The sequence below is a fragment of the Streptomyces sp. NPDC001933 genome (assembly GCF_042890955.1).
In the GTDB taxonomy this organism is placed as follows: domain Bacteria; phylum Actinomycetota; class Actinomycetes; order Streptomycetales; family Streptomycetaceae; genus Streptomyces.
In genome coordinates this window covers 112,670-168,817 of the sequence record NZ_JBIASS010000009.1, presented here as the reverse complement: position 1 = coordinate 168,817, position 56,148 = coordinate 112,670, and the positions used below count along the sequence as shown (strand labels likewise).

Sequence of the window (56,148 nt, the reverse complement as noted above, 5' to 3'; positions counted from 1 at the left end):
AGCCCCGAAATGGCGCTGATCAAGCTCCTGGAGAGCGAACGCGGCCGCCTCGCCGAGGACCTGCGCCACGCCGAGGAGGTCAACGGCCGGCTGGAGTCGCTGGCCACCCGTTTCCTGCGCGCCGAGGTCCTCGCACCGTCCGCCGAGGTCGAGGTCGAAGTCATCACCGACTACCGGCGCATCCAGCAGGTCCTGGAGGACATCACCGAGACCGTCGAGCACGACCTCTGCGCGCTGCAGACCCAGATCAGCCACAGCCGCGAGATCCCCGAGCGGACACTGTCCCGCGACCGCCGCCAGATAGCCCGGGGGACGAGGGTGCGCTACATCGTCTCCAGCACGAGCTCCGGTACTCCGCAGGGCATGGAGCACCTCACGGAGAAGGTGGCCGCGGGAGCCGAGGTACGGGTGGCCGCGGACCTCCCGATGAACATGATCATCGCTGACGGGCGGTTCGCCCTGGTACCGATGGACCCCGACCATCACGACGCGGGCGCGATACTGGCCCGCGGCCCGTCGCTCGTACGCTCGTACCGTGCCTGGTTCGAACAGTGCTGGCGCAGCGCGGTCCCCTTCGAGCAGCGGCGAGGTGACCAGCAGGACGCCGCCAGCCTCACCGACCAGCAGCGCGCCATCCTGCGGATGCTCGCCACCGGGATGAAGGACGAGCAGATCGCCCGCAACCTCGGCGTCTCGCTGCGCACCGTCAGCCGTATGCTCTCCGAACTGATGCAGGAGCTGGGGGCTTCGAGCCGCTTCGAGGCCGGGGTACGGGCGATGCGGCTCGGCTGGGTCGACTGAACACCCGCGAACGGCCTGTGGCTCCGCGCCGAGGCGTCAGAAACCGAAGACCGACTCCTTGGGCGCCACGACCGGCGTCCCGTGCGGCGGCGGCTCAAGCGCTTCGACACCGACCGGACGGCCGGCCGGCACCCGGAGTACCGCGGCGAGCCGGTCCGCACCCTCCGGCATGACCGGCCGGGCCCAGGAAGTGAGCGCGGACGCCACACTCAACTGGGCCGAGATCAAGGCGAGATGCCGCTCGTCACGACCGGGCCTGTGACGTTCGTACGAACCGGCCTCGGCGAATCCGGTGACCGACCGGACGACCTCGTCGAGCAACGCCACCGCCCGACGGGGATCGAACCCCTCGACACCGTACGCCTGCCGCAGATCGGCGACCGCGGCCGTCAGCCGCCGCAGCTCCGTATGCCAGCCGGGCCCGCCCGGTGCGACATCCGGCACACGGCCACCGCACTCGGCCCGGACATCCGCGAACAGGGCGCTCAGCCAGGCGTTCCACGTACCGTCCAGCACCTGCCGGGTACGCTCCAGCCGCTCCGGACGGAACCCGGACCGGCGCTCCGCGCCGGAAATCTCCAGGACATGCCGCCTGACCGTGTCCGAACCGAACTCATTGAGCAGGTCCAGTGCCCACAGACCCGCTCCACCGTCCGGCGCCAGCCGGTAGACCTCTCTGGTCACATACGTCTGGTCCGGCTTGACCCCTCGCTCCATCAACAGCGCGGGCAGCAGCACGGCATCGTAGAAGGCATGCCCGAGACCGTGGAAGCGGACCGCACGGCCGGGCAACGGCTCCTCACCGGCACCGTGTCCGCACAGCTGCAACGCGACCGCCTCGAACTCCGCGTCGACCACCTGGTCCTCGAAACCCTCCACCCGCACCGGCACACCCCAACGCCCCGGATGCGAGACGGGCACGTCCGGCAGCCCCTCCTCGGCCAGCCCCTCGCACAGCGCGGCGACCCGGGAGGGCAGCCCGCCCCTGTCCCAGTGGGCGGCGAGGTCCGCACGGAAGGGCTCCAGGAGCAGGTACAGCCGACGCACCCGCCGCAGGCCGGCGCCCGCCCCGCACCGTGAACACCGTGGATCCCTCAGGTCACCCCCCTCACCGGGGCGCCCACAGGCACGGCACGCGCCCGCATGAGTGAGAGTGCCGCAGTGCGGGCATCCGCCGGTGACCTGAACGCCGTGGAGCCAGCGCCCGCACGGCTCGCAGTACGGCAGGGGGCGCACCCGCGGCACGACTATCCCCTCGGCGTGCAGCCGGCAGACGACGTTCTGCACCCAGCGGCTGCAGCCGCCCGGATGCTGCGGCCGGGCGATGTGGTCGAACTCGACGCGTGCCCGCACCAGATCGGCCTCTATGGCCACACCGTGCCCGTCGGCCACATCGGCCGGCGTCCTTCCCGTGGACAGCGCCCTCAGCTCCACGGAACCGGCGTGGTCCGCGATGCCGGTGGTGAACAGCACGCTCTCGCCATCGGCACGCAGGAACCGGGCCAGGACGTCCGCCGCGACGTAGGGACCGGCCAGATGCCCGAGGTGAAGTTCGCCCCGGGGAACGATCGGAGTCGCGGTGATCCACAAGGATGCGGCCCCGGCCACGCCGCCACATCGCCGCGTCTCTGTCCCGCAGCCCGGCGATGGAACGCCGGGAGAGATCGTTTCCTGGCCGCGCAAGAAGCCGTTCCGCATGGATATCCGTCCTGGAGATCAGTCAGTACACACGCCGGCACCGGCTGTCCCGCCCGTGCCGCAAGAACCCGTCCTCCACCAGCCTGGCAAAACAATCGCGGCTCGGGCGGGGCCCGGAGCGTGCGTGTTCACGCCGTGACGTGGATACGCCACGGGGTCCGGTCCGACGCCGCGATGGGACCGGACCCCGGTCCGGATCGCGATTCCCCGGCTTGTCCCGGTGCCAGGCACTACGGTCGTGGGCATGATCGAACACGATGCCCTCAGTGCCACCAGCGAGGCCTACGACGCCGCCGCCCCCCTGTACACGCAAATGTTCCGCGACGAGCTGCGTGACAGGCCCTTGGACCGCGCGTTTCTGGGCGCGTTCGCCGAGGCCGTGAGTGCGGGTGGGGGCGGTCAGGTCGCAGATCTGGGGTGTGGACCTGGTCATATCACCGCTCACCTGGATGAACTGGGACTGGCGGTGTTCGGCGTCGATGGCTCTCCCGCGATGATCGAGACAGCTCGGCAGGCCTACCCGGGCCTGCGGTTCGACGTGGGCTCGATGGCCGCGTTGGACATCGCTGACGGCGTGCTGGGAGGCGCACTTTCACGGTGGTCCATCATTCACACTCCGCCGCGAGAACTCCCCGCCATCTTGCGGGAGTTCCACCGTGTGCTGGCACCCGGCGGCCACATTCTGGTCGGCTTTTCGGCCAGCGACGACCCGTCCCACCCGACGCAGGTCTTCGACCACGCCGTCGCTCCCGCCTATCGATGGTCGCCGGATCACCTCGCCGCGATGCTGCGCACGGCCGGTCTGGCCGAGGTGGCCCGGATGGTTCGCGAGCCCCAGCCCACCGACCGGCGGCAGTTCAAGGAGATTCACCTGCTCGCCCGCAAACCGGAGGCAGGGGCTGCCCGGTCGACCGCATGACCGACACCGGGAAGCAGCAGGTGGCAGGTGCTCGCGCGGTGGGTCCTGTTTGACCTTGACACGGTGGCAGGGTCTTCACTGCTTGCCGAGGAGGTGGTCTCGATGACGGTCACGGGACAGGACACGGACGGGGCACGAATGCTCCAGGGGCTGGAGGACGGCAGTTCGTCCGTGCGGCTGCGGGCCGCCCTGGCGGTCGGTACGGCGCCCGACCCGCGCTACGTCGAAACGCTCATCGAGCGATGCGCGATCGAGCCCGAGTTCTTCGTCCGCGACATGCTGACCTGGGCACTCACCCGCCATCCGGTGTCCATGACGCTCCCGGCGCTGGTCCGCGAACTCCGTTCGGAGCGTGCGCAGGCCCGGAGCCAGGCGCTGCACACACTGTCCAAGATCGGGGACCGGCAGGCGTGGCCGGCGATCACCCGGACGCTCTTGTCCGACCCCGACGACGAGGTGGCGCGGAGCGCTTGGCGGGCCGCGGTCGTACTCGTACCGGAGGGCGAGGAGCCCGCCCTGGCCGTGGCGCTGGCGACGCAGCTCGGGCGCGGTGGGCGGGAGACGCGGCTGAGTCTCAGCCGGGCGATGGTCGCGCTGGGCGCAGTGATTCTGCCGGCTCTGCACGCCGCGACAACGGCCCCTGACCCGCAGGCACAGGCCCACTCGCGGCCACACGCACGCCCGCAGGCACACGTGCACGCACACGCACTTGCCACGGAACGGCTGCTGCGCGACCCGGACGCCGGGTTCGAGTTCGCGATCGAGGAGGCGAAGCGCGTCGTGGCCCTCGGTGGGTCCGGCCAGGAGGGACGATAGGGCGTGTTGATCGGTGAGGTGGCGCGACGGTCCGGGGTAAGTGCCCGCATGCTCCGGCATTACGAGTCGCTCGGCCTGGTGCGGCCTTCGGGCCGTACGGGCTCCGGATACCGGGAGTACTCCGGGGAGGACATCCGGCGGATCTTCCACATCGAGAGCCTGCGGTCACTGGGGCTTTCCCTGCGTGAGATCGGGCGAGCACTCGACGATCCCGGCTTCACGCCCTCGGCGCTCGTCGGCGACCTCATCCGCCAGACGCGCGAACGCATCGCGGCCGAGACGGAGTTGCTCACGCGGCTCCGCCGGATCGATGCCGCGGACCCCACCGACTGGGAGCACGTCCTCCAGGTCGTTTCTCTCCTCCAGGCGCTGGGGTCGAAGAGCGCCGACGCGCGCCAGCGCGCGGCTCTCTCCTCCGTCGACGAGGCTCCGGTGCCGGTGGAGGCCCTGGTCGATGCGGCACTGAGCGAGACGGAGCCGAACGTCGCCGGAGCCATTCGATGGGCGCTGGCGCGATCGGGCGACGGCGGTTCGGCACTGCTGGCGCAGGGCCTCGAATCGCCGGTGGCGGCGGTGCGGGAACGCGCCGTTCAGTCCCTCGCCGAGATGCCCGGGGGTGAGGCTGCCGCGCACCTGCGGGACGCCCTCGCGAACCCCGACGCCGTGGTCCGCGGGTACGCGGCTCTGGCGCTCGGGACACGTGGAGCGGCCGATGCGGTACCGACGCTCATCGACATGATCGTGGAGGGCAGGAACGACACCGATGCGGCCGACGCCCTGAGCGTGCTGGCGGACGACACCGCGACGGCGGACCGGATCGCGACCGGGCTCGTCGACCGACTTGCCCAGGACACGACTGAAGCGCCCGCACGCGGACGGCTGACCCAGGCACTGGCGGGCATCCCGGGGACGACGGCCTCACGGGCCCTCGTGGAGCTGTCGCACGACGAGGACCGTGCCGTCGCGCTGACTGCGACGTACCTTCTCCGGCTGCGCGACGGGTGAGCCTGCGGTTCATCAGCGGGACGAGCAGTGCCGCGGCGGAACTTCTCAGGTTTCGTACGGCGGCGCAGGCTGGTTCCGCACCGCGTCCGACCGGCTGATGATCCGCCGGAGTTCGTCTTCGAAGCCTGGAGTGTACGATCGTACGCTCCAGAGCCTACGATCATCCCCATGCAGACGGACTACTTCGCACAGGACCCCCGCACCAACCTCGAACGCATGCTGGCGGGCGACCTCTACATCGCCGACGACCCCGAGATCGCCGACCGCCAGCAGCAAGCGGTACGCCTGGCCGCCCACTACCAGGCCGCCTACACCGAAGACGCGGGCGCGGCCCAGCCCGTCCTTGCCGAACTCCTCGGGGCGGTAGGGGACGAGGTCCACGTGCGGCCGCCGCTGTACGTGGACTACGGGAGCAACATCACGATCGGGGCGCGTACCTTCGTCAACTACAACTTGACCGCCCTGGACGTCGCGGCCATCACCATCGGCGAGGACTGCCAGATCGGCCCCAACGTCCAGCTGCTCACCCCGACGCACCCCCTGGAGCCGAAACCCCGCCGCGACAAGCTGGAAGCCGCCGAGCCGATCACCATCGGCGACAACGTATGGATCGGCGGAGGCGCGATCGTCCTCCCCGGCGTGACCATCGGGGACAACTCCGTCATCGGCGCCGGCGCCGTCGTCACCAAGGACATCCCCGCGGGTGTCGTCGCCGTCGGCAACCCCGCCCGCCCCGTCCGCACCCTCTGAGGCCGCGACGACCATGGCCACCGGACACACCGACCCACAGCGTCGCGAACGCATCCTCACCGCCACGCTCGACCTCATCGCCGAGGAAGGCACCGCCGGTGTCTCCCACCGGAAGATCGCTGCCCGCGCAGACGTTCCCCTGGGCTCGATGACCTACCACTTCAGCGGGATCGACGAGGTGCTTCGGGAGGCGTTCCGCCACTTCACCGAGCACGTGGTCGCGCTGTTCGACACCCACCTCGCCGCTCCGGCCGACCGCGACCAGGCAAGGGAAGCGGTGGTCGACCTCATCCACGCCCTGTCCGACGGAAGCCGACGCGACCTCGTCCTCACCCACGAGCTCTACACCCTCGCCGCCCGACGGCCCTCCTACCGGGAACTCACCCACGAATGGATGGCCCGCAGCCGCGGCCACCTGGAGAAACACTTCGACCCGGACACGTCCCGCCAACTCGACGCCCTCATCGAGGGCCTGACCCTCCATCGGGCCCTGGCCACGGAACCCCACGACCGCGCGCTCACCCTAGACGCCGTCACGCGCATCACCGGGCCCTCCGGGGCGACCACCTGAGGCCGTATTTCTGGCCAGGGTGAATCCTTCTGTGCCCGCCGCGCCTCTCATGGGCGTGCGGACGACCGCGTCCGCCCCGCACTCACCAGGAGGACCACATGACCACCGTCATCATCGCCGCCGCGGCCGGCGCGCTGCTGCTGTGCGCGTGCACCGTCACGCTGCTGCGCCGCCGGAGGCGTCAGCGTGGCTGACCACACCTGGCCCGGCGCGACGCTGGTCGCCGCGGCGCAACGCGGCGACGTCGAGGCGCTCACCTCGTTGGTGTACGGCTCCTACCCGCACGTACACCGGTTCGCGCACACGCTGTGTGCCACACCCCAGGACGCCGAGGATGCCGCCCAGGAAGCGCTGATCATCCTCTACCGCAAGATCGGCATGCTGCGCGCCTCCGGGGCGCTGGCATCGTGGATGTTCCGGATCGTCCGCAACGAGTGCCTGCGCCGCACCCGCGCCCTGCTCCACCGCGTACCGGCCGACGAACACGGCCGGCTCGGCACGTCGGACCGGTTCGACGCGTTCGGGGGCACCTCGCGGTCCGCCGAGGAGGACGTCCTGCTGCGTCTGGAGGCCGAACGCGTCGCGGCGGCCGTCGCGGCCCTGCCCATGGACCAGCGGCAGGTGCTGGTCATGCGGGACATCCAGGGCCTGCCCGGCCGCACCGTCGCCGACCGGCTCGGACTGAGCACCGCCGCGATGAAGTCCCGCCTGCACCGGGCCCGTTCGGCAGTACGCGAGGTACTGAGCGAGGAACCTGCCGTGATGAGGGGAACCAACAACGATGACATCTGACTCGACCACGGTGCCACGCACCGCCACGCCCGGCTACAAGTCCAGTTCCACGCTCGGTTCCCAGCCCGGTTCCACAGTCGTCGTGGGCGCCGCTGGCGCCGTCGGCGTACGAGACGCGCGGGTGCGCGGCGGTTTCGCCAGCGACAGCGTCCCGCGCCATCTGGCCCGCGGCGCCGTCGGGTTCGGTGCGCTCGTAGGGTCCCTGGCCCTGTTGCCGGTCGTCGGCCCGGCGAGTCTTCTGCTCGCGCCGGTCGGCCTGGTCGCACTGCGCGGCTGCCCGATGTGCTGGGCGATCGGCCTCGTGGAGACCGTCTCGGCCGGGCGGCTGCGTCGGTCCTGCGTGGACGGGAGGTGCGAACTGACCCACGCCAGGTCCCAGGGGCCGGCGCCAAAGCGATCTCGGGTCGCGGACCACGGCGGGTGATGCGACCGTCCCGGGCGCGGAAGGGGCGGGAACCCGAGTACCCGCCTCTCCCCGCCCTTCCGCCCGAGCATCCCGGGTAACCCGAAAGAGCGAGAGGGCTCTCGGAACCCCGCCTTTTCCTGCCATCCTGAACCTGGCCCCGCCGCACCCCCGCCGGCCGGACCACTCCGGGGAGGTCTCCGATGACATGCGGAAACTGTGGCGCGGCAGCCACCCAGGGCCCCGACGGGTCCTGGACCTGCAACAACCAGTGCGGCTGGTCGTCCAACTCTCCCGGACCCGCCATGACCCCGGAGATCACCACCACGCGCTGTCGAGGCTGCGGCGCCGAGGTGCACGGCCTCAACGGCCGGTACGCGTGCGGACTGTGCAGCTGGTCCAACCACTGGGACGAAGGCCACCAGCCGCTCCCCGCCGCAGGCAGGATCCCCAGGGACACGAACAACCTGCAGTGAACGCACGAGGCCGCTCACGGATGTGACGGGCCGGAATCCTCATCGCGCGCACCCGCGCACCCGCGCACCCGCGCACTCGACTCCCTACCTCTACATGGACAAGATCCAGGCGACCCCGAAGGGCGCTGACATCCTGGCGTACGGGCGGCTCGCCGCAGGCTGGCCCGAGCGCATCTTCGCCGGGTGGGCCCCGCCTCCCCCGGTCCGTCGCTACCGGGGTGTGGTGGCGTCCAGCCAGTCGTCGACTGTGGTGACGTCCGCCCACTGCGGGAACAGCTTCTCGGTGAGGAACCGGTGGACCTCGGCGTCGGTGTCCAGGCAGGCGTCGGCGAGAACGGTGAGGCCGAAGTCCAGGTCGTTGGCCTGGCACAGGGTATGCAGCACCACGGCGCTGGTGGCGATGCCGGTGAGGACGAGGCTGTCGATGCCGTACGCCCTGAGCACCACGTCGAGGTCACTGCCCGAGAACGCGCTCGCCCGTCTCTTGGTGACCACCACCTCGCCCGGCCGGGGCGCGACATCGGGGTGGATTTCGGTGCCGGGGTCGCCCTCGACATGGAGTCCGGCTCGCGCGACGGCGGTGAGAGCCCTGTTGCGCGGGCTGACTTCGGGAAAGCCCTGGCGTAACGCGATGACCACGTAGATGACAGGAATGTCTGCGGCCCGGGCACCATCTATCGCCCTGCGCAGGCGCGGAAGGTATCCGGAGCCGTCGTCGGCGATGTCCACGATGGCTCGCTGGACGTCCATCACGAGAAGGGCGCTGCTCATACGGTCTCCAGAAGTGATGTCGGACCGGCGCTGAAGCGGGGCCGGGTTCTCCATGTTCGGGCAGTGCGCGCGGCCGCCGGCACTGTGGCGGCACCGTGGCAGTGTGCCCGCCGGGAACGAGTTCCGCCAAGCGGCCTGGCCCGGTGGACCGCTGGACCGCGAGGACCCTGACGGGGAGTCGGGGGCGGCAGGGGCCGAGTGGGGGAGTGCCCCGGCGGCAACGACCTGGCGCTCGTCAACCGGCTCGTCTCCGCGGCCTTCAACCCGCGAGCAGCATGGACAGGACCGGTCCGGCAGGCGAGGACCCGGACTGCCGCCGATATCCTGCGTGACATGGTCAACTCATATGCGAGCGCGGGCCTTGACGATGCCGGGGTTGCGACAGCCGCGGTACGTGCCGGCGCGGACGTCGTGCGGAGCATGTACGGCCGGCGGCTCACCCGCATCGACAAGGGGGCCGGGGATTTCGCCACCACCGCCGACGTGGAGGCCGAGAAGGCGATTCTCGGTGTCATCCGGGCCGCCCGGCCCGATGACGCTCTGCTCGGCGAAGAGGGCGGACACCAGGGTGCCGCTCGGGCCGAGCGCCAGTGGTTGGTCGATCCCTTGTGCGGCACGCTGAACTACGCCGTCGGCAACATGCTGGTGGCCGTCAACGTGGCGCTGCGCAACGGTGCGGCAGCGGTGGCCGACCCGTTCAGCGGCGAGGTCTTCTTCACCGATGGGGAGACCGCCTGGGTGCGGCACGACGATGCCGATGCGCGACTGACGCCCACGCCCGACACCCAACTCGTGGATGTCAATCTGGACCCGCCGTTCCCCAGCGCGCCCGGCTTCCGGGCTGTGGAACTGCTGGTCCATCCCGGGTTCGTGGAACGTTTCCGGCCCCGAGTCGTATCCACGACGCTGGCGTTGGCCTGGGTTGCCGCAGGCAAGCGCGCCGCGTACGTCACCGACGGCGGCGACCTGTCCGGGAGCGTCCATTTCGCCGCCGGTATCGCTCTGTGCCGGGCCGCCGGTTGCATGGTGACCGGGATCGACGGTTCCCCGATCGGACAGGCAGGCCGCGGACTCGTCGTGGCCGCCGACGGCGAAACCCACCAACTGCTGATGTCGATGATCCGCAGCGGAGACCGGCACCGCACCTGAAGGAGAGAGGGTGCCGGTGACGTCGGTGGCTTCGACCACGCGCGACGGGGCCCGGTGAGCGGCGCCTACTTGCCCTGCAGTTCCCCGAGCGGGTCGGGGTCTTCCTCCAGCGCGGTGGTCGCCGCCTTCCAGCCGGTGTCCTCGGGGTAGAGGGCGCTGCGCAGGAAGGCCGTGGTGAGCCGCTGGATCAGGGCGACCCGGGCGGGGCTCTCATCCCTCGTCTCGGCGACCTCGTATCCGGGGATGCCGCCGAGCGAGTGCTCGGCTCCGAACAGCGTGAGCAGGCGCTTGTTTCCCGGGCTGTAGGTGTAGGGGTCGGTGAACCAGTCCGGTCCGCGCGTGGACAGGTGGGACCGGTGTCCCCGGCGACGACGAGGGCCGGTGTGGTCAAGGAGGCCGGCCCGGCCCTGCTGTCGACCAGCCCGACGCCCCATGCCGTCCTGGAGCGGTGGGCCGACCTCTTCGTCGACTTCCTGGTCACCAAGCACGGCCTGGCCGCCGCGACGCAGGGGGCGGCACCGGCTTCGAGGCGCTGCACACCTACTTCCTCGACCGTCTCCTGCCGGTGTGCGCCCAACTCCTCGACGCAGCCGTCGCCTCCGGCGAGACCCGCTCCGGCCTTGACCCCGACCTCGATGCCTGCCAACTCATGTGCGGCATCGGAAACCTCTGTATCGGCGCCGACGGCGACCCCCGCTACGACGCACGCCGACTGGTCGCACTCCTCGTCGCAGGACTCCGTCAGCCGAGCTGACGGTCCTGACGGACTGCCGGGGCGGTTGGCCGGGGTGTTCAGGCCACGGCGTAGTCGGCGAGGGCCGGTTCGAGCAAGTCGAAGGCGTCGGTCGCCTCCGTGGTGATGGTTCCGGCGATCTCGTCGTTGGGGCGTTCGGCCAGGGTGAGGTCCTGGATGCGTTGGAACAGAATGCGGTGGACGGTCCCGAGCAGCCCGGCGGCGGTCTGGACGGTGATGTCGTCCGACGGTGCGCCCACGGCTGCGGCGAGAGTCTGGGCCAGGGCGCGTTCGCGCTGGTCGTGCAGGCCGCGCAGGCAGGCCGAGAGGGTGGGGCTGTCGGCGATCATGCGGGCGAAGGCGGGCCCCGAGAAACCGGAGACCGGATCTGCGGCTGCCGCGGCGTCGGTGAAGGCGCGGCGCAGTGCCGCCAGGGCGGATTCGCCGGGCCGCCGAGCGGCCACCGTGTGCGCCAGGGAAGCGATGAACGCGTCCTGGTGGTCCAGGGCCAGGTCCTCCTTGCGCGGGAAGTAGTTGGTCACCGTCTTCTTCGCGACCCGTGCGGCGGCGGCGATCTCGGCGATGGTGGTCTGCTCGAAGCCCTGGGCGATGAACAGCCGGGTGGCGTGGTCGGAGATGAGTTGCCGGGTCTCCTGCTTTTTGGATTCCCGCAGGCCGGCGGGTTGCGCGGGCGATTTGATGTCAGTAGCCATGAGGCAATCTTACCCTCGTGGCATTTTTATGTTGACACTCGTGAGCCCCGTGGCTAACTTTACTCTCGTCGTAAAGTTCTGATGATGGAACGAAGAGGAGAGTCCATGCCCGAACTCAATCGCACCGCGAGCACCACCCCAGCCTTCGACATCGACCTCGCTGTCGGCCTCGGCGAGTTCCTGACCGGGCGCGACGGCCACAGCCCCGTACCGAGCCCAGCGCCGAGCCCCACGCCGCGTCGCCGTGACGGGCGGCTGCTCGCCCAGATGGCCGCAGCCCGCGCCCGGCGCAACACCCCGTCCACGCGCAACCTGCCGCGCCGCGGCGGCTACTGATCCGCACCCGCACCCGCACCCACAGCCGTACGGACGACCACGCCCGGCCGCCTCGCCGACCGGCAGCGGCGACAGGCTCCCCGAACCCCATGAGGAGAACCGCCTTGCAGATCACCGCGTCCACCGTCTCGCTCACCGTCGACGACGTCGCCGCGTCCCAGCGGTTCTTCACCACCCACCTCGGCTACGCCGAGCAGGCCGCCGCCGATGGATTCGTCTCCCTGTCGCGCGACGACGCCGCAGTGGACGTCGTCCTCCTCGCCCGCGGAATCGAGGTGCTGCCGGCCGACCAGCGCGACCAGCATGTCTCCGGCCTGATCCTCGCCTTCACCATCACCGGCATCGAGGCCGAGGAGAAGCGGCTGTGCGCCGAGGGCGTCGAGATCGCCATGCCGCTGCGCGAGGAGCCCTGGGGCGAACGCCTCTTCCAGATCACCGACCCCAACGGCGTGATCGTCCAGTTCGTCGAGTGGGCCGCCCCGTCCGGACCCGAGAACGCCTGACAGCCCCACCTGCCGCGTCCCTTGGCCTCGAATCCGCCTGAACGGGCTTTGGGGACCGGCCGGTTGAAGCAGCTCCGGCCCACGGGGCCGCCGCGGTCGTGCCAGAGGCCGGTGAGAGCCGCGTTCGTCCTCGGTGAGCAGTCCGGGATCCTCGCGGGGGCACCGGCCCCCGCGAACAGGGCGGACTCCTGCCGGAGCCGTACGCGGAGATCACTCGGTAAGGGGCAGGATCCGCAGGCGACCGCTCGGGCCCGTCGCCGCGATCGTCCCGTGGAACTCTCCCCACCGGTCCTCGCCGAACAACTGCACGAGCGCGGCAGGCGGTCGAGGGGCAGGCGTACCCGATTCTCACTGGTCGCTCCGTGCGGTTCGCCTCCGTGCTCGCGCGAGACCGGCGCGTGCGAGGATCGTGGTGTGGAACGGCCGGGCAGATGCCGAACTTTCCCAGGAGCGGAGTCAGGTGAAGGACGACGAGATACGCGCGAGCTTCGACGGCCGTGCCCGTGTCAAGCTGCTTCCTGACCGTGACACCGCCTCGAATCGGCGCCGGATCGAGGAGATCGCCCACGCGCTGGGCTACCGATTGCTCGCAACCGAGAAAATCAGCCAGTTCGGTATCCGGCTCGTCTATGAACGCGACGACGCCCCGATCGCACGCCGTCGCGCCGAGCTGACCATTGCCCGGCTGCGCGCGGGTGGCCCGCTGCTGCCGGCGGTGGAGCCGCCTCCGCCTCCGCCACCAGGCCCGCCGCCCCCGGCCCCTTCGCAGGCCCGGCCCCGGCAGCCCAGCCATCCTCGGTGGGGGGCGCCGCCACCGCCACCACCGCCCGCCACCGAGGCTCCAGCCCGACCGCGGTTCCCACCCCCACCACCGGGCCCACCGCCTCCGCCACCCCCACTACCCCCCGGCACCGGTCCGTCCATCGCCACCTCCACCGGCGGAAATCGGGCAGCGAACACCACCTGACCCGTTTCGTCGGCCGGGCCTTTCCGGGGCCGGTGTGTGCAGGCCGGGACGGGACGACCCGGCCTGCACACGCGCGTCAGGCCACCGTCCCGGCGACTCCCGTGCGGCCGTCGGGGACGCCGACGATCGTGACAATGACCTGCTTGCGCACGGCCTCGCCGAGTACGTCGGCCATCGCGTCGGTGGTGGCGGCGACCAGACGGGCGGGAGCGTCAGGGATCTCGGGTACGTGATACGCGGCCTCGCGCATGCTGAGGGTGACGAGAGGCGCATCGTCGTCGGTCGGGTTGCCGCCGATGCCCCGGCGGTGCTGCGGGATGCCGATCAGATCAACTCCGACAAGGCGGCGGAACTCCGCGCCGTAGACGGAGCCGACCGCGTCGGTCAGGGCGCTGATCAGCTTCGGTTCTACCGTCCCGTCGAGGGCTTCCTCGCGGATGTGCACGCTGAAGTGCGGCATGGCAGCAACTCCGTTCAGGTCGTTTGTACGATGAGGGGAGCTCACTTTGCAGACAAAGCAAAACACCTTTGATGGCAAAGGTAAATAGGGAGGGGTGTGCGATGTCAAGGCCCAGAACGCACGACGCTGCCGAAGGCGGCGAGAACGAGGTCGATGACGCCGTCCGGGCCCTGCTGCTGCTCATGCCTCGGATGGTGGGCAGAGTCAAGAAGATCCCTGTGCCCGAGGCGCTGCAGTCCTTCGCACTGGCGCCGCGCCACCTCTCCCTGCTCTCCTACCTGCTCTTCGACGGGCCGATGACCGTGAACGAACTGGCGGCCCGGCTGCAGGTCGCGCCGACGACGGTGAGCCTGCTGGTCGGCGACCTGAGCCGGAAGGGGATCCTGGAACGCCGTGAGGACGAGGCGGACCGACGTCGTCGGATCATTGGCATCGCGGCCGACCAGCAACCCGCGATCACTGCCTGGCTCGCCCCGGGTGCGGCTGCGTGGCGCAAGGCGTTGGCCCCGCTGACACCGGATCAGCGACAGCTGTTCGTCGACACACTGCTCGCGTACGAAGCCGCGGTCGGCGGTGCGGAAAAAGGCTGAGCCGGGCCCGTAGCTGATGCCTTGAGAGAGAGTTTCAGTGTGAGAGCTGAAGAGAACGTGCCGCTCGCTGAACGGGTGCTTCTGGTTGAGAGCCGCGCCAACAAGGAGGCCCTAGCGGCTTTTGGTCACGGTTTCACCCGAAGGTCTGCGAACGAGGAGGCGCTCTTCCTCTCGTTCAACTACGCGGACGTACCCGTGGGCAGAACATTCGATTGCTGTTTTCGGCGTGTGGACGAGAGCGACGTCGTCCGGGTGACAGCCACCGTCGTATCCGTCACCCAGCAGTTCGGGGTCGGATGGGACGAGATTCCACACGGTTGGAAGACGCTCACTCTTCTGAGGTTCGAGCCGGAGATTCCCTCGCTGATCAGAGACCTGCCGGAGGCGTCCAGCTGGTATGAGCACCCCATCTCTGTCTTCATCTCGGACAGAGGCGTTTGGGAAGCGCGAGCCGCGAACGAGTCACGATCGGTTTGAAGGCCGGTCCACCATCCGGTACGTGACCGAGTAGGTGTTCTTGATCGCGTTTTGCATGCAAGTCGGTGACGACTGGTCAGTGCTTCGAGCGCCCCTGATTCAGGCTCTGCCCCGGCGTGTTGCGCCCGCGTCACGGTGGACGGCGACCGGGGCCATCGCCCCTCTGTCCGGTCACGTCGGTCCCGCTGCCCCAGCGGGACCGAGTTCGTCGCTTCCGCTGACCTGTCGGCTCCCGCAGTGTGATGATCGAACCCGTGAGCAGCAAGGCGACCAGGCCAGTCGGACGCAGTACGTGGATCGAGATAACGGCGGCAGCGCTCCCGCTGTACCTGACAATGATCGCCGCCTCAGTCGGCGCTCTGGTCGACACCGCGCTGCTCGGCAACCACGCCACCGCCACCCTCGCGGCCTTCGCCGTCGCCATGGCCGTGTTCAGCCCCGCTACCGCCACAGTGGCGGGCGCTCTGCGCGGCGTGATGCCGTTCATGACACCGAGCAAGGAGGATCCCGACCGTCTCCTGCCCGTGGTGCGCAGCGGAACGTGGCTTGCAATCATCGTCGGCGCCATCGCGGCGGCGGCGGTCGTGTCCGTTCCTCTGATCGGCCGAGCGGCCGGGGTTCCCCGTGCCACCCTCGACCAGTTGGGGATCTTTCCACTCCTGCTGGCCGGCAGCGTGCTCGCCATCGCGGTCAGCTCGTCAGCCACGTCCGTCCTGGTGGCACTTGGCCACTCGAAGTCGGTGATGCGGGCCGGGCTGCTCGGCACCGCCGCATCCACCGCGCTGTCCGTACTACTCGTGGGTGGTCCCGGCCCGCTGCCGAGTTACGGCCTGACCGGAGCAGGCATCGCCATGCTCGCCTCCAGCGTGATCAGCACCTGCGTCAACCAGGTGGCCATCCGCCGCTCCACCGTGCTCAGCGGCCGCTCGTTGTATCCGGGCCGGCTCAATGTGAAGCAGGTCTGGGCCCTGGGCGCCGTGGGGATTCCGCTGGCCGGCACAGTACTCGTCAAGTTCGCCGTCCTGGGCGTATTGACCTTTGCGGCAGCCAGGATCGGGACGGACAGTGCCGCAGTGCACAGCGTCGGCATCTCCCTGGTCAACCTCATTTTCACAGCTGCGGTGGCAGTCGGCCAGGCCACCATCCCTCTGATCTCCGCCTACGCGACGAAGCGCGACAGCGGGCGTATCCGGCGCAGCGTTCGGGTGGGAACGGGGCTGGCACTGAGCGTCGTGGGGTTCATCGGGGCAGCGGTGATCCTCCTCAGTTCCTGGGTCGTTCCGCTGTTCACCCAGGATGTCGATGTGCGGCCACAGATCACAGGTCTTCTGCCACTGGTGCTGGCCGTGGTCGTCACCGACGCGCTGCAGGCGGTCGTCGGATTCGGCCTCATCGGTCTCAAGCGCACCATGCCGAGTTTCGTGTCGACCTTCATTTGCTACGGAGTCCTGGCCGCCATCGCCGCTCCGGTAGCCACAACTGGAGGGCTTGCCGCCCTGTGGACGGCACTCGCCCTGGCCAATCTCCTCCAGGCAGTGAGCAAGGCCTACTCCTTTTACCGACACAGCACATTCACCGACACCCGCGCATACGCACCAACCGCCACGTGAGAGAAGCGCCGGCCCGCACAGCTCTCCGTCCTCGACAGCAGTTGACGATCCCTCGGCGACGAACGCGCGGCACCTTGGCATGCTGAGGAACGTCCAATGAGCGTTGGACTTCGCGGGTTCGCCCCGCGGGCGGACTCCGCGGGGCGCCGAGGCGGTACAGACGATGGGTACATGCGACCGGGACAGCAGATGACCGGACGGCAGGCGACCGGGTCCGCCGACGGCATGCGCCTCAGACATGGAGTGTTCCGGGGAACGCGCCGTGCCCGACGCCCGGTGCGGTGACGGCCAGCCAGCCGTGGCCGCGCACCTCGGTGTCCGGGCCGACCTCGTCGGGGTCGACCGAGAGGTACCCGCAGGCGGACCGGGCGCCCGCGGTCCCCGCGTTGGACGGGGCCTCGTCGTACTCGGGGTCGAAGTCCGGGTCGTCGACCGCCAGGGTCTCCCACGGCAGCGGGTCGCCCTCCCATTCGGGGCTGCTCTCGGCGGCGTACTGACGGATCACCCGGCCGTTCTCGGCGACGATCCACACGTCGGAGCCGCCGGCGTCGTCCAGGAAGTAGAACTGGGCCTGGCCGCAGTGGACGCTGACGCGCTCGACCGTCTCGATCATGCCGTCCCAGGGGTCGCCGACGAGCTCGTCGAAGGGACCGAAGACAAGGCGCCAGCCGTCCAGCTCCGGGGTGATGAAGGCCCGCCCCACGGAGCGGTCGGCGCCGTCCTGCCCAGGTACCTGGATCCTCCGGCCCTCTGCCGCCTCCACGCCGGCCGAGACCGTGACGGGCCGCCGGTCGTGCAGGCCCAGAGCCTCGAAGACACCCTCGTACGACGCCCCGGGCACGGCCATCCACCAGCCGCTGAGGATCGCCGACGGAAGCGTCGGGACACCCTCGTCCAGGATCTTCACCTGTATCAGCCGCTCGATCGCCGCCCGGTCGCGGTCGTCGAGCGCGTCGACACCGCCGCCCTCCACCAGCGCCGCCATCGCGCCCCGCCGGACCTTCGGGGACACCGCAGGGTCGCGACGCAGGGAGCGCAGCCGCGGCCGGAAGGACTCGTGCAGCAGGCGGGCGTAGTCGGATGCCTTGTAGGGGACGAGGCGGCCCCGGGCGAAGCAGCCCACCAAGGCCATCAGCCCGGCCTCGGAGTCTATTTGCAGCCTGACGAGCCCCTGGAAGCCCTTGCCCGAACTTCCGCGGTCCGGATCGGCCGCCAGGGCCGCGTACTGGTCGGCGGAACGCTCGTCGAACACCCCGAGGAACCGCCCCGCCTGCCAGTCCGCCACCTCCTTGCGCCGCCAGGCCGCCAGCACGCCGTCGAACGCGGGCGGCCCGATGTGCCGCAACGCCCGCATGACCGGCTGGAGACCAGCGGTCCTGTTCACACCGGCCACGCCGCGCAGCAGTTCCGGCACCACGCTGTCGGCCTGCTCCGCCAGCCGTGAGGCAGCGGCCTCCACGCGCGCGTCGTCGTTGCTGCCCAGGTCCTTGAGAAGGGATTCGATCTCCATGCAGCAGCACGGTAGCCCCAGCCACTGACAGCGCCCCGCGGGACCGTGTGCCGGGGGCCGGGACGGCTCGCGCTGCCGCCGGACACGACCGGGCCGCGGGTTCGACCTGGCTGATCGCCCGGTGGCCACGCACCCTGCCCCGTCCGCCCATTCGCGAGACCTCTAACATCATGTGGCGTTTTGTCGTCGGACGCCGATGCCTGTCCGGTCGTGTCCGCCGCCCAACGCCCACGACATCCGCCGCACGGCGATGGAGTCGGGTATCGAGCAACCGAGGAGAGGAACGTTCATGCGGGCTCGGAGCATCGGCGCGGCCGCCGCGACAGCATTGGCGCTGGTGGCTGCCCGCGACCTCGTCCAGAAGAAGCACGCACTGCTCAGGAACTTCCCCGTGATCGGGCACGCCCGGTACCTGTTGGAGACGATCGGGCCGGAACTGCGTCAGTACGTCGTGACGTCCAACGAGGAAGAGCGCCCGTTCAGCCGTGACCAGCGCACCTGGATCTATGCGTCGGCGAAGGAAGAGAACAACTACTTCGGGTTCGGAACCGACGTGGACGTCGAGCACGTGCAAGGGCACGCGTACGTGAAGCAGCGGACGTTCGCCGGCACGTTGCCCGATCTGCACGACCCGCAGGCCCCGCTGCCCTCGGCCAAGGTGCTGGGCGGCCCGCGCGGGCGCGCCAAGGCGTTCCGGCCGGCGAGCGTCGTGAACATCTCGGCGATGAGCTTCGGATCGCTGTCCGGCGCGGCCATCACGGCGCTCAACAAGGGCGCGGCGCTGGCCGGCGCGATGCAGAACACGGGCGAGGGCGGCCTCTCGCCGTACCACCGCAACGGCGGTGACCTCATCCTCCAGATCGGGACGTCGTACTTCGGCTGCCGCAACGAGGACGGCACCTTCAGCCTCGACAAGCTCAAGGACGTGGTCGCGAGCGCCCCGGTCAAGGCGATAGAGATCAAGCTCTCCCAGGGCGCCAAGCCGGGGCTCGGCGGGATGCTGCCGGGCGCGAAGGTGACCCCCGAGATCGCCGGGATCCGCGGCATCCCGGCCGGCAAGGACTGCGCCTCCCCCTCTCGGCACACCGCGTTCCACGACGTCGACTCGATGCTCGACTTCGTGGAGCTGCTCGCTGCCGAGACCGGTCTTCCGGTCGGGATCAAGAGCGCTGTGGGGGAGATGAGCTTCTGGCAGGAGCTGGCCACGCTGATGGCGCGTGGTGATCGCGGGGTCGACTTCGTGACCATCGACGGAGGCGAGGGCGGCACCGGGGCGGCTCCCCTGATCTTCACCGACTCGGTGTCGCTGCCGTTCCGGATGGGATTCTCCCGCGTCTACAGCACGTTCGCCGAACGGGGCCTGACCGACGACATCACCTTCATCGGTTCCGGCAAGCTCGGCCTGCCCGAGAACGCCGCCGTAGCCTTCGCCCTGGGGGTCGACATGATCAACGTCGCCCGCGAGGCCATGCTGTCCATCGGCTGCATCCAGGCACAGAAATGCCACACCGACAAGTGCCCCACCGGCATCGCCACCCAGGACCCGTGGCTGGTGCGCGGCATCGACGCGCCCTCGAAGGCCACCCGGGCCGCTGTCTACCTGCGCACCCTGCGCAAGGAGCTGCTGAAGGTCTCGGGAGCTGTCGGCGTCGCCCACCCGGCACTCATCACCACCACCGACATCGAGATCATGAACGGCGACTACGACGCCCGCACCCTGGCGAGCGTCTACGGCTACAAGGACGGCTGGGGCGAACTCGGCCCGGAGCTCGCCCAGGAGATCACCGCGCTGCTCACCACCGAACCGAACGCCCTCCAGAAGCCTGCCGGCTGACGTTCGACGCGTCGCGACCTCGCCGGGCCGGTCGTGATGCTGTCGGCGACTGTCGGCAGCACACCGATCTGCTCGGCGAAGCCGCGGCCGGGCAGCGGCCGAGTGCTACGTGTGCGTCCACGACTCATTCCGCCGCGATCCCCGGACGGCTGGGCCGGTGCACTGGACCCGGCGCGGCGCGGCACGGCATCGGTGACCAGTCCTCTGCAGCTCCTCTGCAACTCCTCTGCAATTTCTCTGCAATGCCCTGGCCACCAAGGGCGGGAGCGCGGAGAACGGCCTCTCGGCACCGCCTCCACCTGGCGGATTCCACGGCTCCCCCGATCTCTCCAGTCGATCATGGTTGATAGCCTCCCGGGATGACTGCGCCTTTCGATGAAGCCGTCCGCGCCCGACTGCAAGCCCCCAACATCTGGTACGTCGGCACCGTGTTCGCCGACGGAGCACCGCAGGTCAGCCCGATGTGGGTGGATCTGGAAGGGGAAGGGGAGCTGACGTTCAACACCTCGGTGGGTCGGGTGAAGGAGGAAAACCTGCGCCGCGACCCCCGCGTCTACCTCTCACACGCGGACGCCACCGACCCCTTCGACCGAGTGCAGATCAGTGGTGTGGTGGCCCGTTTCATCGAGTGCGAGGAGGCACACGACCGGATGGACCGGCTGGCCCGCAAGTACCTGGGCGTCGATCGCTTCGAGTGGATCATGCCGGAGGAACAGCGGGTCGCGGTGATCGTGCGTCCCGTCAAGGTGCGGCACATCGTCGGGGTGGAGCGGTTCCGGCCCGGTGGCCCCGTCCCCGAGCCCGGACCGGCGTACCCCTCGTGACAATCGTCGCCGGCACGACGGCTTCGCCCCGGGGAAGCACGGCCGCCCTGCCCGCCGGCTGAACCGCTCCGGCCCCGACCACCACTACGCGGCCTCGGGCGGAGGAGGACGGGTCAGCCGATCGGGTCCGGACCAGGAGCGAGCGGCGGGAGTCCGTGGGCGGCGGCGATCAGCAGGCCGGGGCCGGCGCCCAGCCGATCCACCGCGCCGCTCGTGCCGAGGGCGACAGCTGACAGAAGGCCCAGAAGGCATCCGGCCCTACACCCGAGAAGCGCCGCAGGAAGCCTAGGCGCACGGTCCGGAACCGGTTCGTCGTGTCCACAGGCTCAATCCTGGATCCTTGATGTCACTGTTCCGCCAAGCTTCCAGGGCCCTTGTGCCACAGATCCACAGCGGCCACACGCCGTCGGAGACGGCCGGCTTCACACTGCCGCCGACTCGCTCCTCACCGACGCCGTCGGCTTCAGCACCCTGACGCGGTGATGAGCCGCACCGCCTTGTCGAGAGCCATGAGCGGCACCGCCAACCCGTCCCTGCACCCCCTGCACCCCCTGCGCTCCGTGCCGGATCGTGTCGCAGAGCAGCACTGACGGCGGCACACCTGCGGCAATTGCATCCCTTCGGGGGGATTGGTGCCCCGGAGGCATTGGGAGGGCCGTCCCTGCGCATGATCCCGGCACTGGACGATCACACGCTTTGGAGGCTCCGAAGTGACTGCGGCGGAACACGGCACCATCGAGCCCGACGGAGAACTGCTGGACCTGGCCGATCAGGAGCTGGTTCGCGATCCGTTCACCGCCTACGCGCCCGTCCGTGAACGGGAACAGATGGTGCGGGGACGTGTGCAAGGAGTCGACCCGATGTGGGTGGCCACCCGCCACGACGACATCCGTACGGTCATGAGCGACCCCCGCTTCACCATTGACGCCGCGACCGTCCCCGGCGCGCCGGTGGCCCACCGTACCGAACAGACCTGGCAGGCCCGCGGCATGTATGCAGGGCACGAGAAATACCTGCGTGCCGGCATCTTCGACGCGGACGGCGTCGATCACCGACGCCTCCGCGGCCTGGTCACCGCCGCGTTCTCCCCGGGCCGTGTGGCCGCATTGCGCCCCAGGATCGAGGCAATCGCCGGCCAACTGCTCGACCGCCTGCCGGGCCACGCGGAGAACGGAGTCGTCGACCTCATCGAGCACTTCGCCCGGCCGTTGCCCATCACCGTCATCTGCGAGCTCATCGCCGTCCCTGAAGCCGACCGTGACCGCTGGCGCGCGCGGAGCGCCACACTGACCGCCGGTATCTGCGGTGACGAACTGGGCGCCGCGCTCGCCGGCATGGTCGAGGACGCGCACGCCCTCGTCGACCACCATGCCGAACACCCCGGCGGCGACCTCATCTCCGAACTGCTCGCGCCCCACCACCATGACCGGCTGAGCACCGACGAGTTGGTCGCCCTCATCACCAACCTCGTCGTCGCCGGACACATCACCACCGTCAACCTCATCGCCAACAGCACCGAAGCACTCCTCACCCACCCGGACCAGCTCGCCCTGCTGCGCGAAGACGCCACTCTCATGCCACACGCCGTCAAAGAACTCATGCGCTACTGCGGCCCCGTCGTGCGCGCGCTGCCCCGCTACGCCACCTGCGACACCACGGTCGGCAGCACCCCCGTACGTACCGGGGAGGCCGTCCTTCCGATCGTGTCCGCGGCCAACCGCGACCCGGCCGCCTTCACCGACCCCGACCGCCTCGACCTCGGCCGCACCCGCAACAGCAAGGAATCCCACCTCGGATTCGGGCACGGCGCACACCGCTGCCTGGGCGCGCACCTCGCCCAGGAAGAGACCGCCGCGGCTCTGACCGCGCTGCTCAGCCGTTTCCCCGACCTGCAGCTCACCACCGACCCGGAACATCTGCAACGCGGCACCAACCCCGTCAACTGGCACCTGAAAGCCCTCCCTGTACGCCTGCAACCCCAGTCCTAGCCAGGGCTGTCCGATGGATCAGGGTGTGGTCCGCTGCGGAAGCCGGTCACAGGGACACCTCCTCCGGCGCCGGAACCCCGGCATTCGTCAGGGTTGATGTGCGAGGGCTGCGGGCAACCTTGTGGCGTCATCCCGCAACTCATACCAAAGGAGACATACGTCGTGTTGCGCCGAACTGCTCTCACCCTCTTCGCCGCGGCGGGCCTGGCCATGTCCACGGCACTGACCGCGCCGGCCGTCGCATCGGCTCCGGCCACGGCCGCCGCCTACCCCACCACCCCGGTCAAAGTCTCCGACGGCGCCGGAAGTTCCATCACGGGCACCTTGACCTGGTACAACCGGTCGGTGGACTTCACCGGGACGTTGAAGTCGGTCGGCTGCCGCAGAGCGTGGTACAGCGTGTTCGACGGCTATGCCAACCCGCTCGGCGCCAGGAGCAGCAGTACGCACTGCAACACGGTGACTTCGGTGCCGGCCACACTCCCCGCGGATGTCGTCGGCGGCGGCTCGTACGTCGGGGTCTGCCTTGACGATGCGAACGGCAAACCGGTGACATCGTGCGGCGTCTACCCCCGTCCGTGACCGATCTCCGGCCTCTGCCGACCACGTGGGTCGGCCCCCGGACAGAAGTGTCCTGCTCGTCCGGTGGTCCGATCGGGCGTCACGGAGCCGCCTCCACCGCGATGGCTACGCGTCCCGGTCGTTTCGCAGGGCCTGGACGAGCCAGGGGTACACCGGGATCAGGTTCGGCACCACCTGCCAGCCGTTGACGATCCAGACCAGCCGCCAGTACCGATCCACCCCGGGATCGTGCGCTTCTTCGAACTGCTGGGCCATCCAGTCCCGGAACTCCGTGTCAGGGATGCGCGCGAACGCCTCGGCGAAGCGGTGCACAAGGCCGTCGACGACGGGCCCGGCCCGGTTGCCGAGTGGGTCGATGCCCGACTCCATGGCCTCGGCCACCTTCTGACGGGTGAACCGCATCAGTTCCTCGCCGGCCGCGCTCTCGATGCCGAGCATGCGCCCACCGGCCTGGCACATGGCCGTCCGGCGCATCCGGGCCCGGAAGTCCTCGTCGCCCATCAGCTCGACGAGTTCCACCCATGCGGCGACCTGCTCGCTGGACGGATCGTGGGGGAGGCTGGGAGCGGCAGCGCGAACCATGGCCACCGCGGCCGGGTCGGCATCGGCTGTGCCGAAGGTGCCCTCCACGAACTCGTCGATCAAGCGTCGGCGTTCCTCGCCGGACAACTGCGTGAGCCTGTGCATGAGCTTGGTCTCCTCGGGATCGGACCCGCGTCCGGCCGCGACCCGCAGAACGCTCCGGCGCAGTTGCAGCATCCGGATCTGGACGTCGATGGCGTCGGCGTGCGCCGCGGCGACTTCCGCCACCGAGAGCTCACGGTCCAGTACCCGTCGAATCGTGGCCAGGCCGATGCCCAGCTCGCGCAGGGTGCGGAGGAGTTCCAGACGAAGCAGTGCGTCGCGGTCGTAGAGCCGATAGCCGGCGGGGCTTCGGGTGGTCGGAGTCACCACCCCTGAATCGGAGTAGAACCGGATGGTCCTCACGGACAGGCCGGTCCGCCGGGAAAGATCCCCGATCGAGTGGAGGGTTGTGACGTCCATGTCCCCGACTCTGCTGTCTCCAGTCACTGGAGACTCAAGTCTATGGACCGGACGGGTCCGACCGGGACGTCCTCCGATCGCGAGTTGCCGCGTACGTGCCACGCGCATTCCGCCGACCGCCGGGACGGGGGCAGCCTGGGGAGGACGGGACCCTGTCAGGCCCGCAGGTAGGCGAGCACCGCCAGCACCCGCCGGTGCCCCTCGGTGGCCACCGGCAGGTCCAGCTTGGAGAAGATGTTGCCGATGTGCTTGTTCACGGCGGCATCGCTGATGAACAGCTCGGCCGCGATGGCGGAATTGGTGCGGCCCTGGGCGACCAGACCGAGCACCTCGCGCTCCCGGGGGCTCAGCCTCTCCAGGGGGTCCTTCCGCAGCCGCACGAGCTGCTGGATCACCTCCGGGTCCACCACCGTGCCGCCGATGGCGATCCGGTCGACGGCGGCCGTGAAATCGGCCACCGCGGCCACCCGCTCCTTGAGCAGATAGCCGACCCCGGCCCCACCGCCGGAGTCCAGCAGGCCCAGCGCGTACGAGCGTTCCACGTACTGACTGAGCACCAGTACCGGCAAACCGGGGAATTCTTCACGGAGTTGCACGGCAGCCCTCAGGCCGTCGTCGCTCAGCGTCGGCGGCATCCGTACGTCGGTGACGATCAGATCGGGCCGCTCGGTGCGCACGGCCGCGACCAGGGCGTCGGAGTCACCTACCGCCGCCACCACTTCGTGCCCGACCCGCTGCAACAGCCCGACCAGGCCTTCGCGCAACAACACGGCGTCCTCTGCCACGATCAGGCGTAGCGACACGGAACCTCCACATGCAACAGGGTGGGACCACCGACCGGACTCGACACCCGCATACGGCCGTCGAGTGCCTTGACCCGGTCGGCCAGCCCGGTCACGCCGCTGCCCGCTTCCGTGTCCACGCCGCCGCGGCCGTCGTCCGTGATGTCGAAGATCAACAGATCGGCATGGTATCGACCGCGCACCTCCGCCTTCGCGGCCCCGCTGTGTCTGGCGATATTGGTCATCGCCTCGTTGAGGAGGTAGTACATGGTCGTCTCCACCTTCCTGGGCAGCTCCTCGGGCAGCCGAAGGTCCACCGTGACCGGGATCGGGAACCGGGCGGCGTAGTCCTCGATCGCCGCGACGAGCCCGTGATCGGCCAGCACCGGCGGATTGAGCCCCCGGATCAGAGCCCGCAACTCCTGGTGAGCGGAGGAGAGTTGCTTCTCCGCCTGGGTCAGCAGCTCGGACTGCGGGGAATCCGGCGGGGTGTCCAGGCGCAGCATCCCGAGGGTCATTCCCAGCGACACCAGCCGCTGCTGCGCCCCGTCGTGCAGATCGCGTTCGATCCGTACCCGCTCTGCGTCGAAGGAGTCCAGCAGACGGACCTGCGAGGCACGCACCTCGCGCAGCTCCTCCCCGAGCTCCCGGTCGCGCGGGGCCAGGAAGGTACGCGCCATGGCGGCGCGCGCACCCGCCCACGAGGTCACCGTGTACGGCGAGGCCAGCAGCACGATCACGCCGAAGACCGCCCAGGGCCAGGTCTCGCCGTCCAGCGAGCCGAAGAAGACGGCCGGCAGCCCGAAGCAGAAGCCCAGCACCATCAGATCCAGCCACCACAGCGCGGCCGTCGAGATCAGCGTGAACATCAGCTCCCGCCAGGTCACCTGCTCCTTGAGCCGGGTGGCCACCCACGCCTTGGTCCCGCGCGCGTCCGGGCGCCGGTGCGGGTCCGGCAACCGGTCGAGGTCCACCAGCCGGAGCCGGTGGCGCTCCGCCGTGGCCACCACCGTGGAGGCCAGCACCAGACCCACCAGGGGGGCGATCCCGATCAGCACCACCAGCAGCGCGACACCCACCGCCAGACCGGCGGCGAAGATCGCCACCGCCGCCGTCCCGAACAGGACGCCGCTGCCGAGATAGGCCAGGGACCTCCAGGGCCAGCTCGACGTCAGAAAGCTCATGGGGCGCTGAGCCATGGCCTGCCAGGCCGTTGTGGGACGCATGCGGCCACCGTAGCCCGGCAGTTCGGGCTTCCGAGGTAGAGCCTGCACTACCTCGGAAGTAGAGAGTGGATCAGTGCCCGGCCCCTTTCTCGTGCAGTGAGATCGACGCATGACGACAACGAGGCGAACCTCCGTACAGGACGCGGTCGAACTCCACGGCGTGCGCAAGGTCCACGGCAGCGGCGACCACGCGGTGACCGCGCTGGACGGCATCTCCATGGGCTTCTCCCGCGGTACCTTCACCGCGATCATGGGCCCCTCCGGCTCCGGGAAGTCCACCCTGCTGCAGTGCGCGGCCGGACTGGAGCGGCCGACCGACGGACAGATCGTTCTCGCGGGAGTCGACATCGGCAAGCAGAACGAGAAACAGCGCACCGAGCTCCGCCGCAAGCACATCGGCTTCGTCTTCCAGGCCTTCAACCTCGTCGAGTCGCTGACCGCGGCCCAGAACGTGGAACTTCCCTCCCGGTTCGCCGGCCGCAAGGCCGAGCCCGAGCAGGTCGCGAACGCGCTCGCCTCGGTCGGTCTGACCGAGCGCGCGAACCACCGGCCCAGCCGGCTCTCCGGCGGCCAGCAGCAGCGCGTGGCCCTCGCACGGGCCCTGGTCACCCGCCCCGACGTCCTCTTCGCGGACGAGCCCACCGGTGCCCTGGACACCGTCACCTCCCGCGAGGTGCTGCGGATGATGCGGATGCTGGTCGACCGGGAGGGCCAGACCACCCTGATGGTCACCCACGACCCGGTGGCGGCTTCCGCGGCCGACGTCGTCGTCTTCATCAAGGACGGCCGGATCGCCGACCGGATCCCGCTGGACAGGGACCCGCAGAGCGACAACGCCGCTGTGATCGCCGCTCACATGGCCCGGCTGGAGGCGTGATGCTGATCATCGCGAACGTACGGGAACGCTGGGCAGGCTTCCTCGGAGCCTTCCTCGCCGTCCTGGTCGGCGTGGGCCTCATCACCACCACCCTGGTCATCCACGACTCCTCCCGCCCCACCACCCAGCCCCGCTACACCGACGCCGCCGCCCTGGCCCTGCCCGAGCAGGCCCTCGACACGGACAGCAGCCCCGAGGACCGGATCGCGTGGAGCCCGGCCGAGGCCGCACCGGTCCAGGCCGAGCTGGCCGCGGTCCCCGGGGTCGCCGCCGTCGTGGTGGACCGCTCCTTCTACGCCCAGGCACTCCGCGGCGACAGGCCCGTCGCCGACGAGGGCGCCGCAGAGGCCGGCCACGGCTGGGAAAGTACCCGGATGGCGCCCTACCGGCTGGTCTCCGGCCGGGCCCCGAGCGGGGACCGCGAGGTCGTCGTCGACCGCGCCCTGGGCGTGGCAGTGGGCAGCGAGCTCACCGTCAACATCACCGAGGGCCGCACTCCGTTCACCGTCGTCGGCACCGTCGACGGCCCCGGCTACTACTTCAGCGAGGCATTCGCCGCCGAGCAGCAGCCCGGCGTCGGCGCCCTCGCGCTGATCGCGGGCAAGGGGGCGTCCACCGCCGCCATCGCCTCCGGCGCACGACAGGCCCTCGGCGACAGGGGCACGGTCGTCTCCGGCGACGCCCGCTCCGAACTCCAGCCCCGATACATCGAGCACAAGCGCTCCCTGGGCGTCCAGCTCATCGGCGCCATGGCTGTCCTCGGCCTGTTCACCACGGTCTTCGTCGTCGCCTCGATGCTGGTCCTGTCGACCGGCATGCGCCGCCGGGAGATCGGCCTGCTGCGCACCATCGGCGCCGCACCCGGCCAGATCCGCCGCATGATCCTCGGCGAGGCCGCCGTGGTCGGCCTGCTCGGTTCGATCGCCGGCTGTCTGGCCGGCATCGCCGCCGCCCCGCTGTTGCACGACATCCTCGAGGGACTGGACGTCACCCCGCCGGGCATGGAGGTCACCGTGGCCGCCTGGCCGCTGCTCACCGCCTCCGCGGTCGGTATCGGCGTCAGCGTCATCGGTGCCTGGGCCGCCGGCCGCAAGGCCGCGAAGGTCGCCCCGATCGAGGCCCTGCTCGACAGCCGACCCGCCGACAACGGTATGGGGCGAGGCCGTTGGATCACCGGACTGTCCGTCCTCGGCCTGGGCACCGTCCTCGCCATCGCCACCGCCACCACCGGCGCCGACAACCGCATCAGCACGGCGCTCTTCGCGACCATGACGCTCATCGTCGCAGCCGCCCTGCTGGCCCCGGCCCTCGTCGGCCCCGTCGGCCGGTGCCTGACCGCACCCTTCCGGAAACGCGGCTCGGCCGCTGCCCTCCTGATCCGCTCCGAACTCACCGCCAACCCCCGCCGCGCCGCCTCCCTGGTGGCCCCCGTGATCGCCGCAGTCGGCTTCGCGGTCCTGCTCAGCGGAGCGGTGGAGACGATGCGGGTGGCCTACCCGGCAGGCGAGGCCCTGAAGGTCGCCGGCCAGACGATCGTCACCTCCGACGGCACCCCCGGCAACACCGACGAGGTCGTCGCCGCCAACCCGGTCGGCAAGGCAGCCCTGCCGACCCGCGCCTTCGTCGGTGAGAAGCGGACCGTCCTGGACGTGCTCGGCACCCGTGACGCCCGGTGGAACGGACCGGGCGAGGCCGTCCTCGGCCGGCGCACCGCATCCGACCTGGGCTTGAAGCGGGGCCAGAGCGTCCCGGTCCGGTTCGCCGACGGTGCGGGCGTCGACCTGAGGATCAGCGAGGTCCTGCCCGACGACCCGGCCCGCGGTGACTTCGTGGTCGCCCGCGACCTGGTCCGGGCCCACGACCCGGCCGCGCTCACCGACGACATCTTCGTCCCGGCTGGCAGCAAGGCCTCCGCCGAAGTCCCAGGCACCGCCCTGCACGATGCCATGCGGTACGCCCTCGACGACTACAACACCGACGCCGAGCTCACCGACAGCCTGGCCGCCATGCTCATCGCCATCGCCGTCGGCTACAGCGTGATCGCCGTCGCCAACAGCATGGCCATGGCGGCCCACGGCCGTCGCCGCGACTACGCGGTGATGAAGTCCGCCGGCGGCACCGTCCGCCAGCTCCTCGAGCTGGCCGCCGGCGAGACCGCCCTGCTGGTGGCCGTCGGGGCCGGCCTCGGTGTCCTGGTGACGCTGCCCCCGCTGGCGGCAATGGCCTCCGGTCTCTCCCAGGCCACTTCGTCCGACGTCGGCCTGCACCTGAACACCGGAGCCATCACCATGGCGATCACCGGCACCCTGGCCGCGGCAGTCCTGACGGGGGTGATGGTCACCGGGAAGACGCTGAGGAAGTCCGCTTGAGGGCTGTCCCACCAGGGATTACGGGACAGTGCCCGGCGGCCGCGGAGCAACCTTGCCGGTCAGCCGGTCGCCCCCATCAACGTGTGGCTGCACCCAACACGGCCGCAGTTGCTCGACCCCTGCGATCAGGTACTTCGTGCCGGCCCGGGGCAAGAGCCGCTCACGCGTCACACCCGCGTGGAGCGTGACCGTCGACGGCCAAATCGTCCGACCACACCCTCGTCGAGGCGATGCGGAGCATCAACAAGGCCATCCTCAACCCGGTCTTCATGCTCCCGTTCATGGGCACGATCCCTCTCCTCGCTCTCGCCGTCGTGCTGGCCTGGCGCGGCCACGGCCGCCCCGTGCTGCCCTGGCTGATCGCCGCACTGGTCCTCTACCTGGTGGCCTTCATGGTCACCAGCGGCGTCAACGTCCCTCTCAACGACCAACTTGCGCGCGCCGGCGACCCCGGCCATGTCGGGCAACTTGCGGAGATCCGCGCGGACTTCGAGAGCAAGTGGGTCCGCTGGAACATCGTCCGCGCGCTCCTGCACACGGCGGCGTTCGCCTGCCTGGCCTGGGCGCTGCTGGTGTACGGCGCGCATCGGTTTCACGAGAACGAGAGCAAACACACCGACGCGTCCGCGCGGATTCCTGCTCCGGCATTCCACTCCGGGTACCCGCAGACCGCGCAACGTCCACGGCAAGTCCAGCCCCCACTGCGCCCCGCTCACTTCCCCCGCACTCGACCCTGACGCCGGGGGTGCCGGGTCGGCGGCGACTGATCGCAGCCGGGCGCCGGCTCCAGGCGCTGAGGCATCACATGGATCTGCGCGGCATCCCGGCAGGCGCCCCCATCGCCTGTACCTCCGGGTAAGAGGGGGCCGCAAGTTCTGTCGGCAGGCCGTCGCGGACGGCGGTCGCAGTGGTCACGGCCGCCGCCAGGGCGTTGCGGTAGAGCAGGGAGCCGAGACTGATCCTGCGCACGCCCAGCGCGGCCAGTTCGGCGAAGGCGGGTCCGGTCGGTGTGTACAGGATGTTCAGCGGGACGGTGAGAGCTGCCGTAAGGGCGGCGATCCTGTCCGGATCCGACAGCCCCGGCACGAATACCCCGTCAGCGCCGGCCTGTTCGTACACCGCGAGGCGTGGCTCGGTCTCTTCCTCCTGGCGTCCGAGCCAGTAGGTGTCGGTGCGGGCGTTCACGAACAGCTCGGGCACGGCGGACTTGACCGCGGCGATCTTCGCGGCGTGCAGTTCCACGGCGGCGAGGGTGCCGGCCGGGCGCCCGTCTTCGAGGTTGATCCCCGAGGCGCCCACGTCGTACAGCCTTCTGGCCAGCTCGGCCACCTTCTCCGGGTCATCGCTGAAACCCCCTTCGATATCGACGTTGAACAGGAAGGAACCCTGTCCGAGCCGGCGGGCCAGAGCCAAGGTCTCCTCGACGGTCGCCGCCGCCCCGTCCGGCAGGCCGGCGGCCGCGGCGACGCCGAGGCTCGTGGTGCCGATCGCCGGGAAGCCCTGCGCCGCCAGAATGGCCGCGGAGGCGTAGTCCCAGGCATTGGGGAGCAGCAGCGGGGTCACCTGGTCGTGCAGACGCGCGAAGGCGGTCCGCGGGCGCTGGAGCAGGCCGTCGGCCATGGCCAGTGCGTGAGCCCGGCCGGGGCAGACCCGCGGTGGTGCGCCGAAGGTGAGGGGCAGGGGGTGCGTACGGTTGGCAGTCGCAAGGTCCAGGAGCACCGCATCGCCCTCGCCGATCTCTCGTCCGGCGACCCGGGTGGCACGGGCGGCGACCCGGCGCATGGCCGGTACCGGCGGAACTTCCCGGAGTATCCGGGCCAGCGGTACGTCGCTGCCGGCCGCGTTCTCCACCAGCGCGGCCGTCGCCGCGCAGGCCTGTACCAGCAGCCCGATGCGGTTGGCGGCGGTCTCCAGAGCGGCTTCATCCGTGGGCACTGGCGCCAGTTGCGCCACCAGCCGGGCCACTGCCCCGTCCTCGTCCGGGGTCGCGTCCGCGGCTCCGAAATAGGCCCCGGCCACCACGGTCACCGCCTCCGCGGCCGCCCCGGGATCCGGCATCCCCAGAGACTCGGCAAGGGTACGCACCACCCGCACCCGGACCTCCCCTCCGGGCCTTGCCGCAACCGCCCGCCGTAGTGCGGCGGGCTCCAGCCGGGCCAGTTCGGCCTCCACCAGAGCCCGCCGTCGCCGGTGGGACTCACCGGAGCTGAACCGGGCCACGGTGGCACGCAACCACGCGACGCCGACCCCTGCCGGACCACTGCCCGAAGCCTGATTACTGCCCGAAGCCGGACCACCCTCCGCAGCCGGACCGCCGCCCGAAGCCGGCAGCTCCGGGACGAGCGCCGGGTCGGCAAGCGCCGCCGAAATATCCGCATAGCGGTCGAACACATGCGTCGTGTGCGTCATGGCTCCGACGCTAGGTCAGGAACGGTTCGGCATCTGCCGAATCGTTCCTGCGCCGGCGTGACCTCATGCCCCGCCCGCCGAGACCGCCGGCCTGTTCGCCGACCGCACCCGGGCCGCCTCCTGCCGGGCGCCGCGCGACGGCCACCCCGGATCGACATCGAACGCCCTCACGGGTCGTCGGGCGGGGCGGCCCATGGGTGGGCTCAGCCGATCAGGGTCGGATCGTGTGTGAACGTGGCGGAGCGCAGACCCTCGGTGACGTCGAAGGTCTTCTCGGTGAACCAGGCGCGGCCCTCGAAGGCCGCCGCGTCGAACTCCCGCCCGGCCCGGCCCCCGCCGCCCTGGCCGTCGCGCGCATCGAGTTCCCGACGGCTGACCCGCGCAACACACCCCACGCGATATGACTTTGAGTGTCCGTCAGGATACTTTGAGTGCATGATCGGTGCGGCGTCGTTCCCCCCGGCGCCTCGCCGCATGCGGGACAGTGGCGTCCTCGTCGTGCTCCTCTGGGTGGCCTTCCACCTGATGGGCTGCGTCCACAGCCACGGTCCGGCGTTCGACAGTCCGCACTATCCGATGAGCACGGCCTACACCGTTGCCGCCCCCGTGGCCGCACTCGGCGGCGGGCCCACGGTCTCTGCCCCGGAGCGGGCGCCGTGCTGCCCGGACACCGGTGATCACACGGTGGACCGGGTCCGCAGCGACGCACCGCCCGTACCCTCGCCGGGCGGCGCGCCGACCGTGCATGCCCTGCCGTGCGGCCCCGACGCGGCTCTGGCCGGGGCGGGGGGCGCCCGTGCTCCGGGAGACGGCACCCTCGGCGGACGCGGTGTCCTCACGGCCTTGTGCGTGGCACGGACCTGAGAGGCCCCGCACGGCCGCCCTGCCTCACTCCGTCCGGCACCTCCGGGCGGGTCCCGGTCGGCCGTGTGTCCGCGCCCTGACCCGCCGATACCCCACGCCGGCTGCCGCAGGCCTGGGGTGAGGAGCCGTGACACCCTCCATGAACACCTCCCTGTACGCCAACGCCCCTCTGTACGCCCCTGCCCCCGCTTCCGCCCGCGGCCCGTCCGATCTGGTCGGCCACACCCCGGTGCTCTGGGTGGGCGAACCGTTCGCCCCTTCCGGGCGCGGCTTCTGGGCCAAGCTCGAAGGCGCCAATCCCGGCGGGATCAAGGACCGTCCGGGCCTGCACATGGTCGCCAGCGCCCGCGAACGTGGTGACCTGGCCGACGGCGCGGCCATCGTCGAGTCCTCCAGCGGCACCCTGGGCCTGGGGCTGGCCCTGGCCGGGATCACCTTCGGCCACCCGGTGACCGTGGTCACCGACCCGGGCCTGGAGCCCGCGATCCGCCGGGCCTTGACCGCGTACGGCGCCCGCGTCGAACTCGTCACCACCGCACACCCGGTGGGCGGCTGGCAACAGGCGCGGCGCGAGAGGACGGCCGACCTGCTCGCCCGGCACCCCGGGGCCTGGTGCCCGGACCAGTACAGCAACCCCGACAACGTCGCCGCCTACACCCCGCTGGCCGCAGAACTGATCGCCCAACTGGGCCGCATCGACGTCCTGGTCGCCTCCGTCGGCACCGGCGGCCACTCCGCAGGCATCTCCGCCGCCCTGCGCCGGACCTTCCCCGACCTGGACCTGATCGGGGTGGACTCGACCGGGTCGTCGATCTTCGGGCAGCCCGCCGGGCAGCGCCTGATGCGCGGACTGGGCTCCAGCATCCACCCGGGCAACGTCGCCTACGACGCGTTCACCGAGGTCCACTGGGTCGCCCCCGCCGAAGCCGTCCGGGCCTGCCGTACCCTGGCCCGCAGCCACTACGCCTCCGGCGGCTGGAGCGTGGGCGCGGTCGCACTGGTCGCCGGATGGGTTGCCCGTACCCGGCCCGCCGGAACCCGCATCGCCGCGATCTTCCCCGACGGCCCCCACCGCTACCTCGACACCATCTACAACGACGGCTGGTGCCACGGCCACCACCTGCTCGACGCACCCATGCCGACCGGGCCGGAAGAGATCAAGGAACCCGGCGAACGGACAGTGACGTCCTGGACCCGCTGCACCACGGTCACCGACCCCGCTCCGGCCGCCGCCCGCACCGCCCTGGCGGGTGCGCGGTGAGGCGGCTGCGCACCCAGATGCGCTCCTTCACCCCAAGCATCCAGCTGCTGATGGTCAACCAGTTCGGCATCAACCTCGGCTTCTACATGCTTATGCCCTACCTCGCCGACCACCTCGCCCACGGCCTCGGCCTCGCGGCGTGGGCGGTCGGTCTGGTGCTGGGCGTACGCAACCTCTCCCAGCAGGGCATGTTCTGGCTCGGCGGCACCCTCGCCGACCGGATCGGCTACAAGCCGGTGATCCTCGCCGGCTGCGCCCTGCGCACGGGCGCGTTCGCGCTGCTGGCCTTCGCCGACACCTTGCCCGCCCTGGTCACGGCCGCCGCCGCCACGGGACTTGCCGGAGCCCTGTTCAACCCCGCGGTCCGCGCGTACATCGCAGAGGGAGCCGGGGAGCGCCGGGTCGAGGCGTTCTCCTGCTTCAACGTCTTCTACCAGGCGGGCATCCTGCTCGGTCCGCTCGCCGGACTCGCCCTGCTCGCCCTTGACTTCCGCGTGGTGTGCGCGGTCTCCGCGGCCGTGTTCGCAACTCTGGCGCTCGTGCAGGCCCGCGCCCTGCCCGCCCGCCGCCCCGCCGCGGAATCACAGAGCGAGGCGGGATGGCGGGGGATCGCCGCGGACTGGCGGACGATTCTGCGCAACCGTCCCTTCATGCTGTTCTCCGCCGCGATGGCCGGCTCCTACCTGCTGGCTTTCCAGACCTACCTCGCCCTGCCCCTGCAGGCCCGCACCCTCTTCGGCGATGGCAGCGGTACCGCGATGGGCGGGGTATTCGCCGTCTCCGCCCTGGTCGCGGTCGCCGGCCAGCTGAGGCTGACCGACCGGGCCAGGAAACGCCTGGACGCCCCGAAGGCCATCGCGGTCGGACTGGCGGTCATGGGGGCGGCGTTCCTGCCGCTGCTCCCCGGGCCCCACCGCCCCGCTCACGGGTTCGCCGCGCTGCTCGGGCTCGCCGGGCTGGTGGCGTGCGCGGCGCTCCTGGCAGCGGGTTCCGCACTGCTGTACCCGTTCGAGATGGACACGCTCGTCCGGCTCTCGGGTGAACGCCTGGTCGCCACGTACTACGGCGCCTACAGCACCGTGGCCGGCATCGCCGTGGCCGGCGGCAATCTCGCCGTGGGCGCGCTGTTCGACCTCGCCGCCCGCACAGATGCCCCGTGGCTGCCCTGGACAGCCCTGACCGCACTCGGGATCGGGTGCGCCGCGGCCCTGACCGGACTCCGCCGTACCGGTCATCTGCGACCCGCGATGCCTGCGGCGGCGGTACCTGCCACGGCGTGAGACCAGTGGCCGGGTGAGCGCCTCATGCGGCATCAGGGGAACATGACGAAGCCCTTCCCCGGTGGAGGGGAAGGGCTTCGTGAGCGAGCGCTGGGCAGGCCTTGCACCTGCATTTCCCCACGGGAAGCGGGGCGTCTTTCCTTGGACCACCAACGCATTGTCAGCCGCCGCGAGTCGCGGCGAACTTCCAAGATCAACTATAGCGCATGCGGGCCGGGGTCGCCCATCGGTCGTTATGTGAAGGTATGCCGGGATACCTGGCCGGAGTCGGATTTCCGGGCCGGAGTCGGATTCCTGGGCCTACAACCAAGCGCGTTCCTCGCGAGTCTTGATCTCGGCGGTCATGTCCCGCCATAGATGATCAAGAACGAAGGAATGCATGAACCGACCCAGAGGCACGACGGCCGCCACTGCCGGCGCCGTCGTGCTCGCCACCGCGGGCGGCCTGCTCACGGCAGCCCACTCTGCCTCCGCCGCCGCCGTGACCTGCGCATCGCCCGTCTTCAAGCGGACGTTCTACGCGAACACCACCTTCTCCGGGACCCCCAAGGGAACGGACTGCGACTCCGCGATCGACCAGAACTGGGGCACGGGCGCACCCGGCTACAAGGGCATGCCCGCCAACGATTTCGGCGTCCGCTGGTCCGTGACCCGTGACTTCGGCTCCGGCGGACCCTTCACGTTCGATGCCTCCTCCCGCGACGGCATCCGGGTCTACCTCGACGGCATCCGCAAGGTCGACCTGTGGAAGAACGTCGCCACCACCGTGTCCAAGACCGTCAACGTGACCATCCCGTCGGGCAAGCACAGTCTCCGCGTCGACTTCGTCAACTGGACCGGCGCCGCCAACGTCAAGTTCGCCTATAATCCCCGCACATCGGCGACCGTCGACAAGGTCAAGCCGCTCGTCCCGACCGGGACCACCGTCACCTACAGCACGGCGACCACGTCCACGAAGATCAGCTGGGCCAGGAACAAGGAGATGGACCTCGCCGGGTACCGCGTGTACCGGCGGCTGAAGGGCGCTTCCTACCCCGCGAAGCCGATCGCGACCACGACGTCCACCTCGTACACCGACACGACCGTCCCTAAGGACGGCAATGTCTACTACTACGAGGTGCGCGCCTACGACAAGGCCGGCAACGCCTCCTCGGGCACCGCCGACCTCGGCATCACCACCCTCGACCAGACCGCCCCCGCCGCCCCGAAGGGTGTCGAGGACAACTGGGCGATGGGCCATCCGGACAAGATCACCCTCTACTGGGACAGCAACACGGAGTCCGACCTCGCCGGCTACCGCGTGTACCGCTCGACGTCCGCTCCGGTCGCCCTCACCCCCGAGAACCTGCTGAACGGCGACAAGCTCTCGGCCGGTGGATACAGCGGGCCCCTGCCGCAGACCGGCGACGTCTACTACTACGTCGTCACCGCCGTCGACACGCACGGCCACGAGTCGGCGGCCTCGGGCACGGCGATGTACTACACCCGTGATCTGACGGGCCCGGTGGACACAGCCCTCAACGCGCGGGGCGCGGAGAGCGAGGCAGGCGTCACGCTGACCTGGGACGCCTCCGAGCGGACCAGCGACGACTTCGCGGGCTACTCGGTCATCCGGTCGCGCCAGCCGCGCGGTGTCGCCGGGGCCCAGCGCGAGGAGGTCGGCAAGGGGGTGAAGGGCACCCGCTTCACCGACGCCGCCCCGCCGCCCGGCGTCACGTACTACTACGGGGTGGTCGCCGTGGACCACGCGAGAAACGGGGGCGTTCCGTCCGAGGAGATCGCCGTCACGGTCGCCGGCAACACGACCGCCCCCGCCGCGGTCACCGGCGTGACCGCGGCTCCGAAGGAGAACGGTGTCACCCTCTCCTGGAACGCGAGCGAGGAGCCCGGCCTCGACCACTACCGCGTGCTGCGCGGAACCCTCCTCGACGGGAAGTGGACGTACGTCCCGGTGCAGGACTCCTGGACCCTGCGGCCGCGGGAGATCAAGGGGACGGCGTTCCACGACGCGGTACCGGCCGACGGGCAGCAGGTGCGTTACGCCGTTGTCGCCGTCGATCAGTACGGCAACCAGCTCACCCCGGACACCGGAGCGACCGTCACCGACGTTACCGAGCTGGACCTCCGCCCGACCGCCCCGCCCGCGACCGGCGCACCACTCGCGAACCTCAGCACCTACCCGCCGGGCGGGCTCACATGGGCCCTCTCCAGCGCCACGAACGAACACGGCAGCGCGGTCTCCGGCTTCAACATCTACCGCTGGAACCCGCGGACCAGGACGTTCGACCTGATCGGCACCGAGCCCGAGGACAACTCCAGCAGCGGATCCTGGTTCGACGGCACCCGGCCGACCGCCACCACGGTGTACTACCGCGTCACGGTCCTCTACGCGGACGGCAGCGAGTCGGGCGCGACCGAAACCGTGGCCGTGACCGACTGAGCGCGCTCGGTCGGTCACGACGAGATCCGCTGAGACCCGGCGGCCGCCGCTGCGCAATGTCCGGCGGCGGCCGCCGCGCCGGGCCGGGCGGCCGGTGGCGTGGTCGGGTCGACGGGCCGAGCTCGATGGGTTCCGGGCGAAGCGCTACCTTGCGGGAGCCAAGGAATTCGATCAACCAATCGTGCGGGGTGTCCATGGTGGCCATCGGTGATGACGGGCCGGCGGCCGAAGCGGTGCGAGCGGCCTCGGGCCGGCTGCGCGGCGGCGGCGCCGGTCCCCGGCGGGACGCCGTGACCGAACTGGCCCGGCTCGGCGACGAGCATCCGGACCTGCGGCCGGACGTGGCGGAGGCGGTCTGCGCGTTCGTCCGCGAGCACCTGGCCCGGGACGAACCCCCGGCGGACGGCAGCGATCATCCGGCCGGGCCGGACAGCGGCAACGATCCGGCCGGGCCGGAGGTACGGCGAGCGGCGCTCGCCATGCTCGCCGACCGGCTGCGCCCCGTGCCGGACGCGGCCGGGCCGGACACCGCCCGCTGGGACGGCATCGCGGTGGACCTGACCGGCGCGGTCGTGGACGGCATCGACTTCACCGGCTGCCGGTTCGCCCGGGCGACCTTCGCCGACTGCCTGTTCCGTGGCACGACCACGTTCGAGGGCGCGCGATGGGCGGGCGACGTGGTGTTCGCGCGCGCGGTGTTCTCCTGCGATGCCGGGTTCGTCGGCACCCGGTTCGGCGAGGAGGCCGTCTTCGGACGGGCCCGGTTCCACGGCCGGGCACGGTTCGACGGTGCCTGCTTCGACGGTCTCGCCTGGTTCGGCTTCGGCGAAGAGGGTGTCTGGGAGGACGAGAGCTGGGCGGATCCCGACGACGACGCCTCCACGGAGACGTTCGGGCCGACGACCGTGATCCCCTGGAGCGAGCCGAACGAGGCCGACCCGCACTGGCCCGATGCGTACCTGATGGGCGAGTACCAGTCCTGGGAGGAGGGCGGGGACGGGGCGCTGTTCCGCGGTGCCGCGTCGTTCCGCGGCGCGCACTTCCGGGACGCCGCGTGGTTCCGGAAGGCGAGGTTCGGCGCGGCGGCGTCGTTCCGCGGTGCGCGCTTCGACTCGCAGGTGTACCTGGACCAACCCGCCGCCGACCTCACCGACGCCCGTGCCGCGGCCACCGACCTCGAACAACGGTGGCCGTTCGGCTGGACGGCGGTATCCGCCGACGACGGCCCGGCACGCCTGATGACCGACGCCGCCGTCGCCCCGTACACCCACCAGTTGGCGGCAGCCGAGGCGTCCGTACGGCTGGCCGGGCTGCGGATCCTGGACGCTCTTGGCGACGCCCGGCCCGAGTTGCGCGACGGGATCGTCACCGCGACCTGCGCGTACCTGCGGATGCCGCTGCCGTTCCCGGTCGGCGCCACGGACCTCGACGACGAGCAGCGGGCCGAACTGGCCGTACGACAGGCGGCGCAGAACCTGCTCACAACGCATCTGCGGCCGGCGGACGCCAACCGGTTCTGGCCGGACGCGAAGCTGCCGCTCTCCGGCGCCACACTGGTCGACCTCGACCTGAGCGGCTGCCGGCCGGCCCACGCGGACTTCACGGGCACCCAGTTCCACGGCGCCACGCGGCTCGACGACTGCCTTTTCACCAGCGGCGCACTGCTCCGCCTGCCCGACGGCGGCGGTTCCGCGACGTTCCACGGGCCGGTCCGCCATGACGGCGCCGACCTCGGCGAGGAGTACTTCGCCCTACCCGGGCTGCCCCGTCGGCACACCGCCCGCGCCACACTCGAATCGCTGCTCGCGACCCGCAGCGCGCCGTGACCGCGCCGCCGGTCCGGCACCGGCGGCGCGGACTCGCCGACGGGGGACCGGACCGGCCGGCTGCAACCACCCCCGACGGGATCAGGCCTCCCGTTACGGTGACAGGCATGTCTGACACCGACTTCTGGACCCTGCCTCCCGACCGTATGACCCGGGGCAGCGGCAGCCGCTACGAACTGACCGTCCTCCACCCGCCGTTCACAGTGGACGCCGCCGGACTTCCGCCCAACGCCCCGGACCGGGCCGAGGAGTTCGCCCGCTCCCTGGAGACGATCGACGACGTCGTCGAAGACCTCGGTCCCCGTAAGCAGAGCGAATCGGTCACGGTCGCCACCAGGTCTGATCTGGACGTCGTCCAGGTGGGGGTGTGGGGGAACGTCATGTCGGTCTCCGACCCGGCCTTCGCGGACGACGGCAACGACATGCCGCTGCTCGCGGAGGCCACCCGGCTGCGTGAGCGCTTCCCCGACGCGCGGATCGTGGGCCGGGTGGAGGTGCACTGTGGTGCCGAGCACACCGAGGACCTCGTGTGGCTGCCGGACGGCACCATGTTCCATGCCTGTGGCTGGCCCGGTGACGAACCGTTCGTCGTGACCGGCGACCCGCAGGCGGTGATGTCCGCCCTCGGGATCACCGAGGAAGTGCTCGAAGAGCTCGACGTGTACTTCGACCTGGACGACGACCCGAACCAGAACGACTGGGGCGCCCTCGCCACGGCATGCCTCGGGGACGCGGACCCGTGGGGAAGGTCGGATCTGGACGCCTCCTCGCTCCGGGTGCGGCACAGCGAGCATGCGACCAGCCACATGGAAGACCTTTACTTCATCGGCTGAGCAGCTCTCAACGTCCAACGAAATCAGCTTGGTTGACGCTCCGACACGCGCCTGTCCGCCTTCTTGCGCGGTGGTGGACCGGCCTAGGATGAACGGGCGGCGCGTACATGTCACGGGGGCCCATACGTGCCGCCCCTACCCCTCAAGGCCCCATTCATGAGGGAAGATCACACTTGAACAGAGCACTGCGCATACCCGAGCGGTGGCGTCTGGCAGGCCGAGTCCTGGCCGCTTTCGGGATCGCTTCGGCGATCACCGTGACCGGCCTGCCCGGCATCGAGACCGACACCGCGAGCGCCGCGCCGCGCGCCGTCGCGGCCCGGATCAAGCCGGGTGCGAAGCGCTGCGACGTGAAGAACCTGGGAAGCAAGTACCAGAGCACGCCGAAGAACTCGGGGTTCCCCAACGACCCCACCGGATCGAATTTCTCCGCCTGGCAGGGCAACCCGAAGAACTTCAACTACGACCTGCCCGGCAAGGCGTACGACGGGGTGAAGCCCCCGACCGCCGCCGACAGGACACAGGCCCTGTCGAAGGTCCCGGGCGACACGGAGAAGAACTACAAGGAGTGGCAGAAGGCCGCGGACAAGTCCGGTGACCCGGAGGACCGCAAGTTCGAGATCTACGCCCGGTACTTCCACAACAAGGAGGGCCTGAGCTTCGAGCACTGGTTCGAGCACCGGTACATCCGCAACCAGACCAACAACCACAAGGGATCGGCGTTCGAACGCCAGCTCGTCCGTGACTTCCGCCTGGTCGGACCGGACTGGCTGTGCGAGGTCACCGTCGAACTCATCGACGCACAGGGCAACGTCGTCGAGACGCGCCGGTACGACGCCTACAACCAGCGCACCAAGGAGTTCAACGAGTTCAAGTCGAACTCGGAACTGACGAACAAGCAGCTCGGCAAGGACCGGAAGATCGCCCGGTTCATGCCGGACCACAAGTTCCGGTTCACCGGCGCGAAGGCGTTCACCACGGGCCAGCGCAAGAAGATCGACAACCTGAACAGGTACGTCAACCGGCTGCGGCCCGGCCAGACGAACCAGGTCCGCGGCAACCAGCGGATCTACAACCCCGTCCCGCGGACCAAGCCGATCAAGGGCTACTCCGACTACCAGCGGTGGTTCGCCCCGGGCTGCCAGGGCGGCCAGGGCAGGACGCAGCTCGCCGCCGTCTCCAACTGCGGCACCCGCGGCCCGCTGAACGACCGGATCAACGGATCCGGGAAGAACCTCGAACAGGCCAAGAGGATCCAGGCCGACGCCCGCCGGCTCGACACCCGGGGCACCCTCCCTCGCGGCGGCCCCGGCGGCGTCGACTTCACCACCCTGGAACTGCGCTACGTGGGCGGCCTGGGCAAGGGCAAGGGCATGCAGTACTCCATGCGTGCCGACCAGATGCCCGACCCCGACGAGAACCCCGGCTTCGGTGGCGAGGCGCGCATGCAGCTCTCCTCCGACGCCCTGTTCACCTGGCTCGCACTCACCCCGGAGAAGTTCTGGGTCAACCTCAACCCGGACGAGCCCGACCGGGTCATGGACGCCAAGTTCGGCAGGACCGACGCGGGCCGGGTCCTGCTCGAAGCGGACCTGGAGATGAAGCACGACTTCTCCGAAGCCCTCAACCCCGACAAGCATGCCGGCGCCAAGCGGTACTGGGACACCGCACCCCGCCAGAACGGCATGCCCTGTTTCCCCGGCGTGCGCATGTGGATCGAGCCCAAGCCCGCCCAGGTCCGCGAGCAGGACGGCGGAATCTACATCCTCGACGCACCCCTGAAGGTGTCCACCCAGTGGCTGGACGTCGAGTGGCAGGCACCCGGATCCACCGAGTGCAAGGGCCTGACCGACGAGCAGAAGCACGCCATCGAGGCCGGCGTCCGCACGAACGTGATGCCGCTGGTGGAGGACCGGGTCAACACCGACCCCGACTACGCCGACCTGCGCGCCGTCTACACCGCGCGCGTCGCCGCCGAGTACATCCGCCAGCAGGACGCTAAGACCCCGACCGACTTCCACAAGATCATCGACTCGAACGACGTCTCCGCGTGGCCGCTGCGCGCGCCCAACGAGAACTGGACCCGCGAGGACGTCCACAAGCGCTACATGGACTCCATCAAGAAGGGCATCGAGTGGTTCGAGCTGGAGTACGGCGGCAAGGTCTACAACCAGGGCGTCGGCGGCGTGGACTTCTCCAAGCAGCCCAAGCAGAACATCTCCCGCACCCGGTTCAACGTCGAGCACCGCACCCTGGACACCACCACCAGGACGTCCCTCCAGTCCGATGACGTCTCCTACCGGGACACCGACACCCTCTACCTCGGCGGCGGCAGGATGGCGGCCGGCGAAGGCGAGGATCCCAAGCCAAATCCCACCCCCACTCCCACGAAGCCTGATCCCGGCCCGTCCAAGCCGGGTGACGACCCGTCGACCCCGACCCCGGCCCCGACCGGCGGGAGCACCCAGCCGCCGGCGAACAAGCCCGACCCGCACGGCGGCCTCGCCGACACCGGATCCGACACCCAGATCGGGCTGATCTCCGGCATCGCCGCGGCTGTCGTCGCCGCCGGCGCGGCCCTGGTGTGGTGGATGCGCCGCAGGCGTCAGGACGCCACCGGCTGAACCGGCCGACGGCGCTTCGCCCGCTGAACAGGAGAAGGGCCCCACTCCCCGAAGGGCGAATTCCAGGGGTCGTTGCAACACAAGTGATCAACTGGCTGTTGCCAGGAGCTTGGCGAGGCGCTCGGCCGGGGTTTCCCAGCCGAGCGTTTTGCGTGGCCGGCTGTTCAGCCCGGCGGCCAGGGCGTCCAGCTGTTCGCGGCTGTAGCGGGCCAGGTCGGTGCCCTTGGGGAAGTACTGACGCAGCAGGCCGTTGGTGTTCTCGTTCGGGCCGCGCTGCCGCGCCCGCCGTGCCGAGGGTGCCGCGGTGGCCGGTGAGGTGCTCAGGCGGCCCTCGGCCAGGAGGGTTGCGCGGTCGCTCTCAGGCAGGGAGGCGAGGGCGCGTTCGTGCACCCCGCCCACGATGCGCCGGCTTTGCTCGGCGGTGCCGTCGCCCCTTCCGGCTCGGCGTTCGCGAAGCCGGGCCGTCGGCTCATGACGAGGACGGCCTGAACATCCCTGGCTGCATTTGACCGTTGAAGACTCTGATCGAACTGCCCCTTCGGCCATAACTGGCCGTTTCACGGGCGGGCAACAACTCATACACGTATTGGCCTCACACTGATGGACCATGCCCCACTCAAGCACCACAGCCAACAGCATCAGCCGCCGGTATCTGCTGGCCGCCTCGGGCGCCCTCGCATTCACCGCCGCCTGCGGATCCAACACCGGCCGTGCCGGCGGAGCGGGTGATGGCCCCGCCCTCGACCAGTGGTACCACCAGTACGGCGAGGCCGGGACCGAACAGGCGGTGAAGCGATATGCGGCCGCGTACCGCAAGGCGAATATCACGATCGAGTGGCGGCCCGGCAATTATGACCAGCAGACGGCCGCAGCACTGCTGACCAAGAACGCACCGGACGTCTTCGAGGGCAGTCCGACCCTGGACCAGATCCGGGGTGGTCAGGTCGCCGATCTCACCGACCTGCTGGACGGGGTACGCGATGACTTCAACCCCGCGGTCCTCACCCCCAAGACGTACAAGGGCAAGATCTACGGCATCCCGCAGACCATCGACATGCAGATGCTCTATTACCGAAAGAGCCTGCTGGCCGAGGCCGGAGTCCGGCCACCGCAGATCCTCGACGAACTGGCCGACGCCGCAAAGGCCCTGACGACCAAGGATGTCAAGGGCCTCTTCCTCGGCAACGACGGGGGAGCCGGCGTGCTCGGCGCCACCCCGCTCCGCGCCGCAGGCCTGGAACTGGTGACCGCCGACGGAACGGTCGGATTCGACGATCCGCAAGCCGCCAGAACCCTCGGCAAACTGAATCGGTTCCACCAGGACGATTCCCTGCTGCTCGGAGCCCCCACCGACTGGTCCGACCCGTCCGCGTTCCTCCAGGGCCTGACCGCCATGCAGTGGACGGGACTGTGGGCCCTCCCGCAGATCGAGAAGGCGCTGGGCGACGACTTCGGCGTCCTGCCCTTCCCCAGCGACGGGGCACACGGCAGGCCCTCGGTACCGGTCGGCGCCTACGGGGCGGCCGTCAGTGCGCGCAGCAGCCACATCGACGCGGCGAAGGCATACGTGAAGTGGCTGTGGGTGGAACGGACCGACTACCAGGAAGACTTCGCGCTGTCCTACGGCTTCCACATTCCCGCCCGGATCTCGCTGGCGAAGAAGGCAGCCGGACTCGCCAAGGGCGCGGCGGCCGAAGCCGTCCGCTTCACGACCGAACACGGCTATGCACAGCCCCTGTTGTGGACCAGCAGGAGCCAGACCGCCTACCAGGACGCCCTGAGCCGGATCATCACCGAAGGCGCCGACCCGGACGCCCAGATCAGATCGGTCGTCGCGACGGCGAACGCCGAGCTGAAGCGGGTGCGGTCATAGCCACGCAGACACCTGAAGGCACCGGACGGCCGCTGGGACGGCGACTGCTGGGTCCCCAGAACCGCTACCTGTGGTTCTGGGTCTTCGTCGGCCCCTTCGCCGCCGGGCTCGCCCTCTTCACGTACGTACCGCTGCTGTGGAGCGTGTGGCTCAGCTTCTTCGACGCCCACAACACGGTGACACCGACCGACTTCGTGGGCCTGGACAACTACGCCGAGATCCTCGGCGACCCGTCCTTCGTCTCCAGCCTCGTCACCTTCGTCGTCTTCTCGCTCTTCATAGTTCCGGCAACCTACGGGCTCTCGCTCGCCCTCGCTCTGATGGTCGCCCGACTGCGCTTCGCCCAGGCGTTCTTCCGGTCGGTCTTCTTCCTGCCGACCGCCTGCTCGTACGTCGTCGCCGCAATGATCTGGAAGCTGTCGATCTTCAACGGGGTACGGTTCGGGCTGGCGAACACGGTGCTGGGATGGTTCGGCGGCTCGGACATCGCCTGGCTGTCGACCACCAGCCCGCCCTGGTACTGGCTGGTCATCGTGACCGTGCGCATGTGGCTCCAGGCGGGCTTCTACATGGTGATCCTGCTGGCCGGACTCCAGCGAATCCCACGCACCCTCTACGAGGCGGCGGCCGTCGACGGCGCGCGCCCCGGCTGGCAGGTCTTCAGGCACATCACCTTCCCGCAGCTGCGTGCGACTTCCGTCGCCGTCGTCCTGCTCCTGGTGATCAACGCCTTCCAGGCCTTCGACGAGTTCTACAACCTGCTGTCGACGGCACGCGGCTACCCGCCCTACGCCAGGCCGCCCCTGGTCTACCTGTACTACGTGGCGCTGGGACAGGACCAGAACCTGGGCCTCGGCAGCGCGGGCGCGGTGATCCTCGCACTGATCATCGCGGTCGTGGCGGTGGTACAGGCACGCTGGTTCGGTCTCGGACGCCGGGAGGACTGACGTATGCGACAGCACCCGACGGATCGAACAACGGGGCTCTCCATGGCCCATGCCTTCCGACGGCTCGCGCGCGCACTGCGGCTCGTGCTGCTCATCGCGCTCGCCGTGCTCTTCCTCGTCCCGTTCTACCTGCTGGTGCGCAACGGCCTGGCCACCGAAGCGGACATCACCGGGGCGGACTGGACGTTCTTCCCGCACAGCCTCCAGTGGGGCAACCTGCGGGAACTGTTCAACGACAGCAATGTCCCCATGCTGCACGCCCTGTGGAACTCGGCCGTGATCGCCGTCCTCACGACCGTCGGCACCCTGCTGCTCGCCTCGCTGGCCGGATACGGGCTGGCTCGCATCGAGTATCCCTATGCGAGCCAGGTCTTCTACGCGTTCCTGGTCACCCTGATGATCCCGTCCGCCGTCACTTTCGTCCCGAGCTTCGTCCTCGTCTCGTCGCTCGGCTGGGTCTCCACCCTGCGCGGACTGATCGTCCCCACCCTCTTCAGCGCGTTCGCGGCCTTCCTCTTCCGGCAGTACTTCCTCGGCTTCCCCCGGGAGCTGGAGGACGCGTCCAGGGTGGACGGGCTCGGCTACTGGCGTACGTACTGGCGGATCGTCGTCCCCAACACAAAGCCGGTCTTCGCCGCCGTGGGGGCGATCGTCTTCATCGGCTCGTGGAACTCGTTCCTCTGGCCGCTGGTGATCGGCCAGCAGCGCGACGCCTGGACCGTGCAGGTCGCGCTCGCCACCTTCACCACGGCTCAGACGGTCAACCTGCATGAGCTGTTCATCGCAGCCGCCGTGTCGATCCTGCCCCTGCTGGTGGTCTTCCTGGTACTCCAGCGCCACATCGTCGCGGGCGCGGAGCGCTCCGGCATCGATGAATGATCAAGAGCCCGGGCGCCGGCGCGGACCACCGTCCGCACCGGGGTCAGCGGTCGGCGATGTCCTCGCGGAGGCCCCCGGGCGAGAGCTTCGCCGTGTACGGCGGCGGGCCGGTCGGGCTCATGGCCGCCTACTTGGCCCTGTTGCGCGGCGCGAAGAAGGTCTTCGTCGTGGACCGCGTTCCCGAGCGGCTGGAAAAGGCCCGGGAGATCGGTGCGATTCCGGTCAACTTCGCCGAGGGCGACCCCGTGGAGCAGATCAAGGACCGGACCGAAGGCATCGGCACGGACAAGGGCGTCGACGCCGTCGGCTACCAGGCGGCGGCGCGCGGCACCGACCGCGAGGAACCGGCGACAGTCCTGAACTCGCTCGTCGGCACGGTCCGGGCCACCGGAGCGCTCGGCGTACCCGGCCTCTACGTTCCGTCCGACCCCGGAGGCCCCGACGAGCAGGCCCATCGCGGCATGCTCCTCGTCTCGATCGGCAAGCTCTTCGAGAAGGGCCTACGCCTGGGTACGGGGCAGTGCAACGTGAAGCGCTACAACCGGTTCCTGCGCGACATGATCATCGAGGGCCGGGCCCAGCCGAACTTCGTCGTCTCGCATGAACTGCCCCTGGACCAGGCGCCCTCGGCGTACGACAAGTTCGACAAGCGGATCGAGGGCTGCACGAAGGTCGTGCTGCACCCGTAGCGGAAGATCCGACGGCACGCCGTACGAGCCGGGCTCTCCCGTTCGGCCGGGAGCGGGCACGCCTCGCCGCCGATGACGCCTGGGCCGCGGCCACCTCCAGCTCCGGCCCATCGTTTCCGCGCCCCGACCTGCCGCGGGGGAGGAGCGGGACCCCGGCCCACCTCGGACCGGCGACGGGACAGCCCACATGGTGCCGCCGCCACGGGATACCCCAAACTGGCCCGCATGGATTGGTTGCCACTGCTCTCCACCCTGGCCGGGGCCGCAATCGGCATCTTCGCCACTCTCATTGCCGATCGGAATCGGTGGAAGCGCGAGGATGTCAAGGAAGCCCTTCGGCTGCGGCTCGACATCTACACGCAGTACACCACCATCGTGAAGGTCCTCGGCGAGACCCTGCGCGCCCTGGCCGATCGAGAGCACCCTTCCAACGACGAGCGGGCGCTTGCGCTGCGCGATGCCTTTCGGGATTCAGGCATAGGCATCGCGTCAGAACGGATGTGGCTCATCGCGCCCCAACCCGTCGTCAAGGCATCCAACAGCGTGTTCCACTGCCTGCGACGCATCTGCGACGGCTACATCGACGGCACTGCCGTCAGCAGTCCGGAGGACCGCGCCCGCTGGGAGGCACGCGGCGAAGCAGCCGCCGAGATGCGCAAGCTCATGCGCGAAGATCTCGGCGTCGGCCCACTCACCGAACGCCACAGCCCCCTTCTCAACGACCAGAACAACCCCGCCGCGCAGCGATCGTGACCGTGGCACCAATGTCATTGGATGGCACACCTGGGAACGCCGGGCATGATTTGCCGAGTCGGCTCCGTGATCGGCCACGGTTGCCCCCGAGCCGCCGGGCTGACATCGAGGCCTCGCTCGCGGAGAACGCAGCCCTGTGCGAGCAAGCCACCGGACGACAGGCTGTCATCATCCCTCAGGCACAGGTCACGCAAGCGCAGAGGCCTTGAGCCAGGCGTCATCGCGTACATGGAAGTAGGGGTAGTACAGGTTCAGCGCGGAAGCACCCAGCCCGGTACCCAGGTCCCGGCGGCGTCCTGGCCGCCCGTCGTGGCGGCGAGGTGGGCGCGGAGGGTGGCCAGCGCCGGGTGGGGGTTGTCGCGGTGCCAGAGGAGCGAGTGCGGGTAGACGGGCGTCGGGTCCGTCACCGGGATGCGGCGCAGGCCGTGATCGGCGGGCCAGATGAGGCGGGTGTGCTCGCCCATGAAGGTGGCCAGAGCCGGAGTGTCGGAGATGGTGTCGAGGAGCGCGTCGGAGCCGAAGTTGGGACCGGTCACCTCGATGGTGAGGCCGAACTCGGCGACGAGGTCGTCGTAGTAGGCGCCCCACTCGGTACCGGGGGCGATGCCGGGCATCCAGATCCGGTGCCCGGTGAGCTGGGCGACGGTCACCGACCGGGCGCCCGCCAGTGCGTGGGCGGGGCCGGTGAGGAGCTGGAGCGGCTCGTCGAGCACCCGGACGGACTCGATGCCCTCGGGCAGGGGCCGGCCGGGCGCGGCGACGGCGCGGAAGGTCGCATCGATCGCACCGGAGCGGATGGCGGTGACGGCCGTCTCGATATCGAACAGCATCATCACGTCGAGGTCGATCTCGGGGTGTGCGCGGTGGAAGCCGCGCATCAGGCCCGACTGTGCGCTGCGCGAGGCGATCACATCGACGCGCAACGGACGGTGGTCGGGGCGCACGGACGCGCCCGCACGCTCGGCGACGCGGAGCAGCTCCCGTGCGTGGGGCAGGAACGCCTGCCCATCGATGGTGAGCTCGGCGCCGCGTGGGGCACGGGTGAACAACCGCACGCCGAGGGTGCGCTCCAGCGCGGCGATGCGTTTGGAGACAGCCTGCTGGGTGATCGACAGGTCGGCGGCGGCCTTCTGGAACTGGCCCGCTTCCGCGACGGCGACGAAGGTACGTACGGCTTCGAGATCCACGCCTACCCACCTTACTGAACAACGGATGGTTGTGAATCGCTGGCAGGTCAGTTGTTTGACCTGCTGCAGTCCTGCCCACTTAGCTCTCCTCGGTCAACGTCGGATTGTTCGGGTGGGACTTCACGGGGGGTGCTGAGCATGGTGGGCCGGAGACGGTTGGGCCGGCAGTTCGGCTGGCTGTGGGCGTCGTATGCAGTGAGCGCGTACGGGGCCGGGCTGGGGTTCGGGGCATTGCCGCTGATCGCTGTACTCGTGCTGCACGCCGGCCCCGCCGAGGTGTCCGCGCTGTCCGCGGTGGGGCCTGCTGTGGGGGCGCTGATCGCGGTGCCGCTCGCACCGTGGGTGGAGTTCCGGCGCAAGCGCCCGGTCATGATCACGATGGATCTGGCCCGGTTCGCGGCCATGGCGACGATCCCGGTCGCCTATGCCATGGGCCGGCTCGGTTTCGTCCAGCTGCTCGTGATCTCGGCCGTGATCGCCGCAGCCAAGATCGCGTTCAACGCGGCCAGTGGTGCTTACCTCAAGGCCCTCGTCCGGCCGGATGACCTGCTCGTCGCCAACGCACGGTTCGAGTCCACGAACTGGAGCTCCATCGCGGTGGGGCCACCGCTCGGCGGGGCGGCGATCGGCCTGTTCGGGCCGGTCACCACCGTGGTGGCCGACGCGCTCAGCTACCTGCTCTCCGCACTGGGCATCACCGCGATCCGCGGCCAGGAGGAAGCGCCGCGACCGACCGACAAGAGCCCGGTCCGGGCGGGCGCACTGCTCGACGGCTGGCGGCACATCATGGGCCACCCCGTTCTGCGGCCGCTCTACCTCAACCAAATGCTCGTCGCCGGTCTGATCATGGCCACCGAGCCGGTGCTGGCCGTGCTCCTGCTTCGCCAGCTCGGGTTCCCGCCCTGGCAGTACGGCCTCGCCTTCGCCGCCCCCTGCCTCGGCGGACTCATCGGCTCGCGGCTGGCCGGCCGTGTCGTGGCCCGCTTCGGACGGCACTGGGTCTTCCGGACCGTCGGCACCCTGCGCGCCATCTGGCTGATCGGCCTGGCCTTTGTCCGTCCCGGCGTCGTCGGCCTCGTCACCGTGATGGCCGTCGAGCTGGCGATCATCATCAACATGAGCCTGTACAGCCCGGTGCTCGCCACCTACCGGCTCGAACACACCCCCAAGCATCTCGTCGCCCGCACCCTGACGGCCTGGTCGATCGGCCAGCAGGCGGCCATCGCCATCCTCACCGCGCTCACCGGCCTGCTCGCCGATCTCACCAGCCCCCGCACCGCTCTCACGGTCGCGGGACTGCTCATCCTCAGCAGCCCGCTCCTGCTTCCCCGACAGGACCGGACGTCGCAGCACGAGCCGGAACCGGCCCGCAGCGGCTCATGACACTCCGCAACCCACCGCTGAGGCCCACAGGCCACCGCAGCCGGTCCGCCGACGCGCTTCCGCGCAGACCTGGAACACCACCGGTAAGGAGAACACCCGAGTGAGCACTGCCCCCGCACTCGACCCCACGCACACCGCACTTCTCGTCATGGACTACCAGCCCGCGATCCTGGCCGCTCTTCCCGAAGACAAGGACCGCAACGCCCTGCTCGGTCGCGTGGAACGGGCCATCGCCGACGTTCGGGCGAACGGCGGCACCATCGCCTACGTACGCGTCGGCTTCACCGAGGCCGACTGGGACGCGATCCCCGCCTCCAACAAGTCCTTCGCCCCGCTGGCCCAGCACCGCGTCATGCACCACGAGGAGCCTGCCGCTGCCATCCACGAGCGTCTGGCTCCCCAGGACGGCGACATCATCATGCGCAAGGTCCGCTACGGCGGCATGTCCACCACCGACCTCGACCAGCAGCTACGCGAGCGCGGCATCACCACTTTGGTCGTCTCCGGCATCAGTACCGGCGGAGTCGTCCTGTCCACCGTTGTCGACGCGGCCGACCGCGACTACCAGCTCTACGTCCTGTCCGACGGCGTCGCCGACCCGGACCCCGAAGTCCACAACATCCTGCTCCAACGAGTCCTCCCCTCACGGGCCCACATCATCGACACCACTGAGCTGCACGCCCTGCTCCGGGCCCGCTGACTCGAACCACGTGCTGATCACCCACGACCGCCGCACCCACCCGGTGCGGCGACGCCGCGGTCCTGGTCCACCGCCTGGCGCCGGAAGACCAGCCCGCTCGCCCGGAGCCCGGTGATCTCTCTGGCGGGACGGACCCCCCGGAGATCCGCAGGCAGGCCACCGCACTCGCCGATCACCTTGGCCCCGAAGGCATCACGGTCACCCCGTAGAGCGACGGGTCCTGGTACTGCTCCTTGGTCCACGCGGGCAACCGGCGCGGCATCACCCCTGCTGTGGTCGTCCCGGTACGCACCGGCGTGGTAGTTGGGCTCGTCGAAGGCGAACGCACGGGCAGCGGCGGGATCGGGCAGATCGACGATATGCACGCTTCCAGTGGGCGTTTCACCATCATCGGCGAAGGTCGGACCGCGAGCGATCAGCTCCTTCGCGTACCGGTCCATGTAGGACCAGTGCTCCTCCAGCAACTCCTCGCGCAACGCGAGGGAGCCCAGCCGGTCTCGGCGGTAGCAGAAGTACTCCATGACCACAGACCCTTCCTCACCAAGGGCACCATCTCAACCGGCCTTGTCGCCGAAGACCCCGCGTTCCAAACGAAACAGCATTCCGTCATACGGCGTAGCCACCACGAATGCGCGGTCTCAGCTGCACATATTTGCATCGCTCGCGGGTCGTTCAGGGACTTCCGGGTGTCCACTCGAGTTCCAGCCAACTGCTGGCCCCTGCTGGGCAGCAGACACTTCGGCAACGCCATCGGCGGTTCGCCGACTTGTGCGGTGAAGCGACGGGCCGGCGCCGCGCGGGACACTCCCGACTCGGCCGCCAGGATCGCCACGGTCCACGGACGGGCCGGATCGTCGTGGAGAAGGCGCAGAGCGTGGCCTGCCACTGGGTCCTTCATTGCCCCTTGAAGTGAACGAGGCCAGTCATGCTGTGGTCGGGGCTGTACGGGACGCGTAGTGCCGTGCGCCGGTGACGATGAGTGAGACGTTCTGTCCGCCGAAGCCGAAGGAGTTGCTGAGCACGGCCTCCTGCGGGACGTCTCGTCGTTCTGCGACGACATCGAGATCGATGTCGGGACCGACGCCGGCCGCGGTGACGTTGCGGGTCGGCGGGATGACGCCGTGCTCCACACTGAGGACGGCGATGAGCGCTTCGATCGCGCCGGCGGCGCCAAAGAGGTGACCGAGCGCAGCCTTGGGGGCTGTCACGGTGGCGCGGCCGAAGACCTCCCCGATCGCGTGCGCCTCGGCGACGTCGCCGACCGGAGTTCCGGTGGCGTGGGCGTTGATGTGACTGATCTGCTCGGGAGCCAAGCCGGCTTGTGCGAGGGCCTTCCGCATGGCCGAGATCTGGCCGGAGCCGTCGGCGGCGGGCGCCGTGATGTGGTGAGCATCGGCGGCGATGCCGGCGCCCGCGAGCACCGCGTGGACGCGCGCGCCTCGGGCGCCGGCGTGCTCGGCGCTTTCGAGTACCACGACAGCGGCGCCTTCGCTGAGGACGAATCCGCTGCGGTCCGCGGCGAACGGCCGGGACGCCGACGCGGGTTCGGCGGTATGCCGCGACAGTGCTTGTGCCTGGGCGAAGCCGGCGACGGTGATCGGGGTGATCGCGGCCTCGGTCCCGCCTGCGATGACCACGTCCGCCTCGCCGGAACGGATGAGCCTGGCCCCCAGGGCGATCGCCTCGGCACCGGAAGAGCACGCCGAGACGGGCGTGTAGACCCCGGCCCGTGCTCCGTATTCGATACTGATCAGCGCCGCCGCTGCGTTGGGCATGAGCATGGGGACCGTGCGTGGCGAGACGCGCCGGGTCCCGGCCGCTTCCAGCACGTCGTCCTCCTTCAGCAGCGTCCGTACGCCCCCGATGCCCGTGCCGATCGCCGATGCGAGCCGGTCCGGGGCCACCTCCGGGGCGCCGGCATCGGCCCAGGCTTCGGCCGCCGCGACGAAGGCCGCCTGCTGCGAGCGGTCGAGCCGCCTGGCCTGTACCGGCAGCAGCAACTCGGCGGGGTCGAGCGCCATCGTCCCCGCGACGGTGTCGGGAAGGCCGGCGTCCTCGTGGCCGCGCAGGACGCCGCCGCGGATGCCGGACTCGCCGGCAAGCAGGGCGTCCCAGGTGGACGCCACGTCTGCCCCGAGTGGGGTGGTCGCGCCGAGTCCGGTCACGACGACTTCAGTTCGGTGCATGCCCTTCAATCTTTCTTGTATGCGATACAAGTGAACACTCTTGTTGTATCACATACAATTTCGGCGTGGAGAAGAAGCGAACCGAAGCACCATCGACGTCGGCCCGGTCGCGTGACCGCGGTCGCGCGACGAGGCGCCGGCTGATCGAGGCAACTGCACGGCTCTGCGAGGAGCGGCCCGGCTCAGAGGTGAGCGTCGCGGAGATCGCGAAAGCGGCAGGTGCCTTCCCCAATCAGGTGACCTACTACTTCGGCTCCAAGGACTCGCTGCTCGTGCACGCCGCCTTTCTCGGCTTGCTGCACGACGCCCGACGGATCGAGCGCATCGGTCGCCAAGCCCCCGATGCGGCGACGTTCCGGCGCAACATCGCCCGCGCCGTGCTGGCCATGCCCTCGCTCCCGTCAGTCGCGCGAGCACTCGCCGCCGGGATCTCCAAGCCCGAACTCGCGTCCGTGGTGGACCGGCACCTCCAGCTGCTGTTCCGGCAATCCGAGCGCTACGTGAGCCAGCTCATCGACGGTCGCGGCTGGAGGGCCCGTCGACCGCTCGACGTGGAGGCCAGGACGTTCTGGAGCACCGCGCTCGGCGCAGTGCTGCTCGTCCGCGCCGGGGCACACGGCACTGTCGCCGACCTCGACCTCGCAGGAGCCCTGACCATCCACGACGAATCCGATCCCGGCCAGTGCTGTGACCGGGAAGGTTCGCCGGGGTGATTCCTGCGGGATGATCGCGTCGTGACTGAGATCGTGTTGATGGCGGACCCGAAAATCGCTGCCATACCTGTTGCCGAGTGCGGTGAACGTCTTGTGGACGTCCGCCGAGACGATTCGCTGTTGGTCGATACACGCGAGCGGGGCCCGGCAGACGCCTTCGCGTACCTGCGGGAAGGCGTGCTGGAACGGCTGGTCAAGGCCCAGGCAATGCTTCCGCAGGGCTTGCGGCTGCTGTTCGTCGAGGGGTACCGGCCCCCTTCTCTTCAGCGGGAGTACTTCGATGAGTACGCCGATCGTCTGCGAGCCGCCCACCTCGATTGGTCCCCAGAGCAGATCCACTCGGCGGCGAGCCGGTACGTGTCACCACCCGACATCGCTCCGCACAGCGCTGGTGCGGCTGTCGACCTCACCCTGGCCGGCGCCGACGGGCACGAACTGGACCTGGGCACCCGCATGAACGCGGACCCGGAGGAGAGCGGGGGCGCCTGCTACACCCATGCAGCCGACATCAGTGAGGAGGCCCGCGCCAACCGGAAGCTGCTGGACACTGCGCTCACGGCTGTGGGGCTGGTGAACTACCCCACGGAGTGGTGGCACTGGTCATTCGGGGACCGCTACTGGGCCTTGATCACGGGAGAGGCCGCCGCCCTCTACGGTCCGAAAGAGATTGACCCGTGCAGCTGACCGCCCCGACCTTGCCGGACAACCCGGCCTCGCCCGCCCAGTCGTAACGGCGGCCCGCTTCCCGACCGCTCCGTTCGTCCACCGGCGCATCCCGAGAGCATCGAGGCCTGTTCGGCGTTGCTCGGGGAGTTCGTGGCACGTTCGCGGATGTTGTCGAGCCACGAGCCGAGCCTGACCACCACGGGCTCGTCAGCAACGTTCCGACGGCCCGACAGCGCGCCCCCGGCTCTCCGGGTGCTCGGGCACGTCGGCACGTCACCGAGATGACGTGCGCGTCATCCCCCGGGCCCCTCGTACACCGGTTGCACCCGGCCGGCCACGCGGCTGCGCCCTCGGCGCCGACCAGCGGGAAGGCCCGGTCAACCACGCTCGGCACCTTCAGGAAGCCGCGGCCCGGTTGCTCCCGGCCGACGTGGCCGCAGGCCTCCGCAATGACGTCGACCGCCGCCTGGCCGAGGAGGAGGAGATCACCTGCGGCGCCAATCACGGCCCTTCCGTAAACCGCTGGGCTGTCCGCCGGCGCGGGGCGTCGTCATCTGGGACGTCCGGGGAAGCGAAGCGGAAGGGCACGCCAAGGTGAGCGGCCGGCGCCAGGCCTACCTCGGCGGCAACGCCAGGAGCACCGACGGCCAGGGGGGCAGGCCCCGCCGGTTCCGCCCGTCTCCAGGGTGGCGAGGGCGGTATCGCGGTTCCCCCACAGGGACTGAAGGGGCCGGGCTGTGGCATCGGGATCCCGATGCCACAGAAAGCAGCCGCTCTTGGTGACGGCGGCCCCGGCGCCGTTCGGACGGCGGGGCGCCGCCATCCGCCCGGGTCCATCACGGACACAGCCCCGCTGCTCCGACGGAGCGTCAGCCCGCCCAGACCTCGGCCTCATCGGCCGGGACGGTAGTGGCCAGGCCCAGTTCCTTACGGGCGGCGACCGACTTGTTCGGGTCAATACCGGTGAACGCCGGGTCGTAGGCGACGTAGAACGTGTCGGCATCGGCGGCGTTCGAAGCCTTCTTCCAGTTCCCGGCCGCCTTCGTCAGCGTCGCACGG

The 56,148-nt window shown here is 70.0% G+C and carries 53 protein-coding genes and 4 pseudogenes (2 of these 57 only partly in view); 40 read left to right on the top strand and 17 right to left on the bottom strand.

The window, feature by feature from the left end; all coding sequences use genetic code 11:
* Positions 1–801: the 3' portion of a DUF6879 family protein gene (locus ACFYY7_RS23045; RefSeq protein WP_388663999.1), read on the top strand. It extends 264 nt beyond the left edge of the window; 801 of the gene's 1,065 nt are visible here — the last part of the coding sequence; its start codon lies off the left edge, out of view; its stop codon occupies positions 799–801.
* Between the two features lie 36 nt (positions 802–837).
* On the opposite strand, the gene ACFYY7_RS23040 is transcribed toward ACFYY7_RS23045, so the two are convergent.
* Entirely contained in the window at positions 838–2,409 is a 1,572-nt protein-coding gene (locus tag ACFYY7_RS23040) for a class I tRNA ligase family protein (RefSeq protein ID WP_388663997.1), read from the bottom strand.
* A gap of 334 nt (positions 2,410–2,743) precedes the next feature.
* Between ACFYY7_RS23040 and ACFYY7_RS23035 the strand changes: the two genes are divergently transcribed.
* The 9 genes from ACFYY7_RS23035 to ACFYY7_RS22995 all read left to right on the top strand — a co-directional run bounded on the left by ACFYY7_RS23035 (position 2,744) and on the right by ACFYY7_RS22995 (position 8,231).
* Entirely contained in the window at positions 2,744–3,418 is a 675-nt protein-coding gene (locus ACFYY7_RS23035; RefSeq protein ID WP_388663995.1) for a class I SAM-dependent methyltransferase, read from the top strand.
* A gap of 102 nt (positions 3,419–3,520) precedes the next feature.
* On the top strand, positions 3,521–4,234 hold the full coding sequence (locus ACFYY7_RS23030) for a HEAT repeat domain-containing protein (protein ID WP_388664218.1): 714 nt from the start codon (positions 3,521–3,523) through the stop codon (positions 4,232–4,234).
* A gap of 3 nt (positions 4,235–4,237) precedes the next feature.
* Positions 4,238–5,239, top strand: a complete 1,002-nt coding sequence (locus tag ACFYY7_RS23025; protein WP_388663993.1) for a MerR family transcriptional regulator — start codon at positions 4,238–4,240, stop codon at positions 5,237–5,239.
* Between the two features lie 168 nt (positions 5,240–5,407).
* Complete coding sequence (locus ACFYY7_RS23020; protein WP_388663992.1) at positions 5,408–5,989, top strand: sugar O-acetyltransferase; 582 nt, start codon at positions 5,408–5,410, stop codon at positions 5,987–5,989.
* A 13-nt stretch (positions 5,990–6,002) separates the two neighbouring features.
* Positions 6,003–6,560, top strand: a complete 558-nt coding sequence (locus ACFYY7_RS23015; RefSeq protein WP_388663990.1) for a TetR/AcrR family transcriptional regulator — start codon at positions 6,003–6,005, stop codon at positions 6,558–6,560.
* Positions 6,561–6,658: 98 nt separating this feature from the next.
* The gene (locus ACFYY7_RS23010) at positions 6,659–6,754 is read left to right on the top strand and encodes an LPXTG cell wall anchor domain-containing protein (RefSeq protein ID WP_351253291.1); all 96 of its coding nucleotides are present in this window, start codon (positions 6,659–6,661) and stop codon (positions 6,752–6,754) included.
* Entirely contained in the window at positions 6,747–7,352 is a 606-nt protein-coding gene (locus ACFYY7_RS23005; protein WP_388663988.1) for an RNA polymerase sigma factor, read from the top strand. The genes ACFYY7_RS23010 and ACFYY7_RS23005 overlap by 8 nt, the downstream gene beginning before the upstream one ends.
* Complete coding sequence (locus ACFYY7_RS23000) at positions 7,342–7,776, top strand: hypothetical protein (RefSeq protein WP_388663986.1); 435 nt, start codon at positions 7,342–7,344, stop codon at positions 7,774–7,776. Before ACFYY7_RS23005 ends, ACFYY7_RS23000 begins: the two co-directional genes overlap by 11 nt.
* 182 nt (positions 7,777–7,958) lie before the next feature.
* The gene (locus ACFYY7_RS22995; protein WP_388663985.1) at positions 7,959–8,231 is read left to right on the top strand and encodes a hypothetical protein; all 273 of its coding nucleotides are present in this window, start codon (positions 7,959–7,961) and stop codon (positions 8,229–8,231) included.
* Positions 8,232–8,441: 210 nt separating this feature from the next.
* Here ACFYY7_RS22995 and ACFYY7_RS22990 read toward each other — a convergent pair whose 3' ends face one another.
* Entirely contained in the window at positions 8,442–9,002 is a 561-nt protein-coding gene (locus ACFYY7_RS22990) for a cysteine hydrolase family protein (RefSeq protein WP_376305697.1), read from the bottom strand.
* Between the two features lie 333 nt (positions 9,003–9,335).
* Here ACFYY7_RS22990 and ACFYY7_RS22985 point away from each other — a divergent pair, with 333 nt between their 5' ends.
* Positions 9,336–10,151 carry an inositol monophosphatase family protein gene (locus ACFYY7_RS22985; RefSeq protein WP_388663983.1) on the top strand — a complete coding sequence of 272 codons (816 nt, stop codon included), beginning with the start codon at positions 9,336–9,338 and terminating at the stop codon, positions 10,149–10,151.
* A 65-nt stretch (positions 10,152–10,216) separates the two neighbouring features.
* On the opposite strand, the pseudogene ACFYY7_RS22980 reads toward ACFYY7_RS22985, so the two are convergent.
* Positions 10,217–10,545 (bottom strand): annotated as a pseudogene (locus ACFYY7_RS22980) (chlorophyllase); the annotation flags it as partial.
* Between the two features lie 54 nt (positions 10,546–10,599).
* Here ACFYY7_RS22980 and ACFYY7_RS22975 point away from each other — a divergent pair.
* Positions 10,600–10,905 (top strand): hypothetical protein, encoded by a 306-nt coding sequence (locus ACFYY7_RS22975; protein WP_388664237.1) that lies wholly within the window; start codon positions 10,600–10,602, stop codon positions 10,903–10,905.
* Positions 10,906–10,943: 38 nt separating this feature from the next.
* On the opposite strand, the gene ACFYY7_RS22970 is transcribed toward ACFYY7_RS22975, so the two are convergent.
* Entirely contained in the window at positions 10,944–11,597 is a 654-nt protein-coding gene (locus ACFYY7_RS22970; RefSeq protein WP_388663981.1) for a TetR/AcrR family transcriptional regulator, read from the bottom strand.
* A 105-nt stretch (positions 11,598–11,702) separates the two neighbouring features.
* On the opposite strand from ACFYY7_RS22970, the gene ACFYY7_RS22965 reads away from it, so the two are divergent.
* Together ACFYY7_RS22965 and ACFYY7_RS22960 are read left to right on the top strand one after the other, a co-directional pair.
* Positions 11,703–11,933 (top strand): hypothetical protein, encoded by a 231-nt coding sequence (locus tag ACFYY7_RS22965; protein ID WP_388663979.1) that lies wholly within the window; start codon positions 11,703–11,705, stop codon positions 11,931–11,933.
* A gap of 104 nt (positions 11,934–12,037) precedes the next feature.
* On the top strand, positions 12,038–12,436 hold the full coding sequence (locus ACFYY7_RS22960; RefSeq protein WP_388663977.1) for a VOC family protein: 399 nt from the start codon (positions 12,038–12,040) through the stop codon (positions 12,434–12,436).
* Positions 12,437–13,479: 1,043 nt separating this feature from the next.
* Here the strand turns inward: ACFYY7_RS22960 and ACFYY7_RS22955 are convergent.
* The gene (locus ACFYY7_RS22955; RefSeq protein ID WP_388663975.1) at positions 13,480–13,863 is read right to left on the bottom strand and encodes a hypothetical protein; all 384 of its coding nucleotides are present in this window, start codon (positions 13,861–13,863) and stop codon (positions 13,480–13,482) included.
* Between the two features lie 101 nt (positions 13,864–13,964).
* On the opposite strand from ACFYY7_RS22955, the gene ACFYY7_RS22950 reads away from it, so the two are divergent.
* The 3 genes from ACFYY7_RS22950 (at position 13,965) to ACFYY7_RS22940 (ending at position 16,540) form a co-directional block, all read left to right on the top strand.
* Positions 13,965–14,453 (top strand): MarR family transcriptional regulator, encoded by a 489-nt coding sequence (locus ACFYY7_RS22950; protein ID WP_388663973.1) that lies wholly within the window; start codon positions 13,965–13,967, stop codon positions 14,451–14,453.
* Positions 14,454–14,492: 39 nt separating this feature from the next.
* On the top strand, positions 14,493–14,930 hold the full coding sequence (locus ACFYY7_RS22945; RefSeq protein ID WP_388663971.1) for a hypothetical protein: 438 nt from the start codon (positions 14,493–14,495) through the stop codon (positions 14,928–14,930).
* Positions 14,931–15,184: 254 nt separating this feature from the next.
* Positions 15,185–16,540, top strand: a complete 1,356-nt coding sequence (locus tag ACFYY7_RS22940; protein ID WP_388663970.1) for an MATE family efflux transporter — start codon at positions 15,185–15,187, stop codon at positions 16,538–16,540.
* A gap of 232 nt (positions 16,541–16,772) precedes the next feature.
* On the opposite strand, the gene ACFYY7_RS22935 is transcribed toward ACFYY7_RS22940, so the two are convergent.
* On the bottom strand, positions 16,773–18,050 hold the full coding sequence (locus tag ACFYY7_RS22935; RefSeq protein WP_388663968.1) for a hypothetical protein: 1,278 nt from the start codon (positions 18,048–18,050) through the stop codon (positions 16,773–16,775).
* A gap of 289 nt (positions 18,051–18,339) precedes the next feature.
* Here ACFYY7_RS22935 and ACFYY7_RS22930 point away from each other — a divergent pair, with 289 nt between their 5' ends.
* The 4 genes from ACFYY7_RS22930 to ACFYY7_RS22915 all read left to right on the top strand — a co-directional run bounded on the left by ACFYY7_RS22930 (position 18,340) and on the right by ACFYY7_RS22915 (position 23,278).
* Complete coding sequence (locus tag ACFYY7_RS22930; RefSeq protein ID WP_388663966.1) at positions 18,340–19,884, top strand: FMN-binding glutamate synthase family protein; 1,545 nt, start codon at positions 18,340–18,342, stop codon at positions 19,882–19,884.
* A gap of 359 nt (positions 19,885–20,243) precedes the next feature.
* Positions 20,244–20,708, top strand: coding sequence for a TIGR03618 family F420-dependent PPOX class oxidoreductase (locus tag ACFYY7_RS22925; protein ID WP_388663964.1), 465 nt, complete (start codon positions 20,244–20,246; stop codon positions 20,706–20,708).
* 710 nt (positions 20,709–21,418) lie between these two features.
* Positions 21,419–22,696 carry a cytochrome P450 gene (locus tag ACFYY7_RS22920; RefSeq protein ID WP_388663963.1) on the top strand — a complete coding sequence of 426 codons (1,278 nt, stop codon included), beginning with the start codon at positions 21,419–21,421 and terminating at the stop codon, positions 22,694–22,696.
* A 162-nt stretch (positions 22,697–22,858) separates the two neighbouring features.
* The gene (locus ACFYY7_RS22915; protein WP_388663962.1) at positions 22,859–23,278 is read left to right on the top strand and encodes a hypothetical protein; all 420 of its coding nucleotides are present in this window, start codon (positions 22,859–22,861) and stop codon (positions 23,276–23,278) included.
* Positions 23,279–23,383: 105 nt separating this feature from the next.
* On the opposite strand, the gene ACFYY7_RS22910 is transcribed toward ACFYY7_RS22915, so the two are convergent.
* The 3 genes from ACFYY7_RS22910 to ACFYY7_RS22900 all read right to left on the bottom strand — a co-directional run bounded on the left by ACFYY7_RS22910 (position 23,384) and on the right by ACFYY7_RS22900 (position 26,330).
* A complete protein-coding gene (locus ACFYY7_RS22910) occupies positions 23,384–24,322 on the bottom strand; it encodes a MerR family transcriptional regulator (RefSeq protein WP_388663961.1) in 939 nt (312 codons plus the stop codon).
* A gap of 155 nt (positions 24,323–24,477) precedes the next feature.
* Positions 24,478–25,110: a LuxR C-terminal-related transcriptional regulator gene (locus tag ACFYY7_RS22905; protein WP_388664217.1), complete on the bottom strand. Its 633-nt coding sequence runs from the start codon at positions 25,108–25,110 to the stop codon at positions 24,478–24,480.
* A complete protein-coding gene (locus tag ACFYY7_RS22900) occupies positions 25,110–26,330 on the bottom strand; it encodes a sensor histidine kinase (protein ID WP_388663959.1) in 1,221 nt (406 codons plus the stop codon). Before ACFYY7_RS22900 ends, ACFYY7_RS22905 begins: the two co-directional genes overlap by 1 nt.
* Before the next feature lie 109 nt (positions 26,331–26,439).
* Here ACFYY7_RS22900 and ACFYY7_RS22895 point away from each other — a divergent pair, with 109 nt between their 5' ends.
* The 3 genes from ACFYY7_RS22895 to ACFYY7_RS22885 all read left to right on the top strand — a co-directional run bounded on the left by ACFYY7_RS22895 (position 26,440) and on the right by ACFYY7_RS22885 (position 30,313).
* Positions 26,440–27,207, top strand: a complete 768-nt coding sequence (locus ACFYY7_RS22895) for an ABC transporter ATP-binding protein (protein ID WP_388663957.1) — start codon at positions 26,440–26,442, stop codon at positions 27,205–27,207.
* Positions 27,207–29,576: an FtsX-like permease family protein gene (locus tag ACFYY7_RS22890; RefSeq protein WP_388663955.1), complete on the top strand. Its 2,370-nt coding sequence runs from the start codon at positions 27,207–27,209 to the stop codon at positions 29,574–29,576. The genes ACFYY7_RS22895 and ACFYY7_RS22890 overlap by 1 nt, the downstream gene beginning before the upstream one ends.
* A 230-nt stretch (positions 29,577–29,806) precedes the next feature.
* Positions 29,807–30,313, top strand: coding sequence for a DUF1772 domain-containing protein (locus ACFYY7_RS22885; protein WP_388663953.1), 507 nt, complete (start codon positions 29,807–29,809; stop codon positions 30,311–30,313).
* 64 nt (positions 30,314–30,377) lie between these two features.
* Here ACFYY7_RS22885 and ACFYY7_RS22880 read toward each other — a convergent pair whose 3' ends face one another.
* The gene (locus ACFYY7_RS22880) at positions 30,378–31,985 is read right to left on the bottom strand and encodes an isocitrate lyase/phosphoenolpyruvate mutase family protein (RefSeq protein ID WP_388663951.1); all 1,608 of its coding nucleotides are present in this window, start codon (positions 31,983–31,985) and stop codon (positions 30,378–30,380) included.
* 203 nt (positions 31,986–32,188) lie between these two features.
* Positions 32,189–32,380 (bottom strand): hypothetical protein, encoded by a 192-nt coding sequence (locus ACFYY7_RS22875; protein ID WP_388663949.1) that lies wholly within the window; start codon positions 32,378–32,380, stop codon positions 32,189–32,191.
* Positions 32,381–32,459: 79 nt separating this feature from the next.
* Here ACFYY7_RS22875 and ACFYY7_RS22870 point away from each other — a divergent pair, with 79 nt between their 5' ends.
* From ACFYY7_RS22870 to ACFYY7_RS22840, 7 genes are all read left to right on the top strand, one after another.
* On the top strand, positions 32,460–32,849 hold the full coding sequence (locus ACFYY7_RS22870) for a hypothetical protein (RefSeq protein ID WP_388663947.1): 390 nt from the start codon (positions 32,460–32,462) through the stop codon (positions 32,847–32,849).
* A gap of 139 nt (positions 32,850–32,988) precedes the next feature.
* Complete coding sequence (locus ACFYY7_RS22865; protein ID WP_388663945.1) at positions 32,989–34,110, top strand: PLP-dependent cysteine synthase family protein; 1,122 nt, start codon at positions 32,989–32,991, stop codon at positions 34,108–34,110.
* Positions 34,107–35,390: an MFS transporter gene (locus ACFYY7_RS22860; RefSeq protein ID WP_388663943.1), complete on the top strand. Its 1,284-nt coding sequence runs from the start codon at positions 34,107–34,109 to the stop codon at positions 35,388–35,390. The genes ACFYY7_RS22865 and ACFYY7_RS22860 overlap by 4 nt, the downstream gene beginning before the upstream one ends.
* A 379-nt stretch (positions 35,391–35,769) precedes the next feature.
* Positions 35,770–37,830 (top strand): PA14 domain-containing protein, encoded by a 2,061-nt coding sequence (locus ACFYY7_RS22855; protein WP_388663941.1) that lies wholly within the window; start codon positions 35,770–35,772, stop codon positions 37,828–37,830.
* Between the two features lie 197 nt (positions 37,831–38,027).
* A complete protein-coding gene (locus tag ACFYY7_RS22850) occupies positions 38,028–39,656 on the top strand; it encodes a pentapeptide repeat-containing protein (RefSeq protein WP_388663939.1) in 1,629 nt (542 codons plus the stop codon).
* Between the two features lie 107 nt (positions 39,657–39,763).
* Positions 39,764–40,489: a DUF6333 family protein gene (locus ACFYY7_RS22845; RefSeq protein ID WP_388663937.1), complete on the top strand. Its 726-nt coding sequence runs from the start codon at positions 39,764–39,766 to the stop codon at positions 40,487–40,489.
* Positions 40,490–40,662: 173 nt separating this feature from the next.
* Positions 40,663–43,113: a hypothetical protein gene (locus tag ACFYY7_RS22840; protein ID WP_388663935.1), complete on the top strand. Its 2,451-nt coding sequence runs from the start codon at positions 40,663–40,665 to the stop codon at positions 43,111–43,113.
* Positions 43,114–43,200: 87 nt separating this feature from the next.
* Here the strand turns inward: ACFYY7_RS22840 and ACFYY7_RS22835 are convergent.
* A pseudogene (locus tag ACFYY7_RS22835) lies at positions 43,201–43,389 on the bottom strand (transposase); the annotation flags it as partial.
* 331 nt (positions 43,390–43,720) lie between these two features.
* Between ACFYY7_RS22835 and ACFYY7_RS22830 the strand changes: the two are divergent.
* From ACFYY7_RS22830 to ACFYY7_RS22810, 5 genes and pseudogenes are all read left to right on the top strand, one after another.
* On the top strand, positions 43,721–44,986 hold the full coding sequence (locus ACFYY7_RS22830) for an ABC transporter substrate-binding protein (RefSeq protein ID WP_388663933.1): 1,266 nt from the start codon (positions 43,721–43,723) through the stop codon (positions 44,984–44,986).
* Positions 44,983–45,933 carry a carbohydrate ABC transporter permease gene (locus ACFYY7_RS22825; RefSeq protein ID WP_388664215.1) on the top strand — a complete coding sequence of 317 codons (951 nt, stop codon included), beginning with the start codon at positions 44,983–44,985 and terminating at the stop codon, positions 45,931–45,933. Before ACFYY7_RS22830 ends, ACFYY7_RS22825 begins: the two co-directional genes overlap by 4 nt.
* A gap of 42 nt (positions 45,934–45,975) precedes the next feature.
* Positions 45,976–46,812 carry a carbohydrate ABC transporter permease gene (locus tag ACFYY7_RS22820; RefSeq protein ID WP_388663931.1) on the top strand — a complete coding sequence of 279 codons (837 nt, stop codon included), beginning with the start codon at positions 45,976–45,978 and terminating at the stop codon, positions 46,810–46,812.
* A 74-nt stretch (positions 46,813–46,886) separates the two neighbouring features.
* Positions 46,887–47,501 (top strand): annotated as a pseudogene (locus tag ACFYY7_RS22815) (zinc-binding dehydrogenase); the annotation flags it as partial.
* Between the two features lie 225 nt (positions 47,502–47,726).
* Positions 47,727–48,254, top strand: coding sequence for a hypothetical protein (locus ACFYY7_RS22810; protein WP_388663929.1), 528 nt, complete (start codon positions 47,727–47,729; stop codon positions 48,252–48,254).
* 251 nt (positions 48,255–48,505) lie between these two features.
* Here the strand turns inward: ACFYY7_RS22810 and ACFYY7_RS22805 are convergent, their stop codons facing one another.
* The gene (locus tag ACFYY7_RS22805; RefSeq protein WP_388663927.1) at positions 48,506–49,441 is read right to left on the bottom strand and encodes a LysR family transcriptional regulator; all 936 of its coding nucleotides are present in this window, start codon (positions 49,439–49,441) and stop codon (positions 48,506–48,508) included.
* A 138-nt stretch (positions 49,442–49,579) separates the two neighbouring features.
* On the opposite strand from ACFYY7_RS22805, the gene ACFYY7_RS22800 reads away from it, so the two are divergent.
* Both ACFYY7_RS22800 and ACFYY7_RS22795 read left to right on the top strand, forming a co-directional pair.
* Positions 49,580–50,824, top strand: coding sequence for an MFS transporter (locus ACFYY7_RS22800; protein WP_388663925.1), 1,245 nt, complete (start codon positions 49,580–49,582; stop codon positions 50,822–50,824).
* A 100-nt stretch (positions 50,825–50,924) separates the two neighbouring features.
* Entirely contained in the window at positions 50,925–51,524 is a 600-nt protein-coding gene (locus ACFYY7_RS22795; RefSeq protein WP_388663923.1) for a cysteine hydrolase family protein, read from the top strand.
* A 17-nt stretch (positions 51,525–51,541) separates the two neighbouring features.
* Here the strand turns inward: ACFYY7_RS22795 and ACFYY7_RS22790 are convergent, their stop codons facing one another.
* The 3 genes and pseudogenes from ACFYY7_RS22790 to ACFYY7_RS22780 form a co-directional block, all read right to left on the bottom strand.
* On the bottom strand, positions 51,542–52,045 hold the full coding sequence (locus ACFYY7_RS22790) for a YciI family protein (protein ID WP_388663922.1): 504 nt from the start codon (positions 52,043–52,045) through the stop codon (positions 51,542–51,544).
* Positions 52,046–52,269: 224 nt separating this feature from the next.
* Positions 52,270–52,425, bottom strand: a pseudogene (locus ACFYY7_RS22785) (helix-turn-helix transcriptional regulator); the annotation flags it as partial.
* Between the two features lie 22 nt (positions 52,426–52,447).
* A complete protein-coding gene (locus tag ACFYY7_RS22780; RefSeq protein ID WP_388663920.1) occupies positions 52,448–53,710 on the bottom strand; it encodes a beta-ketoacyl-[acyl-carrier-protein] synthase family protein in 1,263 nt (420 codons plus the stop codon).
* Positions 53,711–53,775: 65 nt separating this feature from the next.
* Here ACFYY7_RS22780 and ACFYY7_RS22775 point away from each other — a divergent pair, with 65 nt between their 5' ends.
* Together ACFYY7_RS22775 and ACFYY7_RS22770 are read left to right on the top strand one after the other, a co-directional pair.
* Positions 53,776–54,423: a TetR/AcrR family transcriptional regulator C-terminal domain-containing protein gene (locus ACFYY7_RS22775; protein WP_388663918.1), complete on the top strand. Its 648-nt coding sequence runs from the start codon at positions 53,776–53,778 to the stop codon at positions 54,421–54,423.
* A 21-nt stretch (positions 54,424–54,444) separates the two neighbouring features.
* Positions 54,445–55,107, top strand: a complete 663-nt coding sequence (locus ACFYY7_RS22770) for a M15 family metallopeptidase (protein WP_388663916.1) — start codon at positions 54,445–54,447, stop codon at positions 55,105–55,107.
* Between the two features lie 851 nt (positions 55,108–55,958).
* Here ACFYY7_RS22770 and ACFYY7_RS22765 read toward each other — a convergent pair.
* A protein-coding gene (locus ACFYY7_RS22765; protein WP_388663914.1) for a septum formation family protein crosses the window boundary here: on the bottom strand, positions 55,959–56,148 show its 3' end. Its footprint extends 698 nt past the window's final position; the window shows 190 of its 888 coding nt (coding positions 699–888); the start codon falls outside the window, past its right edge; its stop codon occupies positions 55,959–55,961.

What these genes read in the sequence shown, in the direction of transcription:
- ACFYY7_RS23035 (WP_388663995.1), top strand. Translation starts at nt 2,744, where the DNA reads ATGATCGAACACGATGCCCTCAGTGCCACCAGCGAGGCCTACGACGCC.
- ACFYY7_RS23030 (WP_388664218.1), top strand. Translation starts at nt 3,521, where the DNA reads ATGACGGTCACGGGACAGGACACGGACGGGGCACGAATGCTCCAGGGG.
- ACFYY7_RS23020 (WP_388663992.1), top strand. Translation starts at nt 5,408, where the DNA reads ATGCAGACGGACTACTTCGCACAGGACCCCCGCACCAACCTCGAACGC.
- ACFYY7_RS23015 (WP_388663990.1), top strand. Translation starts at nt 6,003, where the DNA reads ATGGCCACCGGACACACCGACCCACAGCGTCGCGAACGCATCCTCACC.
- ACFYY7_RS23010 (WP_351253291.1), top strand. Translation starts at nt 6,659, where the DNA reads ATGACCACCGTCATCATCGCCGCCGCGGCCGGCGCGCTGCTGCTGTGC.
- ACFYY7_RS23000 (WP_388663986.1), top strand. Translation starts at nt 7,342, where the DNA reads ATGACATCTGACTCGACCACGGTGCCACGCACCGCCACGCCCGGCTAC.
- ACFYY7_RS22995 (WP_388663985.1), top strand. Translation starts at nt 7,959, where the DNA reads ATGACATGCGGAAACTGTGGCGCGGCAGCCACCCAGGGCCCCGACGGG.
- ACFYY7_RS22990 (WP_376305697.1), bottom strand. Translation starts at nt 9,002, where the DNA reads ATGAGCAGCGCCCTTCTCGTGATGGACGTCCAGCGAGCCATCGTGGAC.
- ACFYY7_RS22985 (WP_388663983.1), top strand. Translation starts at nt 9,336, where the DNA reads ATGGTCAACTCATATGCGAGCGCGGGCCTTGACGATGCCGGGGTTGCG.
- ACFYY7_RS22970 (WP_388663981.1), bottom strand. Translation starts at nt 11,597, where the DNA reads ATGGCTACTGACATCAAATCGCCCGCGCAACCCGCCGGCCTGCGGGAA.
- ACFYY7_RS22965 (WP_388663979.1), top strand. Translation starts at nt 11,703, where the DNA reads ATGCCCGAACTCAATCGCACCGCGAGCACCACCCCAGCCTTCGACATC.
- ACFYY7_RS22955 (WP_388663975.1), bottom strand. Translation starts at nt 13,863, where the DNA reads ATGCCGCACTTCAGCGTGCACATCCGCGAGGAAGCCCTCGACGGGACG.
- ACFYY7_RS22950 (WP_388663973.1), top strand. Translation starts at nt 13,965, where the DNA reads ATGTCAAGGCCCAGAACGCACGACGCTGCCGAAGGCGGCGAGAACGAG.
- ACFYY7_RS22935 (WP_388663968.1), bottom strand. Translation starts at nt 18,050, where the DNA reads ATGGAGATCGAATCCCTTCTCAAGGACCTGGGCAGCAACGACGACGCG.
- ACFYY7_RS22930 (WP_388663966.1), top strand. Translation starts at nt 18,340, where the DNA reads ATGCGGGCTCGGAGCATCGGCGCGGCCGCCGCGACAGCATTGGCGCTG.
- ACFYY7_RS22925 (WP_388663964.1), top strand. Translation starts at nt 20,244, where the DNA reads ATGACTGCGCCTTTCGATGAAGCCGTCCGCGCCCGACTGCAAGCCCCC.
- ACFYY7_RS22910 (WP_388663961.1), bottom strand. Translation starts at nt 24,322, where the DNA reads ATGGACGTCACAACCCTCCACTCGATCGGGGATCTTTCCCGGCGGACC.
- ACFYY7_RS22900 (WP_388663959.1), bottom strand. Translation starts at nt 26,330, where the DNA reads ATGCGTCCCACAACGGCCTGGCAGGCCATGGCTCAGCGCCCCATGAGC.
- ACFYY7_RS22895 (WP_388663957.1), top strand. Translation starts at nt 26,440, where the DNA reads ATGACGACAACGAGGCGAACCTCCGTACAGGACGCGGTCGAACTCCAC.
- ACFYY7_RS22890 (WP_388663955.1), top strand. Translation starts at nt 27,207, where the DNA reads ATGCTGATCATCGCGAACGTACGGGAACGCTGGGCAGGCTTCCTCGGA.
- ACFYY7_RS22885 (WP_388663953.1), top strand. Translation starts at nt 29,807, where the DNA reads ATGCGGAGCATCAACAAGGCCATCCTCAACCCGGTCTTCATGCTCCCG.
- ACFYY7_RS22880 (WP_388663951.1), bottom strand. Translation starts at nt 31,985, where the DNA reads ATGACGCACACGACGCATGTGTTCGACCGCTATGCGGATATTTCGGCG.
- ACFYY7_RS22870 (WP_388663947.1), top strand. Translation starts at nt 32,460, where the DNA reads ATGCGGGACAGTGGCGTCCTCGTCGTGCTCCTCTGGGTGGCCTTCCAC.
- ACFYY7_RS22865 (WP_388663945.1), top strand. Translation starts at nt 32,989, where the DNA reads ATGAACACCTCCCTGTACGCCAACGCCCCTCTGTACGCCCCTGCCCCC.
- ACFYY7_RS22855 (WP_388663941.1), top strand. Translation starts at nt 35,770, where the DNA reads ATGAACCGACCCAGAGGCACGACGGCCGCCACTGCCGGCGCCGTCGTG.
- ACFYY7_RS22845 (WP_388663937.1), top strand. Translation starts at nt 39,764, where the DNA reads ATGTCTGACACCGACTTCTGGACCCTGCCTCCCGACCGTATGACCCGG.
- ACFYY7_RS22830 (WP_388663933.1), top strand. Translation starts at nt 43,721, where the DNA reads ATGCCCCACTCAAGCACCACAGCCAACAGCATCAGCCGCCGGTATCTG.
- ACFYY7_RS22820 (WP_388663931.1), top strand. Translation starts at nt 45,976, where the DNA reads ATGGCCCATGCCTTCCGACGGCTCGCGCGCGCACTGCGGCTCGTGCTG.
- ACFYY7_RS22810 (WP_388663929.1), top strand. Translation starts at nt 47,727, where the DNA reads ATGGATTGGTTGCCACTGCTCTCCACCCTGGCCGGGGCCGCAATCGGC.
- ACFYY7_RS22800 (WP_388663925.1), top strand. Translation starts at nt 49,580, where the DNA reads ATGGTGGGCCGGAGACGGTTGGGCCGGCAGTTCGGCTGGCTGTGGGCG.
- ACFYY7_RS22790 (WP_388663922.1), bottom strand. Translation starts at nt 52,045, where the DNA reads ATGGAGTACTTCTGCTACCGCCGAGACCGGCTGGGCTCCCTCGCGTTG.
- ACFYY7_RS22780 (WP_388663920.1), bottom strand. Translation starts at nt 53,710, where the DNA reads ATGCACCGAACTGAAGTCGTCGTGACCGGACTCGGCGCGACCACCCCA.